Raw genomic sequence first — 56278 nt, 5'->3', positions numbered from 1 at the left:
ATGTGAAAAACGGCACGGTGGTCGCGGCGCCGTCGTCCAGCAGACGGAACGTCGTGTTGTGCAGCGCGAGCACGACGCCGCGGCGCGCGGTGATTGTGCCGCCCGGCGTCGTCGCGACGACGCCCGCGGGCGTTTCGTCGAGCTCCAGCACCTCGGTGCCCTCGTGCAGCACGCCGCCGTTGAGCCGGAAGCCATGCACGAGGCCGCGCACCAGCGCGAGCGGATGAAGCTGGCCGCCGATCGCGTCGATCGCCGCGCCGTGATACAGCCCCGAGCGCACGTATTCGTCGTGCAGTTGATGGCGGCCGACGAGCGTCACGCCGGCGTCGCCAAGATGGCGGCGTGCGTCCGCGCCGTCGAGCAGCGCGCTCATGTGGCCCGGGTGGACCGCCGCCGTGACGTGGCCGCGCTTGCGATCGAGCTCGAGCGCGTAACGCGCGCCGATCGCATCGATCAAATCCATCGATTCGACCGACGCGAAGCGCCACAGCCGCTTCGCGTCGTCGTGCGACAGATGGTCGATCATGTCGGCCGCCTCCCAGCGCGCGAGGCCCGGCGTGAGCTGGCCGCCGTTGCGGCCCGACGCCGCGGAGCCGACGTGATGCTTGTCGACGAGGATCGTGTCGACGCCGGCTTCCGCGAGATGCAGTGCGGCCGATGCGCCGAGCAGCCCCGCGCCGATCACCAGCACGTCGCACACCGCGTCGTGCGCAAGCGGCGCGCTGTTTTCATGGCGCGACAACGACGCCTCGTACCAGTTGGCCGGGCGCTCGCCGTCGTAGCGGGACGGCTCGCACCAGTTCCAGTTGTCCTTTTCGATATTCAGTTGCGTCTGGTCGAAACGCGATTCTCCCTGGATCAGGGGTTTGTGATTGGAAGTCATGATTGCACTTGCATGGTCTTGGGCCGCCTGTCGAAGGGCCGTGAGGCTTCGCGGGTGGGGCAGCCGGTTCCACTTGGGTGTCAACGAGATAAAGGGCGCGATGGCCCGTGTTGACGGCAGGCACGCTCGTGTCTGCCTGGATCCCGGACCGTGCGAAAGCACGCATTGAAAGGTGCCGGGACACCCAATTTCTACACCGCAGAAATAATTCTACAGCGTAGAATATGCTTTCGTCAAGATTACAACGGCAGCCATCCCGCTTCCATGAAAGACAAACCCGCCCAAGGCCCGCGCGGCCTCGACAAGGACGCGATCGTCGCGGCTGCGCTCGCACTGCTCGAAGAGGTCGGCGAAGCCGCGTTCAGCGTGCGCAAGCTCGCGCAGTCGGTCGGCTGCGACCCGATGAGCGTGCTGTATCACTTCAAGTCGAAAGAGGGCCTGAGCCGCGCGATCGCGAACGCGCTGTCGCGCTCGCTCGTGCCGGTCGACCCTTCGCTGCCGTGGCGCGAGCGGCTGCGCGATCTCGCCCGCCAGTACCGCGCGCTCGCGCTGCGCCATCGCGCCGCGTTCGCGCTGCTGCAGCGTCACATGAGCACCGGGCCGGCCGATCTCGCGCACATCGAGACCGTCCATCGTGCGCTGGCCGATGCCGGCATTGCGCGCAGCGCACTGCCGTCGCTGTGCGTCGGCTGGTATGCGAGCGTGATCGGGCTCGCCGCCGCCGAGGCCGGCGGCCTCACGCGGCCGGCGAACGAGGTCGAGCTCGCGGAAATGAACGCGCTGTCCGACACCGCGCACCCGCTCGTCAAATCGGCCGCCCCGCTCTATGCGCAACTCGACCCGGCGGCCGTGCACGACACGATGCTGGAGGTGCTGCACGACGGCATCGCGCAGTACGCCCGCGCAAGCTGAGCAGCGCCTCACGCTGACGCCGCCGCCAACGAAAAAGGCGCCCCGGGGGGCGCCTTTTCCGCTGTTGCATGACGATTGCCGCGAACCGCGCTCAATGCTGCTGCGCGAGGCCGATCTTCGTCATCACTTCATCGACGATCTGTTCGGGCGTCAACTCGATGCTGACCACGATCGCTTCGTCAGGGCCCGGTTCCTCGAGCGTGTCGAGCTGGCTCTTCAGCAGCGACGGATCGAAGAAATGGCCGGTGCGGGTCTTCAGGCGCTCCTGCAACACCTCGAACGTGCCCTTCAGATACACGAACCGCACGTCGGTGTCGGTACCGCGCAGCACGTCGCGGTACGACCGCTTCAGCGACGAGCAGGTGAACACGGCGGTCTCGCCGGCACGCTGCTTCTCCTCGATGGCCGCGCGAATCGTGCGCAGCCACGGCCAGCGGTCGTCGTCGGTCAGCGGAATGCCGTTGTGCATCTTTTCCTTGTTCGCCGCGCTGTGAAACGCGTCGCCGTCGGTATAGCTGCACGACAGGCGTTCCGCCAGCATTTCGCCGATTCGCGATTTGCCCGCGCCCGACACGCCCATTGCGATCAGAATCATTGACTACCCCTTGTTACAAAACCAGGCTCAGCAGCAGCGTAAAGCTCAGACCGAGCACCGAGATGATGGTTTCAAGCAGCGACCAGGTCTTGAACGTCTGGCCCACCGTCATCCCGAAATATTCCTTGATCAGCCAGAAGCCGCCGTCGTTCACGTGCGAGAAGATCAGCGAGCCCGAGCCCGTCGCGAGCACGAGCAGCTCCGGACGAACCGCCGCGCCCGACGCCGCCGCGATCGGCGCGACGATGCCGCAGGCCGTCGTCATCGCGACCGTCGCCGAGCCCGTCGCCAGGCGCATCAGCGCCGCGACGAACCAGCCGAGCAGCAGCGGCGACAGGTGCGCGTGCTTCGCGGTCTCGACGATCTGCTGCGAGATGCCGCTGTCGCGCAGGACGCCGCCGAAGCCGCCGCCCGCACCGACGATCAGCGTGATGCCGGCGATCGGCGCCAGGCACTCGCCGCAGAACTTCTGGATCTGGTCGCGGTTGAAGCCCTGCAGCTTGCCGAACGTGAAGAAGCTCACCAGCACGGCGATCAGCAGCGCGACGTCGGAGTTGCCGGCAAAGCGCAGCAGGTTGTTCGGCAGCGACTTCGGCGCGAACACCAGATCGGCCCAGCTGCCGACGAGCATCAGCACGACGGGCAGCAGGATCGTAAACAGCGTGATGCCGAAACCCGGCAGTTCGCGCGTGCGGCCGTCCGTGCGCGTATCGACGAACTGCGCGGCGAGCGGGTTGTTTTCCGGCAGCTTCACGAACTTCGAGATCATCAGCGCGAACAGCGGACCGGCGATGATCGCGGTCGGCACGCCGACGATCAGGCCGAACGCGATCGTCTTGCCGATATCGGCGCCGTATTGCTGAACGGCGAGCAGCGCGGCCGGGTGCGGCGGGATCAGCCCGTGCACGACGGACAGGCCGGCCACCATCGGCAGGCCGACGACGAGCAGCGACTTGCCGGTGCGTTTCGCGACGTTGAACGCGATCGGGATCAGCAGCACGAAGCCGACTTCGAAGAACACCGGCAAGCCGACGATGATCGCGACGAACATCATCGCCCAGTGGATGTTCTTTTCACCGAACCAGTCGATCAGCGTGGTCGCGATCCGTTCGGCGCCGCCCGATTCGGCCATCATCTTGCCGAGCATCGTGCCGAGGCCGACGACGATCGCGATGTGGCCGAGCGTGCCGCCCGTGCCCGTTTCGAACGACTTGACGATCTTGTCCATCGGCATGCCGACGACGAGACCCAGCCCCAGCGAAACGATGATCAGCACCAGGAACGGGTAGATCTTGAAGCGCGCGATCATCAGGATCAGCGCGGCAATCGCGATCAGCGTGAATACGAGCAGCATGCTGCCTTGGACAGCCCCCATGTGGCACTCCTCCTTGGATTGTTCGAAACCGGGCGAGTGGTTGCGAGTATGCCCGGCTATGCAGGTCTCCGAAACACGGGGGGTACCCACCCCGTCAGGACGCTGAATTTTACTTATCTTTAAGGTTCGCGGATAGAACCGGTTCCATCAGCAAAAACCCTCGGTAAAACAAGCACTAAGCGCTTGCTTTCCGAGGGTCAAACCATCATTGCGTACAAGGATCAACGGTGCAGCTGGCTCGCGGCTTGCGCGAGGCGCGTGACTTCCGCCCAGTCCTGCGCGGCGAGCGCGGCCTTCGGCGTGAGCCACGAACCGCCGACGCACACGACGTTCGGCAGCTTCAGGAAATTCGGCGCGGTGTCGACCGTGATGCCGCCCGTCGGGCAGAACTTCAGCGCCGGGAACGGGCCGTGGAACGCCTGCAGCATCGGCACGCCGCCGGCCTGCTGCGCGGGGAAGAACTTGACGATGTCGTAGCCGAATTCGAGCGCCTGGATGATGTCGCTCGGCGTCATCACGCCCGGCAGCAGCGGCAGGCCGGCGTCGAGCGACGCGAGGTGCAGGTCCTTCGTCAGGCCCGGCGACACGCCGAACTTCGCACCCGCGCGCTTCGCCTGCTCGCAGTGCTCGGGCTTCGTGATCGTGCCGACGCCGACGACGATGTCGTCCGCGAGCTGGCTCGCGCGCTGGATCGCCTCCAGGCCCGCCGGCGTGCGCAGCGTGATCTCGAGCACCTTGACGCCGCCCGCGTGCAATGCGCGCGACACGTGTTCGCCCTGCTCGACCGAGTCGAATGCGAGCACCGGAATCACCGGGCCCAGCTTCACGATTTCAGCAATCGTCTTCATCAAATTCGCTCCTTGAAATTCATGCAGAGACGCGGACGGCCGCTTCGCCGACCAGCGCCCCGAAAACCGATGCGCCCTGCTCGGCCGGCGCGGCCGCCGCGCGGAACACGCCGAACAGTTCGCGACCGAAACCCGTTTCGTTGTCGGCCTGGTGCAGCGGCTGCGCGACCGGGCGCGCGTGCCACTCGGCGTCGTCGACTTCGATGTCGAGAATGCCGGCTTCCGCGTCGATCACGAGCGTGTCGCCCGTCTTCACCTTGCCGAGCGGGCCGGCGAGCAGCGCTTCCGGCGACACGTGGATCACGGCCGGCACCTTGCCCGACGCACCGGACATGCGGCCGTCGGTCACGAGCGCGACGTGGAAGCCCTGATCCTGCAGCACGCCGAGCAGCGGCGTCAAACGGTGCAATTCGGGCATCCCGTTCGCGCGCGCGCCCTGGAAGCGCACGACCGCGACGAAATCGCGCTTCAGCTCGCCGCGATCGAATGCCTCCTGCACGGCTTCCTGCGAATCGAACACGATCGCGGGCGCGCTCACCTTGCGGTGCTCGGGCGCGACCGCCGAAATCTTGATCACGCCGCGGCCGAGCCGGCCCTGCATCAGGCGCAGGCCGCCGTCCGGCTGGAACGGGTCGCGAATGCCGCGCAGCACCTTCATGTCGTGGCTCTCGGCCGCGCCGTCGACCCACGTGAGCTTGCCGTCGATCAGCTTCGGCTCCTTCGTGTAGTGCGACAGGCCCTTGCCCGCGACGGTCGTCACGTCTTCGTGCAGCAGCCCGCCTTCGAGCAGGTTGCGCACCAGGAACGCGACGCCGCCGGCCGCGTGGAAATGGTTCACGTCGGCCTTGCCGTTCGGGTAGATCTTCGCGAGCAGCGGCACGACCGCCGACAGTTCGTCGAAATCGTTCCAGTCGATCAGGATGCCGGCCGCGCGCGCGATCGCGACGAGGTGCAGCGTGTGGTTGGTCGAGCCGCCCGTCGCGAGCAGCGCGACGATCCCGTTGACGATCGCCTTCTCGTCGATCACATGGCCGATCGGCGTGTACTGGCCGCGCTCGACCGTCAGGTCGAGCACGCGGCGCGCGGCCTGGGCCGTCAGCGCGTCACGCAACGGCGTGTGCGGATGAACGAACGCCGAACCCGGCAGGTGCAGGCCCATCAGTTCCATCAGCATCTGGTTGCTGTTCGCGGTGCCGTAGAACGTGCAGGTGCCGTGGCCGTGATATGCGGCCGATTCCGCTTCGAGCAGCGCGTCGCGACCGACCTGGCCGGTCGCGAACTGCTGGCGGATCTTCGCCTTGTCGTCGTTCGACAGGCCGCTCGTCATCGGGCCGGCCGGCACGAAGATCGTCGGCAGATGGCCGAACTGGAGCGCGCCGATCAGCAGGCCCGGCACGATCTTGTCGCACACGCCGAGGCAGAGCGCCGCGTCGAACATGTTGTGCGTGAGCGCGATCGCCGTGCCCATCGCGATCGCCTCGCGCGAGAACAGCGACAGCTCCATCCCGGGATTGCCCTGCGTGACGCCGTCGCACATCGCCGGCACGCCGCCGGCGAACTGCGCGACGCCGCCGTTCTCGCGCGCGGCCGCCTTGATGATCTCGGGGAAATCCTTGTAAGGCGCGTGCGCCGACAGCATCTCGTTGTACGAGGACACGATGCCGATGTTCGGCTCGCGGATCGCCTTGATCTGGAACTTGTCGCTGCCTTCGAGGCCTGCGAAGCCGTGCGCGAGGTTCGCGCACGACAGTGCGCCACGCGCCGGGAACTTGCCCTGCGCGCCGTCGATGCGCTGCAGATAGGCGGAACGGGTCGATTGGCTGCGCGCGATCACGCGTTCGGTGACTTTCGCCAGGGTGGGATGCAGCGACGTCATGCTGGGCGCTCCTGTATGCCGGACGACACCGGCGGTTGGAATCGTGGGGACGGTCGACTACGTCGAACGAACGAAGCCAGTCTAGTAGAAAAACTACAAGCACGCAATGCGAATCAACATGCGCGCAACCGTTATTCCCGCCACCAGCAAGGCTTTACCTAGTGAAAACCCTAATCCACAGCCGCCACCAATCGGAAAATCACCGGCGATTGAGCTAGCATTTCTTTGTAGATTTTCTACAATTCGATTGCGATACACTCGCTCATCCGAACCCGATTTTCATTCGCCGTCCCATGCTGCCTCGCATTGAAGCGATCCGCGCCGACCTGCGCCCGTCCGAGCGCAAGCTCGCCGACTACATTCTCGCCGCACCGCGCGAGGTGCTCGACCTCGCGATGACCGAGCTGTCGACCCGCGCCGGCGTGAGCCAGCCGACCATCGCGCGCTTTTGCCAGGCGCTCGGCTGCAGCGGCTTTCGCGAATTCAAGATCCGGCTCGCGCAGAGCGTCGCGCCGGGCGTGTCGTCGGTCTATCGCGACGTCCAGCCCGACGAGCCCGCGCCCGGCATCATCGGCAAGGTGTTCGACCGGACCATCGGCGCGCTGATCGAAGTGCGCAACAGCCTGTCGGCGGGCAGCGTGGCGGAGGCGATCGCACTGCTGTCGAACGCGTCGCGCATCGAGTTCTACGGCGCCGGCGGCTCGGGCATCGCCGCGCAGGACATCCAGCACAAATTCTTCCGGCTCGGCGTGCCGAGCGTCGCGTATTCGGACCCGCACACGTTCTCGATGTCGTCGGCGCTGCTCGGCCCGCACGACGTCGTCGTCGCGATCTCGAACACCGGCCGCACGCGCGATATCGTCGATGCCGCGCGCTCGGCGCTCGCGTGCGGCGCGAAGGTCGTCGCGATCACGCAGAGCCACTCGCCGCTCGCGAAGCTCGCGACGGTGAGCCTCGCGTCGAACGTGGCCGAGGAAACCGACGTGTTCTCGCCGATGACGTCGCGGATGTCGCATCTCGCGATCGGCGACATCCTCGCCGTCGGCGTTGCGCTGTCGCGCGGGCCCGCGCTGATGGAGCGCGTCGGCCGTGCGAAGGAAGCGATCACGCGTCGCCGGATCGACGACGGCGCGAAGGATTGACTGACGAAGCGCGGCGCCCGACCGGCGCGCGCATCCGGCGCGTCGCTCTACATATGACTCGCGCGTAAACGAACAACGGCGCCCCGAAGGGCGCCGTTGCGCATCGATCGGCGGGCAACCGCAGCGGCCGCACCTGGCCGGCCGCACCTGGCCGGCCGCACCGCTCAAAACGGCTTGATCACGACCAGCGCGACCGCCGCGAGCATGCCGAGCACCGGCAGCTCGTTGAACACGCGATACCACTTGTCGGTGCGCCTGTTCTCGCCGCGCTCGAACACCTTCAGCAGATGCCCGCAGTACGCGTGATAGATCACGAGCAGCAGCACGACCGTCACCTTCGCGTGGATCCAGCCCTGCCCCTGGCCGATGCCGATCACGAGCCAGAGCCACAGCCCGCATGCGAGCGCGGGCACCGCGATCATCGTCATGAAGCGGAACAGCTTGCGCGCCATCAGCAACAGGCGCCGCACCGCGGCCGGATCGGTCTCCATCGCCAGGTTCACGTAGATGCGCGGCAGGTAGAACAGCCCCGCGAACCACGCGGCGATCAGAACGATATGGAACGTCTTGACCCAGAGCATTGCCATCGGTTGTGCGCCTCGCTTTACTGGCGGCCTTCGCCGTGTCCGAGCACGACGTACTTCAGCGACGTGAGCCCCTCCAGGCCGACGGGGCCACGCGCGTGCAGCTTGTCGTTCGAGATGCCGATTTCCGCGCCGAGGCCGAATTCGAAGCCGTCCGCGAAGCGCGTCGACGCATTGACCATCACGCTCGCCGAGTCGACTTCGCGGAGGAAGCGCATCGCACGGTCGTGATCCTCGGTGACGATCGCATCGGTGTGGTGCGAGCCGTAATGGTTGATGTGCTCGATCGCGGCGTCGAGGCCGTCGACGACCTTGATCGCGAGCACCGGCGCGAGATATTCGGTGTGCCAGTCTTCATCGGTCGCGTCGACGAGCGGGCCGATGCCTGCATCGGCGAGTACCGCGCGCGCGGCCGCATCGACGCGCAGCTCGACTGCCTTGTCGCGATACAGCTTGCCGAGCGGCGGCAACAGCGTCGCCGCGATGCCGCTCGACACGAGCAGCGTTTCCATCGTGTTGCAGGTGCCGTAACGGTGCGTCTTCGCGTTGTCGCACACCGTCAGCGCCTTCGCGAGATCGGCGCGATCGTCGACGTACACGTGGCAGATGCCGTCGAGGTGCTTGATCATCGGCACGCGTGCCTCGTTGATCAGGCGCTCGATCAGGCTCTTGCCGCCGCGCGGCACGATCACGTCGACGTATTCGGTCATCGTGATCAGCTTGCCGACGGCCGCGCGATCGGCGGTCGCGACGACCTGCACGGCGTCCTGCGGCAGGCCGGCCGCCTCGAGCCCTTCGCCGATCAGCTTCGCGAGCGCCGCGTTCGATTCGAGCGCCTCGGAGCCGCCGCGCAGGATCGTTGCATTGCCCGACTTCAGGCACAGCGCGGCCGCGTCGATCGTCACGTTCGGGCGCGACTCGTAGATGATGCCGATCACGCCGAGCGGCACGCGCATCTGGCCGACCTGGATCCCGCTCGGACGGTACTTGAGATTGCCGATCTCGCCGATCGGATCGGCCAGCGACGCAACCTGGCGCAGACCTTCGACCATCGTCTTCAGCGCCTTGTCCGACAGCGTCAGGCGGTCGATGAACGCTGCATCGAGCCCCTTTTCACGGGCACGCGCGACGTCGCGTGCATTCGCATCCTTCAGCGCCTGCGCATCGCGCTCGATCGCGCGGGCCACGGCGTCGAGCGCCGCGTTCTTCGCGGCAGTGCTGGCGCGCGCCATCGCGCGGGAAGCGTGCCGGGCACGGCGGCCCAGCTCCGTCATGTACTGATCGATATCCATCGTGTGACTCGAAAAGCGAGCCGCTTGGCGCGGCGTGAATTCGTGGAAAGCGTGAAGCGCGGCGGCAAGCGGGCCGCGCCGGCGATCGAAACATTGTAAGCGGGTTGCGATGCGTGCGCTGAAGCCCCGGACAGGGCTTAACGCCGCACGCGGCCCGCGGTCGGCGGTCGTTCGCCGCGGGCGCCTGCGACCGTCATCGCGAGCTGGAACAGGCCGTCCCACGGATCGGGCGGCGGATCGTCCTGCGTGCGGCGGCCCGGCGTGACGGCCGCGAGCCCCTTCACCTGCCGATCGAGCTTCGCGGCAAACGCGAGCGCCTTCTCGAGCACGGCTTCCGATACGCGGCTCAGTGCGGGGCCGATCAGCCGCTCGCGCGGCCCCCACACGCGGTTCTCGCGCAGCAGCGTGGCCAGCGGCTTGCCGGCCGCCGCGCCGCGCTTGATCCGCAACAGCGTGCGCAATTCCTCGACGACGGCCCACATCACGAGCACGATCGCCTCGCCCTCGCCCTTCAAGCCATCGATCATTCGTGCGAGCCGCGCGGCGTCTCCCGCGAGCATCGCCTCGTTCAGCTTGAAGACGTCGTAGCGCGCGACGTTCAACACCGCGTCGTGCACCTGCTCGAACGTCAGCACGCCTTGCGGATAGAGCAAGCCGAGCTTCTGGATTTCCTGGTGCGCGGCAAGCAGGTTGCCTTCGACGCGCTCCGCGATGAACTGCAGCGCACGCCGGCCGTCGTCGCCCGGTGCGACGCGCTGGCCCTGCATCGACAGACGCTGGCCGATCCAGTTCGGCAACTGCGCGCGGTCGACCGGATCGATCTTCAGCGCGACGCCGCCGTTCTGCAGCGCGGTAAACCAGGCGGATTTCTGCGTTGCCGCGTCGAGGCGCGGCAACGTGACGAGCATCAGCGCGTCGGGGTTGGGCGTTGCCGCGAGCGTCTTGAGCGCGTCGGCGCCTTCCTTGCCGGGCTTGCCCGACGGAATGCGCAGCTCGATCAGCTGACGCTCGCCGAACAGCGACATCGCCTGGGTCGCGCCGAGCAGCACGCTCCAGTCGAAGCCGCGCTCGACCGTGTGCACCGAACGTTCGGTGAAGCCGGCCGCGCGCGCGGCCGCACGAATGCGGTCGCACGCTTCCTGCGCGAGCAGCGGCTCGTCGCCGTAGACGGTGTAGAGCCCGGCCATCCCCTTCGCGAGGTGCGGCTCCAGCGCATCAAGTCGCAATTGCATCGGTGCGTGCGCGGGGGATCAGAGCGGCGGCGGCGGCAACGGCGCGCGCGGCGACACGCCCGGCACCACGTCCTCCGGCGCCGGCGTCAGCGAGTGGACGATCGCGAGGCGCCGCATCAGCTGGTCGACCGCGTCGTTCTGCATGTCGCCGTACAGGATGTCGGCTTCCTGCGCCTTCGCGTTCGTGTACTGGTCGCTGTACGTCATCGCGCGGTTCAGCGCGATCGCGCTCGGCGGAATCAGCACGGTGCCGTCCTTGCTCGTCAGCGTGTAGTTCAGCGTATAGAAAAGCGCATATTCCTGCGCCGAACCGTACTTGTTGAGCGTCAGCGTATTCTGCCCGCGCGACTCCCACATGCGCAGCACGGCGTCGGCGTCGTCCGCCGACTTGACGATCTTCGTGTCGCTGCCGGCCTCGACGAGGCGCACCAGGCGCGCCTCGACCGGCGCCGGCGCACCGGCCACCAGCAAGTGCTTGAACGCGTAGTTCTGCTGGCCGCGCAACTGGAAACCGCATGCCGACAGCGCGACTGCGCTGCCGACGGCGAGCATCAAAAACGATCTGCGGATCACCTTCGCTCCTTCTGTGTACGCCCGACGGCCGGCGGCCGTCAGACGACGATGTTCACGAGGCGGCCCGGCACGACGACGATCTTCTTCGCCGGCTTGCCGTCGCTGAATTTCGCGAACGCCTCGTCGGCCACCGCGGCGGCTTCGATCGCCTCGCGGCTCGCGTCCTTCGCGACCTTCAGCGCGCCGCGCACCTTGCCGTTCACCTGCAGCACGAGTTCGATCTCGGCCTGCTCGAGTGCGGCCTCGTCGACCTTCGGCCACGGCGCGTCGAGCAGCGTGCCGAATTCGTCCGCGTAGCCCAGGGCCTTCCACAGCTCGAACGTGACGTGCGGCACGACAGGGTACAGCACGCGCAGCAGCACGCCGTAGGTTTCGCGCAGCACGCCGGCCGTCGCGCCCTTCGCGCCGTCGATCGCGTTCAGCATCTTCATCGCGGCCGACACGACCGTGTTGTATTGCAGGCGCTGGTAGTCGAAGTCCGCTTGCTTCAGCACGCTGTAGATCTCGCGGCGCAGTGCCTTGTCGGCGTCGCCGAGCGCGGCCGCGTCGAAGCCCGCACGCGCGGAGAGCGCTTCGCGGTTCGTCGCGCCGAAGCTCCACACGCGACGCAGGAAGCGGCTCGCGCCTTCGACGCCGGCGCCCGACCACTCGAGCTGCTGCTCGGGCGGCGCGGCGAACATCGTGAACAGGCGCGCGGTATCGGCGCCGTACTGGTCGATCAGCACCTGCGGATCGACACCGTTGTTCTTCGACTTCGACATCTTCTCGATGCCGCCGAGCACGACCGGCTGGCCGTCGCTGTTCAGCGTCGCGCCGACCGGGCGGCCCTTGTCGTCGTGCGTGACCGTCACGTCGGCCGGGTTGTACCAGGTCTTCTTGCCCGCCGCGTCTTCGCGGTAGAACGTCTCGTTCAGCACCATGCCCTGCGTCAGCAGGTTCTTTGCCGGCTCGCTGAACTTCACGAGGCCGAGGTCGCGCATCACCTTGGTCCAGAAGCGCGAGTACAGCAGGTGCAGGATCGCGTGCTCGATGCCGCCGATGTACTGATCCATCGGCATCCAGTAGTCGGTGCGCGCGTCGACCATCGTCTCGGCGTCCGGCGCCGTGTAGCGCGAGAAATACCACGACGAATCGACGAACGTGTCCATCGTGTCGGTCTCGCGCTTGGCTGCCGCGCCGCATTTCGGGCACGTGCAGTTCAGGAATGCTTCCGACTTCGCGAGCGGGTTGCCCGTGCCGTCCGGCACGAGGTCTTCCGGCAGCACGACCGGCAGGTCCTGCTCCGGCACCGGCACGTCGCCGCACGACGGGCAGTGGATGATCGGAATCGGCGTGCCCCAGTAGCGCTGGCGCGACACGCCCCAGTCGCGCAGGCGCCACGTGACCTGCTTGTCGCCGAAGCCGCCGGCCTTCAGGTCGGCCGCGATCGCGTCGACCGCCGCGCCGTATGCGAGGCCGTCGTACTTGCCGCTGTTGATGCAGACCGCGACTTCCTTGTCGCCGTACCACTCCTGCCATGCGTCCTGCGAGTACGTCTGGCCTTCGGCCGCGATCACCTGTTTGATCGGCAGGCCGTATTTCTTCGCGAACGCGAAGTCGCGCTCATCGTGCGCCGGCACGCCCATCACCGCGCCTTCGCCATAGCTCATCAGCACGTAATTGCCGATCCACACCTCGACCGGCTCGCCCGTCAGCGGGTGCGATACCGAGAAGCCCGTCGCGACGCCCTTCTTCTCCATCGTCGCGACGTCGGCCTCGGCGACACCGCCGCGCTTGCATTCGTCGATGAACGCCTGGAGTTCCGGCTTGCCCTGCGCGAGGCGCGTGGCGAGCGGGTGCTCGGCCGCGATCGCGCAGAACGTCACGCCCATGATCGTGTCGGCACGCGTCGTGAACACGCGCAGCAGCGCCTTCTCGCCGTCGAGCTCGTACGGGAAGCCGAAGTTCACGCCGAAGCTCTTGCCGATCCAGTTCTGCTGCATGATCTTCACGCGCTCGGGCCAGCCGAGGCCGTCGAGGTCGTTCAGCAGCTCATCCGCGTATTGCGTGATCCGCAGGTAGTACATCGGGATCTCGCGCTTCTCGACGAGCGCGCCCGAGCGCCAGCCGCGGCCGTCGATCACCTGCTCGTTCGCGAGCACGGTCTGGTCGACCGGGTCCCAGTTCACGGTGCCCGTCTTCTTGTACGCGATGCCCTTCTCGAGCATCTTCAGGAACAGCCACTGGTTCCACTTGTAGTAGTCGGGCTTGCACGTCGCGATCTCGCGCGACCAGTCGATCGCGAGACCCATCGACTGCATCTGGCCCTTCATGTAGTCGATGTTGTCGTAGGTCCACTTCGCGGGCGGCACGCCGTTGGCCATCGCGGCGTTCTCGGCCGGCATCCCGAACGCATCCCAGCCCATCGGCATCAGCGTGTTGTAGCCGTTCATCCGCAGATAGCGGTACATCACGTCGTTGATCGTGTAGTTGCGCACGTGACCCATGTGCAGCTTGCCGGACGGGTACGGCAGCATCGACACGCAGTAGAACTTCGGCTTCTGCGAATCTTCCTTCGTCTTGTAGGCATCGGCTGCGCGCCAGTCGCCCTGAGCGGCGGCTTCGACGTCGGCGGGTACGTATCTCTCGTGCATGGTGTGGTTCGGACTAGGCTTTAAGCGGCGCGCCACGAGGCGGGCACGCGGATGTGGACGAAATCGGGCAGCCCGGCGGCGGGAGCAGGCTCACGGTTCTCGGGCCTGCCTGATGATTCCGGATATTCGCCGGGTAACCCGGAGGGTCTCCAGGTTACCCGGCGAAACCCTGCCAACCGGGCGGAAACGACGATTATACCGTCCGTGGCGGGCGGGACGGCCGGTCTCGCGGGCCGGCCATGCATTCTTGCCCGCCCCGCATGCGCGGGCGGCCTGCGCGTCAGCGTGCCGGGCCCGCGGCAGCCGGCGCGGCGGCGCCCGCCGGCGGCGTGTCGGTGACGAAGCCGATCCGCGTGAGGCCCGCGGCCTGCGCGGCGCCCATCACCTGCGCAATCACGTCGTAGCGGGTCGCGCGCGATGCGCGCAGCCGCAGCTCGGGCGGCGCGGCGCTCGCGGCGGCGGCCCGCAAGCGCGCCGGCAGCGCGTCGAGTGCGATTGGTGCATCGTCCCAGTAGAGCTTGCCGGCGTCGTCGATCGACAACGTGACCGACTGCGGCGCGTCGCGCGCGACGCTGGCCGCGACCTTCGGCAGGTCGAGCCGGATCGCATGCGTCATCAGCGGCGCGGTGATGATGAAGATGACGAGCAGCACGAGCATCACGTCGATCAGCGGCGTCATGTTGATCTCCGCCATCGGCGCGGACGTCTTGTGGTGCTCCAGTCCGCCGAATGCCATGGTCGTTCCTCCGTGCCGCGCGTCAGGCGCCCTGCGCGCACACGAATACGTGCAGGTCGCGCGCGAAGCCGTCGAGTTCCTCGGCGAGCTGGCGCACGAGCCGCCCGAGGATGTTGTACGCGAGCACCGCGGGGATCGCGACGACGAGCCCGAACGCGGTCATGATCAGCGCCTCGCCGACCGGCCCCGCGACGTTCTCGATCTGCGCCTGCCCGCTCGCGGCGATGCTGCCGAGCGCGTGGTAGATGCCCCATACGGTGCCGAGCAGGCCGACGAACGGCGCGGTGCTGCCGATCGACGCGAGCAGCACCTGGCCGAACTCGAGACGCCGCTGCGAGCGCAGCATCGCGTGACGCAGCGCGCGCAGCACACGTTCGCTGCGCTCGACTCGCGCGGCGAGCGCGGCCGGGTCGTGTTCGTCGGCTGCATCGCGCGCGGCTTCGGCGAGCGGGACGAATACGCGCTCGCGATCGGCACCGGCCAGCGCGGCGATGCCCGCGTCGAGCGACGCCGCGCGCCAGAACGCGGCGAGCGCGCGCGGCCCCTGCCGCTTCGCGCGGACCAGCAGCCAGGCTTTCATCAGGAGGAAGCACCAGCTGGCGATGGACATCGCCAGCAGCACATAGGCGACGGCGTGCGTGATCGCATCGCCGCTTTCGAGGTAGTGGACAACGCCGGTGGGAATCGCCATCGGAGTTTCCCCGTGAGGGTCAGCGCAGGCCGAGCACGTCCTGCATGTCGAACAGGCCGGCGCCGCGCGCCGACAGGAAGCGGACCGCACGCAGCGCGCCCTGCGCGTACGACACGCGGCTCGACGACTTGTGCGTGATCTCGATCCGTTCGCCGATCCCGGCGAACAGCACGGTGTGATCGCCGACGATGTCGCCGCCGCGCACGGCCGCGAAACCGATCGTCGACGGATCGCGCTCGCCCGTCACGCCGTGGCGGCCGTACACCGCGCATTCGTCGAGCGAGCGCCCGAGCGCGCCGGCCACGGCCTCGCCCATCATCAGCGCGGTGCCCGACGGTGCGTCGACCTTGTGACGGTGGTGCGCCTCGATGATCTCGATGTCGTAGCCGTGCGAGAAGTGCTTCGCCGCGAATTCGAGCAGCTTCAGCGTGACGTTCACGCCGACGCTCATGTTCGCCGCGAACACGATGCCGATCTTGCCCGCCGCGGCCTGCAGCTCGGCCTTCTGCTCGGCGGTGAAGCCGGTCGTGCCGATCACGAGCTTCACGTCGTGGCGCAATGCGGCCGCGACGTGCGCGATCGTGCCTTCCGGCCGCGTGAAGTCGATCAGGTAGTCGGCCTGCGCGAACACGGCGTCGAGGTCGTCGGTCAGCTTGATCCCGGTTTCCTTGCCGAGGAACGCGCCTGCGTCCTGGCCGAGGAACGGCGAACCGGCGCGGTCGAGCGCGCCGACGAGCTGCGCGTCGGAATCGTTGAGAACGGCTTCGATCAACATCCGGCCCATACGGCCCGATGCACCGGCAATCGCAATCTTCATGGCTTTCTACACGACAGGTCTAAAGGCGGGCGGCGCATGCCGCCCTGTTTCCGCTCGCCGGCCGCTTACTGCGCCGGCGCGGTGAGCGGCTGGTTCTGCAGGGTGTCCGAGCCTTGCGGGCCGACAGGCGGCGCCGCTTCATTCGTCGCGGCCGGCTGCGGCGGACGATGGAACTGGAACTGCGGCTGGATCGCCGGCGCGGCGCCCGGCGGCTGGCCGCCCGGCACCGGCGCGCCGCCCGAAGCCTGCGCGGACGGCGTGAAGCGGCGGGCGGTCGTGCCCTGGCCCGACACCTGGTTGGTCGCGCGGTTCGCCGCGCGCGCGGCCTGCGCGTTGGCATCCTGGTCGACCGCCGCAGCGGAAACCGGCGCGGCCGATGCGCTCGCAGCGGCGGCCGCCTGCGCGGCACTCGCGGCCGCCGCGGCTTCAGACGCCTTCTTCGCCGCGGCCGCGGCCTTCGCCTTCTTGCCGCCGCGATCGCCGTCGATATCCGCCAGCAGGTCGAGCTCGGAAGGCAGGTTCTCGGCACCCGTCCAGCTCGCGAGGCGATCGCCCGCGAACGTCAGCACGAGGTCGCGCTGCTGGACGACGGACGTCGAGCCGCGCTTGAAGTAGAAGAGGTAATCCCAGCGGTCGGCATGGAACATGTCCGACAGCAGCGGCGTGCCGAGCAGCGCGCGGACCTGCTCGCGCGTCATCCCGGCCTGCAACTGCGCGGCCTTCTCCTGCGACACGAAGTTGCCCTGCACGACGGTGATCCGATAGGGCGTGATGCTCTGCGCGATGCGCTGCGTCACGCTGTCGTACGACGAACAACCAGCCAGCGCGGCAACGGCGGCGGCAGCGATGATGGCACTCCGCATGCGACTCCTCTGAAGGTGCGAAAGAGATTCCGTGAACATTTCCGTCACCGTGCAGGCCCGCGTCGCGGGCCGCGCGTGTTTCTGGAACGGCGAAAAGCCGGTAACATTGAAGCCCTGCATTGTACTCTAGGGATGCCTAGCCATGACCAATCCGACGGATCTCAAGAATATCGGGCTAAAGGCCACCCTACCGCGCCTCAAGATTCTCGAGATCTTCCAGCAAAGCCCGGTGCGTCACCTGACGGCCGAAGACGTCTACCGCAACCTGCTCAACGAGCAACTCGACATCGGGCTTGCCACCGTTTACCGCGTGCTGACGCAGTTCGAGCAGGCCGGCCTGCTCTCGCGCAGCAACTTCGAATCCGGCAAGGCCGTGTTCGAACTGAACGAAGGCTCGCACCACGATCACCTGGTCTGTCTCGATTGCGGCCGCGTCGAGGAATTCTTCGATGCCGAGATCGAAACGCGCCAGCAGGCGATCGCGAAGGAACGCGGCTTCCGGCTCCAGGAACACTCGCTCGCGATGTACGGCTCCTGCACGACCGAGAACTGCCCGCACCGCAAGCACTGACCAGCACGCCTCACGCCTGCGCCACGGCCCGGACGGCATCTCGCCGCCGGGCCGTGTCGTTTTCGGGATCGGAATGCAAAAGGCCCGCAAGCTGCGTGCGGGCCGGTTCGAGAACGTTTCCAATCGTGAGCGGCGCGCGAGGCCGCCTCCGCGCGGCGCACGCTGCTCGACGCCCGATCGCGCGTTCGCCGCGCGTCAGACCGCACTCGCGCACGCCGGCGCGAACTCGAGCGCCCACGCGCCGTCGAGCGGAATCTCGTCGCAGTTCGGCTGCGGGCCGCCGCGGTCGACGATCACGAAGTCGCTGACCGCGTCGAGCGCGAGCAGCGGATGGTGCCAGACGCCCTTCGCGTAGTTCACGCCCTGCCAGCCTTCGGCGAGAAACGCGCGCATCGCATCGGGCCGGAACTCGCCGGCCGGCGCGACGACGATCGCGTACCGCGACACGGCCGCGAGCGGAATGAACGCCTGGCTGCCATGAGGATGGCGCTCCATCAGCGTGAGCGCGACCGGCAGCGTGCGCGGCTGTGCGCGAAACACGCTGACGAGCGGCCGGCCGCCGTCCGCGCAGACGTCGATCGTCGCGAGATCGTGGAAGCGCTCGGTCGTGCCGCCGTTGATCGGGAAGTGCCGCGCGCCTTCGAGCGCGATCACGTCGCCGAACGGCGCGAACGCCTCGCGGGTCAGGCGCTCGACGCGCAGGATGTGTGGTCCGCTCATGCCGATGCCTCCGTCAAGCCGGCTCGCCCCACAGACGCAGGCGCGACACGCCGCCGTCCGGGAAGATGTTGAAGCGCACGTGCGTGACGGGGCCGAGCGCCGCGAGCTGGTCGAACGTATGCACGTGGTCCATCTGCAGCTTCTGCTCGCCGAGCAGCTCGGCCCAGAACATCGCCTGCGTGACGAGCGAATCGTCGGTGCCGCCCGCGACCCGCGCGGCCTGCAGCGAACAGCGATCGGGGAAGTTGCCCTTGAAGAACGCCGTGTCGACCTCGACGCGCCGGATGATGCCCGGCCGCGCCAGCGCGACGATCGCCCAGTCGTTGCCGGGCTCGCGGCGGCGCCGCGTCTCCCACCCGTCGCCCATGTTCGCGCCGCGCCCCGGCATCAGCATCTGCGAGGCTGCGCCGAAGTGCTGGTTGTTCGCGGCCACCAGGTAGCCGCCATTCTCGATCGCCGCGAGATCGACGAGCTCGCCGGCCGCCACGCGGCGCCAGTCTCGCTGCGGCTGGCCGTACACGCGCAGCCGCGCGAGCCCGCCGTCCGGATACAGGTTCACGCGCAGGTGCGTGACCGGCTGCCCGTCGTCGACGCTCACGTAGTGATGCGCATTGCCCTGCAGCGTCGTCGCGGGAACGATCGTGCGCCATTCGGCGTCGTCCGGCGGCGTGTCGCCGTCCACCGCGCACGCGTCGATCGACGCGGCCGGCGGGAAGTTGCCGGTGAAGTGGCTCGTATCGAGATCGACGCCGTGAATCACGCCCGGCCGCGCGAGCCGGACCACGCAGAAGTCGTGGCCGGTGGTTCGCTTGCGGCGCGTTTCCCAGCCGTCCATCCACTTGCCGTGGTCGTCGTACTTGCCGGGAATGAAGACGGCCGGCTCCGGATTCAGCATGCGCTCCTTCGGCGCGAAGAATTCGTCGCTGGCGAAGAGCGCCTGCGCGCCCAGGCGCGGGTCGGCGAGGTTCATGTAGCGCCGCGTGAAGGCCGGCGCGTTCGGATCGAGGATGGGGGCTGCCATGTCGTCTCCATTGTCATGTCGACGGCCGGCGCATCGTCGCGCCGGCCGCAGGAAAGTCGTGCGCGCGACGCGGCCGGGGAAGCGGCTTCGCGCGAGCGTGCTCAGAGCGCGTGTGCCTGGTCGCCGGCGACCGGTGCGGCGCTGCCCGGCTCGTCGGCCACGTAGCGCAGTTCGCGATTCAGCACGCGCGTCGCACGGGCCCGGTCGATGTCGTTCTCCCACACGGCGACGACCACCGTCGCAACGCAGTTGCCGATCAGGTTGGTCAGCGCGCGGGCGATGCCGACGAACCAGTCGACCGGCAGGATCAGCACGAGGCCGAGCACCGGGATCGCGGGAATCGCCGACAGCGTCGCCGCGAGAATCACGATCGCCGAACCGGGAATGCCGTGCGCGCCCTTCGACGTGACGAGCGATACCAGCAGCACGACGATCAGGTCATGCGTGGACAGCGGCGTGTTGGTGGCCTGCGCGATGAACAGCACGGCAAGCGTCAGGTAGATCGAGAAGCCGTCGAGGTTGAACGAATAGCCGGTCGGGATCACCAGGCCGACCGTCGAATCCTTGATGCCCATGTATTCGAGCTTGCTCATCACCTGCGGCAGCACGGCGTCCGACGATGCCGTGCCGAGCACGATCGACAGCTCCTCGCGCAGGTAGCGGATCAGCTTGAACACCGAGAAGCCCGCGATGCGCATCACGATGCCGAGCACGACCGTGACGAACACGAAGCAGCTCAGGTAGAACACCGCGACGAGATAGCCGAGCTGCTTGAGCGACGCGACGCCGTACTTGCCGGTCGTGAACGCGATCGCGCCGAGCACGCCGAGCGGCGCGAGCTTGATGATGAAGCCGATGATGCGGAAGAACACGTGCGACAGCTCCTCGATCAGGCTGTTCACGCGCTGCGCCTTGTCGCCGAGCAGCGACAGCGCGGAGCCGAACAGCACCGCGAACACGAGGATCTGCAGGATGTCGCCCTTCGCGAATGCGTCGATCGCGGTCTCGGGGATGATCTTCATCAGGTAGCCGGCCGTGTCCTTCAGGCTTTCGGCGTTCTTCGCGTACGACGACAGCGACGCCGCATCGAGCGAGCGCAGGTCGATGTTCATCCCGACGCCCGGGCGCGTGAACCATGCGAGCACGAGCCCGATGCCGAGCGCGATCGTCGTCATCACCTCGAAATAGACGACCGCCTTCAGGCCGACCCGGCCGACCTTCTTCAGGTCGCCCGCATTGGCCATCCCGCTGACCACGACGCAGAACACGATCGGGCCGATGACCATCTTGATGAGCTTGAGGAAACCGTCGCCGAGCGGCCGCAGCGACTCGGCGAAATGCGGGAAGAACGCGCCGAGCGCGACCCCCAGTATCAATGCGACGACTACCCGGCCAAACAGCGAATTGAGGAATTTCGACACGGCGCTCTCCCGATCCAACGGTTGCAGTTTCGTCTGTTCATACTGGTAAGACCAGTGATGTTATGGTGGATAGTAGGAAGCCGATATAGTCGAGTCAAGGCGAACAAAATAGGGATTTCCCGCCCATGCAGGGGCGGATCGTGGCTTTCCCGTAGGCCGCTCATGCACCGCGCGCGGCCGGATTACAATGCCGGTCAGACCGGCCATCGTTCACATCATGAAAAACGTTCCGCACACCGTGACCGACGCCGCCATCGCGACGATCCGCAACCGGATCGAGGCAGGCGTGTACCCGGTCGGCAGCCTGCTGCCGGCCCAGCGCCAGCTCTCCGAGGAGCTGGAGATCAGCCGCGCGTCGCTGCGCGAGGCGCTCTCCACGCTCGAGGCGCTCGGGATGTTGCGCATCCGCGCCGGCAAGGGCGTGTATGTCGAAAGCGCGCAGGCAACGGCCGCGCATCCGTGGCAGTTCGCCGAGCAGTCGTCACCGCCCGACACGTACCAGATGCGCTATGCGCTCGAAGGATTCGCCGCGCGGATGGCCGCGCACGTCGTCACCGACGACGACATCGCATGGTTCGAGGACAACCTCGCCGCCCTGCACGTCGCGCTGATCGAGAGCGCGCTCGACGAAGCGTCGCAGCTCGACTTCGACTTCCACATGCGGATCATTCATCTCGCGGGCAACGCGGCGATCGAGTCGGTGCTGCGCAGCAGCGCGGACATCATGAAGGAAAGCCAGCGCATGCCGTTCTACCGGCGCGAGCTGCTGCTGTCGACGTGGCACGAGCACCGCGCGATCGTCGATGCGCTGATCGCCCGCGATGCGGCCGCCGCCGGCACGGCGATCGAGACGCACATCGCGAACGCCGCGCAACGCGCGGGCATCTTCTTCCCTACACCGGGTACCTGACGCGACCGTCGGCCGGCGGTCGTGGCCGCGGCTGCAGTCACGCGCCGGACGCACCGATCAGCCCCCCGAAGGATCGCGATACGCGAGCGCGCGCGCGATGAACGCGCGCGCCGCGACGCTGCGGTACGCACCCTTGCGCGTGAGCAATGCCGCCGTGCGCGACGGCAGCGGCGGGTCGAGCGCCAGCGCGCACAGATCATCGCTCTCGCGCGCGACCGCATCCGGCAACACCGTCGCAAGCCGCCCGCGGCGCACGAGCTCCAGCACCGCGGTGACCGTGTTCGTCTCGATCGCGATCGTCGGCCGCGCATCTTGCTCGATGAAATACCGGTCGATGCTTTCGCGCGTCGCGAACGCGCGGCTCAGCAGCACGAGCGGCTCGCCGACGAGCTCGGCCGGGCTCAGCGCGCGCCGGCGGCGGGCAAGGCGGTGCGTGCAGGCCGTCACGAGCGCGAGCGATTCGTCCCATAGCGGCAGCGCGTCGAAGTCCGGCGCGCGCGGCAGCACGAACGCGAAACCCGCATCGAGCCGATCGTCGGCGAGCAGTGCCTCGATGCGCTCCTGCGGCATCGCGTCGATCGTCAGCGCGACGTTCGGGAAATCCGCGTGGAATGCGTCGATCAGCGAGCCGCTCAGGTAGGCCGCGAAGGTCGGCATCATCGCGAGCCGCAGCGAACCGCTACCGAGGTCGGCGACGTCGTGCAGCGCACGCTGCCCGGCATCGAGCTCGTGCAGCGCCGCGCGCGCATGACGCGCATAGACCTCGCCGAATTCGGTGAGCCGCACCGCGCGGCCCGAGCGGTCGAACAGCTGGACGCCGAGCATGTCCTCGAGTTGGCGGACCTGCTGCGACAGCGTCGGCTGCGACACGTGCAGCGCGTCGGCCGCGCGCGTGAAGCTGCGCTGCTCGGCGACGGCCAGGAAATAGCGGATGTGACGGAGTAGCATCGCGGCCCATGTATTGGAAGCACCAATGGATGCCATAAGAATCCAGACTTGGACGCTATGGCTCGATGTCCGCATCATACGCACATTCGCTCCCGCGGCGGCCTGCCGCCACACCGGAGCGGCCCACCGGGCCCGCCATCCCCTCGCCCGCCGTACGACGACGGTCGCTACCCGATCCGGGTGCCGGCCGCGCGTCACGCGGCGCGCATCGGCGGATCGCCGATCCGTCGACGCCGGCCCCGATTCCCGCAACCCCGCGTTGCCGATGGCCTTTGCCGCCGGCCGGCGACGCTGTCTTTTCGCGACCATGGAACCGCATCACGACAACCATCCTCCGCTGACCCGCGCGATGACGCTGCTGTTCGCGTGCGCATGCGGCATCGTCATCGGCAACATCTATTACGCGCAGCCGCTGCTCGCGGCGATCGCGCACAGCTTCGGCCGCCCGCCCGCCGAACTCGGCTATCTCGTCACGCTGACGCAGCTCGGCTATGCGGCGAGCCTGCTGCTGGTCGTCCCGCTCGGCGACGCGCTCAACCGCCACACGCTGATCGTGCGGCTGCTCGTGCTCAACGTGATCGCGCTGGCCGCCGTCGCGTTCAGCACGAACTTCACGATGTTCGTCGTCGCGAACGTCGCGCTCGGCTTCGTCACGTGCTCGACGCAGCTGCTCGTGCCGTTCGCCGCTTCGCTCGCCGATGCGCGCACGCGCGGCCGCGCGGTCGGCACCGTGATGAGCGGGCTGCTGCTCGGCATCCTGCTCGCGCGCGTCGCGGCCGGTGCGATCGCCGACGGGCTCGGCTGGCGTGCGGTGTACGGAATCGCCGCGGCGATGATCGTCGTGCTGACCGGCGTGCTCGCGCTGAAACTGCCGAAGGACCGCCGCCACGCGCGGCTCGATTACGCGGTGCTGATGAAGTCGCTCGTCGCATTGGTGCGCGCGCAGCCGCTGATCGCGCTGCGCTCGATCTACGGCGCGCTCGTGTTCGCCTGCTTCAGCCTGCTGTGGACCGGCCTCACGTTCCTGTTGAGCCAGCCGCCGTACAGCTATTCCGAAGGACAGATCGGCCTGTTCGGAATCGTCGGCGCGGTGGGCGCGCTCGCGGCGACGTCGGCCGGCCGCCTCGTCGATCGCGGTCACGGCAACGCGGCGACCGGCCTGTTCGCGGCGGCCGTGCTCGCCTCGTTCGCGCTGATCGCGACCGGCGCGCATTCGCTCGTCGCGCTGATCGCGGGCATCCTGCTGCTCGACGTCGGCGTGCAGGGCATGCACATCTCGAACCAGAGCGTGATCTATGCGCTTGCCGGCAACGCGCGCAGCCGCGTCACGACGATCTACCTGACGAGCTACTTCATCGGTGGCGCATTCGGATCGTGCGCGGCAAGCGTCGCGTACGGCATCGACGGCTGGCGCGGCGTGTGCATCGCGGGCGCGGCGCTCTCGGGCGTACTGATCGCCCTCTGGCTCGCGTCGCAGCGCGCCGGCACGCGGCAAGTCACGCAGTAATCGGCTTGCGCCGGACAACAAAAAAGCCCGACCGGAAAAACCGGTCGGGCTCGTTCGCCACGCAGGCCGCCTTGCGGCGGCCGCGCGACGTGCAGGATTACTTCGCGTTCGCGAATGCGATTGCCGTATCCAGCATGCGGTTCGAGAAACCCCACTCGTTGTCGTACCAGCTCGACACCTTGACGAGGCGGCCCGAAACCTTGGTCAGCGTCGCGTCGAACGTCGACGAAGCCGGGTTGTGGTTGAAGTCGATCGACACCAGCGGTGCGTCGTTGTAGCCGAGGATGCCCTTCAGCGCGCCTTCCGATGCTTCCTTCATGATCGCGTTGACTTCCTCGACCGTCGTGTCGCGCTTCGCGATGAACGACAGGTCGACGATCGACACGTTGATCGTCGGGACGCGGATCGCGTAGCCGTCGAGCTTGCCGTTCAGTTCCGGCAGCACGAGGCCGACGGCGGACGCCGCGCCCGTCTTCGTCGGGATCTGGCTGTGCGTGGCCGAACGCGCGCGGCGCAGGTCTTCGTGATAGACGTCCGTCAGAACCTGGTCGTTGGTGTATGCGTGGATCGTCGTCATCAGGCCGGTTTCGAGGCCGATCTTGTCGTTCAGCGGCTTGACGAGCGGCGCGAGGCAGTTCGTCGTGCACGATGCGTTCGAGATGACGGTGTGCTCGGCCTTCAGTACGTCGTGGTTCACGCCGTAGACGATCGTCGCGTCGACGTCCTTGCCGCCCGGCGCCGAGATGATCACCTTCTTCGCGCCGCCCTTCAGGTGCGCGCTCGCCTTTTCCTTCGTCGTGAAGAAGCCCGTGCACTCCATCACGACGTCGACGCCCAGCTCGCCCCACGGCAGTTCAGCCGGGTTGCGGTTGGCCAGCACGCGGATCTTGTCGCCGTTCACGACGAGGTAGTCGCCGTCGACCGACACTTCGCCCGGGAACTTGCCGTGCGCGGTGTCGTACTGGGTCAGGTGCGCGTTGGTCTTCGCATCGCCCAGGTCGTTGATCGCGACGATCTCGAGATCGTGCTTCTTGCCGTTTTCATAAAACGCGCGCAGCGTATTGCGGCCGATACGGCCGTAGCCGTTGATTGCGACGCGAATCGTCATGGTCTATCTCCTGATGGCTGAAAAAATTCGTTTCGTGCAGCTTCACGGTGCGACGCGCGCGGGGCGGCGCGCGTCGCGAATGCTTTTAGGCCAGCACGGCCTTCGCGGTCTCGACGACGCGCTCGACGGTGAAGCCGAAGTACTTGAACAGCACGCCGGCCGGGGCCGATTCGCCGAACGTGTCGATCCCGACGACGCCGCCTTCGAGGCCGACGTACTTGTGCCAGAACGCGGTCACGCCCGCCTCGATCGCGACGCGGCGCACGCCGTGCGGCAGCACGCGTTCGCGGTATTCGGCGTCCTGGCGGTCGAACACGTTGGTCGACGGCATCGACACGACACGGGCCGCGATGCCCTGCTGCGCGAGCGGCTCGACGGCCTTCATCGCGAGCTCGACTTCCGAGCCCGTCGCGATCAGGATGATCTTGCGCGCGACGATCTCTTCGTCCCAGTCCTTCAGCACGTAGCCGCCCTTCTCGATGTTCGCGATCTGCGCGTCGGTGCGCGGGTTGAACGCAAGGTTCTGGCGGCTGAAGATCAGGCTCGACGGACGGTCGGCGGCAACCGCGTGGGTCCATGCGACGGCCGTCTCGACCGTGTCGGCCGGGCGCCATACGTCGTGGTTCGGGATCAGGCGCAGGCTCGACACGTGCTCGATCGACTGGTGCGTCGGGCCGTCTTCGCCGAGGCCGATCGAATCGTGCGTGAACACGAAGATCGACGGGACCTTCATCAGCGACGCGACGCGCAGCGCGTTGCGGCTGTAGTCGGAGAACGTCAGGAACGTGCCGCCGAACGGCTTGTGGCCGCCGTGCAGCGCGAGGCCGTTGATCGCGGCGCTCATGCCGAATTCGCGCACGCCGTAGTTGATGTGGTTGCCGAGCAGCACGCCGGCGCCTTCCGGATTCGCGCGCACGGCCTTCGATGCCTTCCAGTTCGTCAGGTTCGAGCCGGTCAGGTCGGCCGAGCCGCCGAGCAGTTCGGGCAGTGCGGCGGCCAGGCCTTCGATCGCCTGCTGCGATGCCTTGCGGGTCGCGACCGTCTCGGCACGCTCGTTCGCGCCGGCGATGATCGCCGCGGCCTTCTCGGCCCAGTCGGCCGGCAGCTTGTTGGCCATCCGGCGTTCGAATTCAGCGGCTTCCGCCGGGAACTTCGCGCGATATTGCGCGAACGACGCGTCCCATTCGGCTTGCGCACGCTTGCCGGCTTCCTTCGCATCCCAGGCCGCATAGACTTCCTGCGGGATCACGAACGGTTCCCACTTCCAGCCGAGCGCTTCGCGCGTCTTCGCGATTTCTTCGGCGCCGAGCGCCGCGCCGTGCACGTCGTGGCCGCCGGCCTTGGTCGCCGCGCCCTTGCCGATCACCGTCTTGCAGCAGATCAGCGTCGGCTTGTCCGACAGCTTCGCCTTCGCGATCGCCGCGTCGACCGCGTCGACGTCGTGGCCGTTCACGTTCGGGATCACGTTCCAGCCATATGCCTCGAAACGCTTCGGCGTATCGTCGTGGAACCAGTTGACGACGTCGCCGTCGATCGAGATGCCGTTGTCGTCGTACAGCGCGATCAGCTTGTTCAGCTTCAGCGTGCCCGCGAGCGAGCAGGCTTCGTGCGAGATGCCTTCCATCAGGCAGCCGTCGCCGAGGAACACGTACGTGTGGTGATCGACGATCTTCGCGCCGTCACGGTTGAACTCGTCGGCCATCAACGCTTCGCCGAGCGCCATGCCGACCGCGTTCGCGAGACCCTGGCCGAGCGGGCCGGTGGTCGTCTCGACGCCCGGCGTGATGCCGTATTCCGGGTGGCCCGGCGTCTTGGAGTGCAGTTGGCGGAAGTTCTTCAGCTCTTCGATCGGCAGGTCGTAGCCGGTCAGGTGCAGCAGCGAGTACAGCAGCATCGAGCCATGGCCGTTCGACAGCACGAAGCGGTCGCGGTCTGCCCAGTGCGGGTTCGCCGGGTTGTGCTTCAGATGGCGCGACCAGAGCGCAACGCCGATTTCGGCCATGCCCATCGGCATGCCGGGGTGGCCGGAGTTCGCTTGCTGGACGGCGTCCATCGCGAGCGCACGGATCGCGTTGGCCATCAGGGTGGTGGAGGCGGGAGACGAAGTCGTCATGTCGAGTCCGGAGAACGAGTCGAGGAAACGGGGGCACGGCGGCATCCGGAAGCTCGAGCGTCAATCGTTCCCGGCGCGCGGTGCGGCGCCTGACGGACGCGAAGCGGACGGAGCCTACGGACGGGGCTGCAAAGCTCGTCATTTTAACAGATGGGCCGACATTTCCCCTGTCGGCACGCGGTGTTCCGGCACGCTTTTCCGCGCAACCGCGCGCCTCCTATAATTCAGGCGTCGGAACTGCCCGCCTCGCGCGGCCCGCCCGTGAACACGACCCTTCTCTTCCATCCCACGCCCGACGCCGCGTACGGCTTCCTGAACGCACGCCGGCTCGCGCACGTCGCGTCGCCGCACCAGCACATCGAAGTCTGGGAAACCCCGCAGCTCGGCCGCCTGTTCACGCTGGACGGACGGCCGATGACGTCGGTCGGCGACGAATACGTGTACCACGAGTGCATGACGCACCCGGCCGCGCTCGCCCATCCGTGCCCGAGGAAGGCGCTCGTGCTCGGCGGCGGCGACGGCGGCGCGGCGCGCCAGCTGCTCAAGCACGCATGCATCGAGCGGATCGTCGTCGCCGAACTCGACGACGAGGTGATCGGCATGGCGCGCCGCTATCTCGACGACGTCCATCAAGGCGCGCTCGACGATCCGCGCGTCGAAGTCGTGATCGGCGACGCCGCGCATTTCGTCACGTCGACCGTCGAGCATTTCGATCTCGTCGTGTTCGACCTCACGCCGCCCGATTCGCCGGCCGCCGGCCTCTATACGCGCGAGTTCTACGCGCGGCTCAAGCGGATCCTCACGCCGCGCGGCGCGATCTCGATGCACCTGGGCTCGCCGCTGTTCCACGTGGCGCGCATCGCCGCGCTGCTGGACGACCTGCGCGCGAGCTTCGCGTTCGTCGATCCGCTGTCGGCGCACGTGCCGCTGTATGGCTCGCAATGGCTGATGGCGATCGCGAGCGACACGCTGGATGCGGCCGCGCTGTTCGCGCACGACATCGACGAGCGTCTCGCCGCGCGCCGCGTGCAGGGCTTGCGCTACTACGATGCGCGACTCCATGCGGCCCTCTTTGCCCTGCCGCGCGCGCTGCGCGATACACTGGGCGTTCGCCGCTGAGCGTGCGGGCGGACGCATCTTTGCGCGGATCGCCCGCGCGCGCTCCCGCGCCTGCCTCGCGATGCGCATGCCCGCGACGATGCGCTCGACCCGCCGGCGTATTCGCGGGACCGCACCGGGCGCCCGCGCGCCAATACCCGTTGGACTGCAAAGCATGGGACAGGAGTAACCGCTCAAGCGCCAACACCGTTCGACAGGAGATTTTCATGACCGATCCACGTCCGGCCAACGTGCCTTGGTTGACGCCTTACCTGGCCGTGCGCAATGCGCAGGCGGCCATCGAGTTCTTCAAGGCCGCATTCGGCTTCGAGTTGCGCGACGTCCTCGACGAAGACGGCGCAATCATGCACGTCGAGATGACCTACCGCGGGCAACTGATCGTGATGTTCGCGCCCGAACGCGCATTCGGCTCGCCCGCGCTCACGCCGAAGAGTGCGGGCGCGACCGCGCCGCAGTCGTTCTACCTGTATGTCGACGATGTCGACGCGACCTGGCAGCGCGCGCTCGACGCCGGCGCGAAGTCGCTGACCGCGCCGCAAGACCAGTTCTGGGGCGACCGCTTCGCGCAGATCGAGGATCTCGACGGCTACCGCTGGGCGCTCGCGCGCCGCCTGGCCGCATGAACGGAGCCGCGATACGCATGAGTGAAGCCACCACCACCGCGGCCGTGCCGCGCTTTTTCGTCGAAGCGGCGCTGCGCACCGACGCGACGCTCGCGTTGCCGGCCGACGTCGCGCGTCACGCGCAGGTGCTGCGGCTGCAGCCCGGCGACGCCCTGGCGCTGTTCGACGGCAGCGGCGGCCAGTACCGCGCGCGGCTCGTCGAGATCGACAAGCGCAGCGCGCTCGCGCAGATCGACGCGTTCGACCCGGCCGAGGCCGAGCCGCCCTATCGCGTGACGCTCGCGCAGGGCATCGCCGGCGGCGACAAGATGGACTGGGTGATCGAGAAGGCCGTCGAGCTGGGCGTCGCGGCGGTCGTGCCGCTGTCGACCGCGCGCGGCGTCGTGAAACTGTCCGGCGAACGCGCGGACAAGCGCGTCGCGCACTGGCGCGGCGTCGTGCGCGCGTCGTGCGAACAATGCGGGCGCAATCGCGTGCCCGACGTCGCGCCGGTACGCAGCTTCGGCGCCTGGCTCGACACGCTGCCGGCCGCGCCGGCCGATGGCGAGCTGCGGCTGCTGCTGTCGCCGCGCGCGAGCATCCCGTTCGCATCGCTGCCCGACGCGCCGCCCGCGGCGGCCGTCACGCTGCTGATCGGCCCCGAAGGCGGGCTGTCGCCGGACGAGGAAAACGCGGCACGCGCACACAGGTTCACCGCGTTGTCGCTCGGTCCGCGCGTGCTGCGCACCGAAACGGCCGGCGCGGCCGTGCTCGCGGCGCTGGCCGCGCGCTGGGGCGGCTGGTGACGAACCCGACGTGCCGCGGCACGCGGCGCCCCGGCTCGCGGGGACGCCACGTGAATGCGGCACGCTTCGCCCATTGCAACCGGCTGCACGCACGGACGCAAAAAAGCCCGCGCAAGGCGGGCCTTTTGCCGGACTGACCGCTCTCTGGCGGCCGGTGGATTCGCGCTTTACGCGAACGAATAGAACACGCGGAACGCGACCTTGCGCTCGGCCCAGAATTCGGCGGCTTCGCGGAACACGTCGAGCAGCGTCTCGCGCCCTTCCTTGTCGAATTTCTGCGCGATCGGCAGCCCTTCGAGCACGATCACGAAACCCGGCTGCGCGCCGGCCTTCGCGACGAGGTCGGTCAGGCAATCGTACAGCGCATCGTAGTTCTTCCCGAAATGCTTCGGAAACAGGAACGACGTCGCGATCGTCTCCATCACTTCCTGCTTCGACTGCGCGGCGCCGCAATATGCGTACAGGAAATGCTGGCCGAGCCGGCCGGCTTCGTCGGCAAGATCCTGCACGCGGAACGCGCGGATCGACTGCACGAGATTGGGTCGCACGGTCGTGAAAAGGCTCATAGGCTCCTCGTTCGATGAAAGCCCGGGCTCGGCTTCCTGTTGCTCAGGCGCGCCGCCGGCCTGTGCCGCCGCGTGGAGTTGCATCACACGCTGAAACAGATTGCCGTCGCCGGCCGCGAACAGTTCCGCCGCCGCCGTATCGTGCGCGTAGATGGAGTCGCTCATGCCGTTCATCCCGAAGTCATTCAACAATACGTTTAAAACTGTTGTAGTGGTCGTCCGTGTAATAACAGTTGTCGATCCGGCGCAATGGCCCGCCACAGACGATCCGGCGCGCGCCGCGATTGCGTGCACGCGGCGTCGGCACCGTGTACTCGTGGTAGTAGCCGCGCTTCGCCTTCGGCAGGATCCGCTCGCGGTTGCCGAAGACGACGCCGTCTTTCTCATACGGATAGGGGCCACCGGCGCCGATCAGGCCAAGCGTGGTCACGGCCTCGCGCGGCAGACGGGCGGTCGGGATCGTATCGACCCCGCCGACGGCCATGTCGGCCGAAACGGCCTGCCGTGCGTAAGCGGCGGAAACCAGACTGCCCGTCGGTGTACCGACGATACCCATCGCGAACATCGCGAAGACGGACGCCAGCGCGCCGTTGCGGAGCCACTTGCGTGCCATGAACCAGGGTTCCCGCTGTTAAATCAAGTAGTTGACGACCAACCAAAGGCGTTAGCGTAGCGCTATTGTCCGCGCGAATCAATGTTCGTTTGGGAATCGAAAGGCTGGCTTCGCCCCGAAGCGCGCATTTTTTACCGAAAAAAGACTACATTTAGCTTACATGAGATAAAATATCGACGGCATCTCTCGTGTGGCAAGACCCTGCCTCCTTGCCACGCTCGCTGCCCTAGGTGGAGAGATGCTGCTGTTGCTTACGGGAAGCGCGTTTGCGCCCTGCCCGACGGCGTGCCCATTGCGGGCACGCCTCTTTTTGCTTTTGTTTACAATTTCGCCCGCCGCGCGGCGCCGGTTTCGGCCGTTGCCGCGCGGTTCCCGCCTGCTCAGCGTGCGGCGTTCACGTCGGCGACTAGCAGCGCCGCCATGTTGACGATGCGGCGAACGGTCGCCGATTCGGTCAGCACATGCACCGGCTGGGCCGCGCCCAGCAGGATCGGTCCGATCGCGATGTTGTTGCCGGCGGCCGTCTTCAGCAGGTTGTACGCGATGTTCGCGGCATCGATGTTCGGCAGGATCAGCAGGTTCGCTTCGCCTTCCAGCGTCGACTCCGGCAGGATTTCCTTGCGCAGCGCCGCGTCGAGCGCGACGTCGCCGTGCATTTCGCCGTCGACTTTCAGCTCGGGCGCACGTTCCTGCAGGATCGCGAGCGTATCGCGCATCTTCTGCGCCGATGGCGCGTTGCTCGTGCCGAAATTCGAGTGCGACAACAGCGCGACCTTCGGCTCGATGCCGAAGCGGCGCACTTCTTCGGCGGCCATGATCGTGATCTCGGCGAGTTGCTCCGGGGTCGGATCGACGTTTACGTGCGTGTCGACCAGGAAGATCTGGCGGCCCGGCAGCACGAGGCCGTTCATCGCCGCGTAGACGCTGCAGCCCGGGCGCTTGCCGATCACCTGGTCGATGAAGTGCAGATGGCGGTGCGTGGTGCTGATCGTGCCGCAGATCATCCCGTCCGCTTCGCCCTTCTTCACCAGCATCGAGCCGATCAGCGTCGTGCGGCGGCGCATCTCGACGCGGGCCAGCTGCTCGCTGATGCCCTTGCGCGCCATCATCTTGTAATACGTTTGCCAGAAGTCGCGGTAGCGCTCGTCGTGCTCGGTGTTGACGACCCTGAAGTCGGTGCCCGGCGTGAGCCGCAGGCCGTAGCGCTGGATACGATGCTCGATCACCGACGGACGGCCGATCAGGATCGGCGTCGCGAGCTTCTCGTCGACGATGATCTGCACGGCGCGCAGCACGCGCTCTTCCTCGCCTTCCGCGAACACGACACGCTTCTTCTCGGCCGGCGCGCTGCGCGCGAGCTGGAAGATCGGCTTCATCGTCGTGCCGCTGTGGTACACGAACTGCTGGAGGTGCACGCGATACGCCTCCATGTCCTCGATCGGGCGCGTCGCGACGCCGCCGTCCATCGCGGCCTGCGCGACGGCCGGCGCGATCTTGACGATCAGGCGGGGGTCGAACGGCTTCGGAATCAGGTATTCGGGCCCGAACGACAGGTCCTGGATCCCGTATGCGGTCGCGACGATGTCGCTTTGCTCCTGCTGCGCGAGTTCGGCGATCGCATTGACGGCCGCGATCTCCATTTCACGCGTGATCGTCGTCGCGCCGACGTCGAGCGCACCGCGGAAGATGAACGGGAAGCACAGGACGTTGTTGACCTGGTTCGGATAGTCGGTGCGGCCGGTCGCGAGAATCGCGTCGGGGCGCACTTCCAGCGCCGCTTCCGGCAGGATCTCCGGCGTCGGGTTCGCGAGCGCGAGGATCAGCGGGCGCTCGGCCATGCCCTTCACCATTTCCGGCTTCAGCACGCCGGCAGCCGACAGGCCGAGGAAGATGTCCGCGCCGTCGATCACCTCGGCCAGCGTGCGGGCGCCGGTTTCGCGGGCAAAACGCTCCTTGTCCGGATCCATCAGCTCCGTGCGGCCCTTGTAGACCACGCCGGCCAGGTCGGTCACCGTGATGTTCTCGAGCGGCAGGCCGATGTCGACCAGCAGGTCCAGGCACGCGAGCGCGGCCGCGCCCGCGCCGGACGCGACGAGCTTCACCTTCTTGATGTCCTTGCCGACGACCTTCAGGCCGTTCGTGACGGCCGCGGCCACGACGATCGCGGTGCCGTGCTGGTCGTCGTGGAACACCGGAATCTTCATCCGCTTGCGCGCTTCGCGCTCGACGATGAAGCAGTCCGGCGCCTTGATGTCTTCCAGGTTGATCCCACCGAAGGTCGGCTCCAGCGCGGCGATCACGTCGACCAGCTTGTGCGGATCCGACTCGTTCAGCTCGATGTCGAACACGTCGATGCCGGCGAACTTCTTGAACAACACGGCCTTGCCTTCCATCACCGGCTTCGACGCGAGCGGGCCGATGTTGCCGAGCCCGAGCACCGCCGTGCCGTTCGTGACGACGCCGACCAGATTGCTGCGCGCCGTGAAGCGCGCGGCGTTCAGCGGGTTCTCGACGATCTCCTCGCACGCAAACGCGACGCCCGGCGAATACGCGAGCGCGAGGTCACGCTGGTTGATCATCTGCTTGGTCGGGGCAATCGCGATCTTCCCCGGCGTGGGGAACTCGTGATAGTCGAGAGCGGCTTCGCGGAGCTTGGCTTTGGAGGAGGCTTGAGTCGACATGTGTCTCTTGACGTGCGGATTAGAATAACTGTTCGACGGCATTGTAGCGCCAATCGAAGCCCGCCAGACCGGCGATTCGGGTGCAACAGCCGCGACAAAAATGTACTGAACGGTGCAGGAACGGCACCGTTCGCTGCGTACAATGCCGTTCCTTTCACCGCTTCCGGGTTCGTCCGCCGTGCCAGCCGCCTTGTCCGAGTTTTCGCTGATCGATCGCTTCTTCGCGCGCCGCGCGGCCCGGGGAGCGCGTGCGTCGACGCTCGGCATCGGTGACGATTGCGCACTGATCGCACCTCGATCCGGAAAATTGCTGGCCATTTCGACGGACATGCTGGTCGAGCGGCGCCATTTCTTCCCCGATGTCGCGCCCGACGCGCTCGGCCACAAGACGCTCGCGGTCAACCTGTCGGATCTCGCGGCGATGGGCGCCGAGCCGCGCGCGTTCACGCTCGCGTGCGCACTGCCGCGCGCGGACGCCGCGTGGCTCGAGGCATTCAGCAACGGGCTGTTCGCGCTCGCCGAGCGGTTCGACTGCGAACTGATCGGCGGCGACACGACGAGCGGGCCGCTGAACCTGTGCGTGACCGTGTTCGGCGAAGTCTCGCCGGACGCGGCACTACGGCGCGATGCCGCGCGCGACGGCGACGACGTCTGGGTGTCCGGCACGCTTGGCGACGCCCGCGCCGGGCTTGGAATCGCGCGCGGCGAATGGACCGCCGGCGCGCACGAAGCCGCCGCGTTCCGGCAGGCGCTCGAGCGTCCCGAGCCGCGCATCGCGCTCGGGCTCGCGCTCGCGGGCGTCGCGCATGCGGCGCTCGACATCTCCGACGGCCTCGCCGGCGACTTGCAGCACATCCTGACCCGCTCGAACGTGCGCGCCGAAATCGACGCGGACGCGGTGCCGCGCTCGGCCGCGCTCGCGACACTGCCGCCCGACGTGCAGCGACGCTGCACGCTCGCCGGCGGCGACGACTACGAACTGTGTTTCACCGCGCCGGCGTCGGCCCGCGCGGCGATCGACGCGGCGGGCGCGAGCGCCGGCGTCCGCGTCACGCGAGTCGGTACAATACACGCGTTGTCCTCGCCGTCCGAGCAGCCCGCGATCGCGTGGCGCGACGCCACCGGCGCCCCCCTGACTCTCACGTTGCACGGCTTCGACCACTTCCATGCAGACTGACCCGCCCGCGCAATCCGCGGCCGCGCCCGGCGCCGCCCGCAACGTGCCGCAGCGCGCCACCGCGCGCTTCATGCTGTCGCACCCGGCGCACATCGTGTCGCTCGGCTTCGGCAGCGGACTCGCGCCGTTCATGCCCGGCACATTCGGCTCGCTGTTCGGCTGGCTCACGTTCGTGGTGCTCAACCGCTACCTGACGGTGCCCGAATGGTGGGCACTGATCGCGGTCGGCTTCGCGGCGGGCACGTGGATCACCGGTTTCACCGCACGGAAGATGGGCACGTCCGATCCGGGCGCCGTCGTCTGGGACGAAATCGTCGCGATCTGGCTCGTGATGCTGTTCGTCACGCCCGCGACCTTCATCGGCCAGCTGTGGGCGTTCGTCGTGTTCCGCTTCTTCGACATGCTCAAGCCGCCGCCGATCCGCTATTTCGACCGTCGCGTGAAAGGCGGGCTCGGCATCATGATCGACGACCTGATCGCCGCGTTCATGACGCTGCTCGTGATCGCCCTCTGGCGCTCCGTCGTCGGCTGACCGATTTCCCGACTCCCGTTTCCCGACGCGCATGCCAACCGATTCCGTCGTCCATCAGCTTGCGATCCGCGCAGGCAACAAGCTGCGTGACGAGCACCTGTCGCTCGCCACCGCCGAATCCTGCACGGGCGGCATGATCGCCGCGGCGATCACCGACATCTCCGGCAGCAGCCAGTGGTTCGAGCGCGGCTTCGTCACCTACTCGAACCAGGCGAAGAGCGAGATGATCGGCGTGCCGCCGGACCTGATCGAGAAACACGGCGCCGTCAGCGAGCCGGTCGCGCGCGCGATGGCCGAAGGCGCGCTGCGCAACAGCCGCGCGCAGGTCGCGTTGTCCGTCACCGGCATCGCCGGACCGGCGGGCGGCAGCGAGAAGAAGCCGGTCGGCACCGTGTCGTTCGCCTGGAGCAACCGGCTGCACACCGACGTCGAGACGCTCGTGTTCAGGGGCGATCGCGAACAGATCCGCACGCAGGCGGCCGCGCATGCGCTGCGCGGGCTGCTGAAGCTGCTCGACGAGCGCGAAGGCTGATTGGAAGGCGCGGCGCACGGGCCGAGCGCGGCCCCTGCCCGCTTGCCGGATCGCGTCGGGCTTCCCGACGGTCCCGTTCTTGTCCGAATCGTTCGCGTGCGCCCGATGGCGAATACGCGAAGCAGGCGCGCGGCCCGCGGATGCGGGCTCGGCGAGGAAAGGCCGCCCCAGCGGGCGGCCCGTGTTTCAGCGATATTTCAGCGATGCGCGTTGATCGTGTCGCGCGTCTTCTGCGCAGCGAGCGCCGCGGCTTCGGCGAAGTCCTCGCCGCGGCTCGCGTACAGGATCGCGCGCGACGAGTTGATCATCATCCCCGTGCCGTCGGCGGTGCGGCCCGCGTTGACGGTCGCCTGCACGTCGCCGCCCTGCGCGCCGATGCCGGGAATCAGCAGCGGCATGTCGCCGACGATCCCGCGCACGATCTCGATTTCCTTCGGGAACGTCGCGCCGACCACGAGGCCGAGCTGGCCGTTCTTCGCGTTCCACTTGTTCGCCGCGAGATCGGCGACGACCTGGTACAGCGGCCGCCCGCCCGTTTCGAGGAACTGCAGGTCCGAGCCGCCCGGGTTCGACGTGCGGCACAGCACGATCACGCCCTTGCCTTCATGCTCGAAGTACGGCTCGACCGAGTCGTAGCCCATGTACGGGTTCACGGTGACCGCGTCCGCGCGATAGCGTTCGAACGCCTCGCGCGCATACTGCTCGGCCGTGCTGCCGATGTCGCCGCGCTTCGCGTCGAGGATCACGGGCAGGCCCGGATGCTGGAGGTGGATGTGCGCGATCAGGCGCTCGAGCTGATCTTCCGCGCGATGCGCGGCGAAGTATGCGATCTGCGGCTTGAACGCGCTCGCATATTGCGCGGTCGCGTCGACGATCTGCCGGCAGAACTCGAAGATCGCGTCGGGCTGGCCGTCGAACTGCACGGGAAAGCGCGACGGCTCGGGGTCGAGGCCGACGCACAGCAGCGAATTCGTGCGCTGCCACGCGGCGCGCAGCGATTCGATGAAAGTAAGCGGGGAAGACATGGCGGGTACTCGCGGCAAACCGTTGGTAGACCGCGTATTTTACCCGCGTCGCCGGCGCCCTTCGCGCGCGGCGGCGTCGATGCGCGCATCGGACCGCTCGACGGTGAACGCGAAACGCCGCGCGAGCCGCTCGCCCGGCGCGAGCAGCGTCATCCCGTGCGCGGCCGCGCCGCCCGGCAGGTTCACCGCATTGATCGGATGATCGACCGGCTCGAAGCAGAAGAAAGGCTCGCCGGGCGGCGTGTAGAGCACGTACGAGTCGGCGTCGGCCGCGATCGTCAGCAACAGCCCGCGGCGCGGCCAGCTCACCGTCGCGTGGCCGCCCCAGCCGGTAAATGCATGATTGACGAGCGTCGCCGGCAACGGATACGCGACGCCGAACTGCCAGGCCGGCGGCACGCTCACGTGCCGCACCGGCAGGAAATCCGGGCCCGACAGCCACAGGCCGCCCGCGGCCGCGGCCAGCTCGGTCGCGTCGTCGCGCACCAGGAACGGATGCAGGCCCAGCCCGAACGGCAACCGCGCGCGCCCCGTATTCTCGATCGTCAACGCGATCGACAACGTCGTGTCGTCGAGCGCGAACGACTGGATCGCGCGAAACGCATACGGCGCGCCGCTCGCGCGATCGAGCGACAGCTGCAGCGTCGTGTCGGTCGCGTCGTCCACCTGCCACGGCGCGAGCCAGCCGTCGCCATGAATCGGCAACGGCTCGTCGCCGCGGTTGCGCGGCACCACGACGCGGCGTCCGTCGAGTTCGAAGCGGCCGTTGCCGATCCGGTTCGAGTACGGCAGCAACGGATAGCACGCGAGCGCGTTCGGATCCGTCGCCGTGTCCGGATGCTCGCAGCGGCGGAACACCGGCACGAGCGCGCCGTGATCGCCGCGCCAGTCGAAGCGCGCGATGCCGCCGCCCAGGTGCGGCAGCACGTCGAGCCGCAGCGCCGCGTTCGACAGCGTGACGGCCGCCGCATGCGCGGCGCCGACGCCCTGCGCGAACGCGGCGGTCTGCGGCCCGGCACTGACCGGCTGCGCGGCGGCAGCCAGCCGCGCGCGGCGCGACTGGCTCGTGGACGACGACGATGCGCGCGAGGACGTGGCGGTCATGATGGACTCCTTTCCTTCGTCGATGAAACGATACGGGGCGCCGTGCGAGCGCGGCCCCCGGCAATCAGGCCCAGCCGCCGTCGACCACCACATCCTGCGCGGTGATCATCCGGCTGTCGTCGGCCGCGAGAAACAGCGCCATGCGCGCGAGATCCTCGGGCAGCAACTCGGCGTCGATGCACTGGCCGGCCTTGATCGACGCGCGGCCGGCGTCGTCGAGCCACAGCCTGCGTTGCTTGTCGGTCATCACCCAGCCGGGCACCAGCGAATTCACGCGGATGCCGAACGGGCCGAGATCGCGCGCGAGCCCGCGCGTGAGGCCCTGCACCGCCGCCTTCGCCATCACGTAGACGGGGTAGCCGCCGTTCTTCAGCATCCAGCTGATCGAGCCGAGATTGATGATCGCGCCGCCGCCGCGCTGCTTCATGTCGTCGATTACCGCCTGCGCCGCGAAGAACTGGTGGCGCAGGTTGACCGCGATGCCCGCGTCGAACGATTCGGGCGTCACGTCGGCGATCGCGTGGCGCGTGTCGTTCGCCGCGTTGTTCACGAGCACGGCGATCGCACCGATGCGCGCGCGGATCGCGTCGATCGCACCGCGCAGCGCGCCGATGTCGGTGAGGTCGCACGGCAGGAACAGCGGCGCGTGGCGCACGTCCGGCGCCTGCGCGAGGCTTTCCGCGAGGGCGTGGCCCGCATGCGCGTCGAGATCGACGAACGCCACGCGCGCGCCCTGCCGCGCGAAATGCTCGACGAACGACGCGCCGATGCCGGTCGCCCCGCCCGTGATCAGCACCGCGCGATCCGCGAGGCTCGGGTAGCGCGCATAACGCGCGTCGCTCGCGGCGTGCTGCGCTGGCGCGGGTGTTTCGATGGTCATGCGAATCGTCTCCGTGTATTCGGTCAGTCGCGTACGCCGCGGTTCTTCAGCTGGTCGAGCAGCACGGCCGCGAGCAGGATCGCGCCGCGCACCAGGTACTGGTAGAACGCGTCGATGTTCAGCAGGTTCATCACGTTCTCGACGGTGCCCATGATCAGCACGCCGATCACGACGCCCGAGATCGTCGCGCGGCCGCCCATCAGCGACACGCCGCCGAGCACGCACGCGGAGATCACGTTCAGCTCGAAGCCCTGCGCCGCGTTCGGCTGGCCCGACGTGATGCGCGACGCGAGGATCACGCCCGCGAGCGCCGTCACCGCGCCCTGGATCAGGAAGATGTACACGCGCGTGCGTTCGACGTTGATCCCCGCGAGGCGCGACGCCTCCGGGTTGCCGCCGATCGCGAGCGTATTGCGGCCGTACACGGTCTGGTTCAGCAACACGCCGAACACGATGAAGCACATGAGCGTGACCCAGATCGGCAGCGACACGCCGAAGAGCGACAGCCCGCCGAGCGCGATGAACGTATCCGACGACACGCCGACCGCCTGCCCCTTCGACACGATGAAGCCGAGCCCGCGCACGATTTCCATCGTCGCGAGCGTCGTGATCAGCGCGTTGATGCGCAGGTACGCGATCACCGCGCCGTTCACGAAGCCGATCGCGGCACCTGCCGCGACCGCCGCGACGATCGCGACGAACGTGTTGCCGGTCGCGTTCAGGACCATCGCGCACAACACGCCGGAGAACGCGACGGTCGAGCCGATCGACAGGTCGAAGTCGCGCGACGCCAGACAGAACATCATCGTGCACGCGACCATCCCGATCTGCGAGATCGACAGCGCGAGGCCCAGCATGTTGTCGATCGAGAAGAAGTGCTCGACCGTCAGCGACATCGTCACGAACATCACCGCGAAGATCGCGATCAGGCTGTATTCGGTGAGGTGCTGCCACCACTTCTGGCGGTCGCTCTGCTGTGGAACCAGCGCGTCGGCCGACGGCTTCACGGCTGCGCTGGCGAGGTTTTCCCTGACTTGCATGGTTGTGTCTCCTGCTCCTGCATCGCGCGGCCCGCGCCGCGCTCGATCGATTCGAAAGTCCTGCGTCGCACGCGGCGACCTCAAACTGCGTCAGCCGCCTCGACGACGCTCGTCTGCGGCAGCGCGAGGCTCAGCACCGCATGTTCGTTCGCCCGCTCGCGCGGCAGCTCGCCCGCGATGCGGCCTTCGCGCATCACGACGATGCGGTCGGACACGCCGAGCACTTCCGGCAGCTCCGACGACACCATCACGATCGCGCAGCCGCGCTCCGCGAGCCGGTAGATCACGTCGTAGATCTCGTGCTTCGCGCCGACGTCGATGCCGCGCGTCGGCTCGTCGAGGATCACGACCTTCAGGTCGGGCTCCGCGAGCCAGCGCGACAGGATCGCCTTCTGCTGGTTGCCGCCCGACAGGAAGCGGATCTTCTGCCGCCGGTTCGGCGTCTTGATCTTCAGCCGCTGGATGAAGCGGTCGGCCGTTTCGGACTCGGTCTTGCGGTCGATGAACAGCCCCGCGCGCAGCGAATGACGGCGGCAGCTGATGTTGATGTTCTCCGCGACCGACGCCATCGCGATGATCCCTTCCTCCTTGCGATCCTCCGGGCACAGCACGATGCCGTGACGGATCGCGTCGCCGGTGCGCTTCACGTCGATGCGCTTGCCGTCGAGCGTGAGCACGCCCGCGCGCCGGCGGTCCGCGCCGTACACGAGCCGCATCAGTTCGCTGCGGCCCGCACCGACCAGCCCGAAGAAGCCGACGATCTCGCCCGCGCGCACCGAGAAGCTCGCGGGCTCGCGCAATGCGGGGCCATCGACGCCTTCGGCCGAAAACCGCACGTCGCCGAGCGCACGCGGCGCGTAATGGTAGATATCCGCGATCTCGCGCCCGACCATCTCGGCGACCAGCCGCTCGCGCGGCACGTCGGCGAGCGATTCGTGCGACGCGATCTTGCGACCGTCGCGGAAGATCGTGCACGCGTCGCACAGCCGGTAGATCTCGTCCATCCGGTGCGAAATGTAGATCAGCGCGCGGCCCTGCGCGCGCAGGTCGTCGACGAGCTTGAACAGCACCTCGGTCTCGCGATGCGACAGCGAGCTCGTCGGCTCGTCGAGCGCGATCACGCGCGCGTTGCGCATCAGCGCCTTGCAGATCTCGACCATCTGCCGCTGCGCGATCGACAGCCGCCCGAGCTTCGCATCGGGATCGAGATCGACGCCCATCGCGGCGAGGCGCTCGCGCACGTGACGCTTCGCCTCGCCCTTTCTCACCCAGCCGAGCGCATTCGGCAGGCGGCCGAGCAGCAGGTTCTCCGCGACCGTCAGGTCGGGCACGTACTGCAATTCCTGGTGAATCACCGCAATGCCGGCCGCGATCGACGCGGCCGCACTCGAGAAATGCACGGGCTGGCCGTCGACCAGCACGCTGCCCGCATCGGGCTGGTATTCGCCGCCGAGAATCTTCAGCAGCGTCGACTTGCCCGCGCCGTTCTCGCCCATCAGGCCATGCACCTCGCCCGCGTGCACGTCGAACGAGATGCCGTCCAGTGCGCGCACGCCGGGAAATACCTTGCCGATATTGTCAAAACGCAGTGCCGCTGACACGTCGTCTCCCCACTAGCAGTTCCATCGATCGCCGGCCGCCGCATCGCCGCGGCGGCCGGCGGGCCGCTTACTTCGATGCGAGCCCCATCTCCTCGCGCACCTTCGACACGTTGTCGCGCGTCGCGAGCATGCCCGTCGTCAGCGTCAGGGGCGGCGGTGCCTTGCCCTGCGTGATCCATGCGTACATCAGGTCCGAGGTTTCCTCGCCGTGGCGCTTCGGGCTGATGATCACGGTGCCGTAGAAGCCCGTCGGCTGCGGCTTCTTGAATTCGTTGAGCGCCGAATCGGATCCGCCGATGCCGATGCCGATCATGTTGTCCGCCTTGAAGCCGCGTCCTTCCGCCGCGCGCACCGCGCCGAGCACGGCCTCGTCGTTCAGGCCATACGCGACCCAGTGCTTGAACTGCGGGTTCTTGGTGAGCGCGATGTTCGCCGCGTTGAACGCGTTCTCGGTGTCGGTCTTCGCCTGCGGCGCCGCGATCACGTTCGCCTTCGGGAAGCCGGCCGCCACCAGCGCGTCGGTCGCGCCGCTCGTGCGATCGTGCGCGGTCGGCAACTGCTCGTAGGTGATGTCGATCGCGCCGACGTCCTTCATGTCCCAGCCGCGCTTCTTGATCTCGGCCGCGATCCCGTCGCCGACCTGCTTGCCGATGTTGTACGCGGAGATGCCCATGTGCGGCACCGCCTCGATCGGCTTGCCCGCGCCGTCGACGAGGCGATCGTCGACCGTCATCATCTTCAGGTTGTGCGACTTCGCCTTCGCGACGATGCCCGGCCCGAGCTTCACGTCGGGCGTGCAGATGATGAAGCCCTGCGCCTTCTGCGCGGACAGGTTGTCGATCGCGCTCATCACCTTCTCGCCGGACGGCGCGCCGATCTTCACGAGCGTGAAGCCCTTGTTCTTCGCCGCGATCTCGGCGAACTTCCATTCGTCCTGGAACCACGGCTCTTCCGGCTGCTTCACCAGGAAGCCGATCTTGACCGGGTCGGCCGCGTGCGCGACCGGGCTGCCGATCACCACTGCCGCCGCCGCGGCCAGCGTTACGAAGGTTCTGCGTTTCATCTCCAGTGTCTCCTAGTCTTCATCGAACGAAATGCAGCCGCTTGTTGGTTTCGACGCAGCGTGCGCGCGGCCGTCGCACGTGCGGTCTTTCGAATCGTTGCGTCAGTCGTGGTACAGCGCCGCGCGTCCGCCGTCGACGGTGATGCACGCGGCATTGATGAACGGCGCCTCGTCGGACGCGAGGAACACGGCCGTCATCGCGACCTCCTCCGGCTTGCCGATCCGCTTCATCGGCTGCAGCGCGAGCGTCTCGGCGCGCGCGGCGGCCGGGTCGGGCTGCGCGTCCCACCAATCGCGCGTGAGCTGCGTCTCGATGTAGCCCGGCGCGATCGCGTTCACGCGCACGTTGCGCGCCGCGTATTCGATGCCGAGCGCCCGCGTGAGGCCGAGCACGCCGTGCTTCGCGACCGGATACGGAAAACAGCCCGGGATGATCCGGAACGCATGCGTCGACGCGATGTTCACGATGCTGCCCCGGCCGCGTTCGACCATTCCCGGCAGCGCCGCGCGGCAGCCGTGCCACACGCCGTCGAGATCGACGGCGAAGCAGCGCCGCCAGTCGTCGTCCGTCATCGTCAGCGGATCGGCGAACACGTTGATGCCCGCGTTGTTCACGAGCACGTCGAGCGGGCCGAATGCGGCTTCGGTCTGCGCGAGCGCGTCGCGCACCGACTCCTGCCGCGCGACGTCCGCCTGCAGCGGCAGCACGCGCGCGCCGTCGCATTCGTGTGCGATCGCGGCGGCCGTGTGCTGCGCCTGGGGGAAGTCGAGATCGACGAGCGCAACCGCCGCGCCTTCGCGCACGAATGCGCGCGCGATCGCCGCGCCGATGCCGCGGCCCGCGCCCGTCACCAACGCGACCTTGCCCGCGAGGCGGCCCATCATGCGGCTCCGCCGCGCGCCGCGCGCAAACCGGCCTGGAACGCGCGCGCGTTCGCCGCCGTCGCATCCGCCGACTGGCCGGGCCGGTACAGCGCCGAGCCGAGCCCGAAGCCGTTGGCGCCGGCCGCGAGGAACGGCTGCATGTTGTCCGGGGAAATCCCGCCGACCGGAATCAGCGGCACCGCGCGGTCGATCACCGCGCGCCACGCCTTCACGACGGACACGCCGAGCTGCTCGGCCGGGAACATCTTCAGCACGTCGGCGCCGTTCGCGAGCGCGGCGAACGCCTCGGTCGGCGTCGCGACGCCCGGCGCGCTGGCCAGCCCGCATTCGCGCGCGCGGCGGATCACGGCCGCGTCGCTGTGCGGCATCACGATCAGCGAGCCGCCGGCGTCGCGCACGCGGTCGACGAATTCGGCGCGCAGCACGGTGCCGGCGCCGACGATCATGTCGTCGGGCAGCGCGCGACGCAGCGCCGCGATGCTGGCGAACGGATCGGGCGAGTTGAGCGGCACCTCGACGATCCGAAAGCCTGCTTCGTGCAATGCGAGGCCATGCTCGGCTGCTTCGCCGGGCGTGATGCCGCGCATGATCGCGATCAGCGGACACGCGTCGAACGCGCGCATCAGCCCGGCGTGCGGCGTGTACGGTGCGGGCAGCGTAAGGTCGGACGACATCGGCAATTCCTCTTCAATCGGTTCATTGGTCGGCGCAGACGGGCGCGCCGTCCGCGCGCACGAGCCCGGCGCGCGACGCGATCCACCACAGGCCGCGCTCGGTCGCCTGCGCGACGACGCGCGCATGCGTGCAGCCGAACACGCTCAATGCGTCGACGTAGCGCGCACACAAGCCGTCGTCGCCGATCAGCAGCAGCGGCTGGTTCGCGAGCGCGACACCGCGCTCGGCCAGCATCGCGTCGAGCGCGTTCAGCTCGTGTCCGATCAGCAGCCCGGACAGGTAATCGCCCTGCGCATCGGGGGCGAGCCGGTCGGTCAGGCCGAGCGTGCGCGTGCTGAAGATCGTCGCGAGCAGCCCCGCGCGCTGCGCGCCGCGGGCCACCGCGACACCGCGCGCGAATGCCGCGCGGTCGGGCGACGCGCTCGCGCGCATCGTGCGGCCGAGAATCGTGTGGTCGCGCAGCGCCGCGAACAACTCGCCGGTCATGAAGGTCTGGAAGCGCTCGATGAGCCCGTCCTTCACCCATGCCCACTTCGCATGCGTGCCCGGCAAGCCGATCAGTACCCCTGAACGATCAGCATCAAGCATCGGATCGTTCGCGAGTGCACCGAATATCTGCGTTTCCTCGCCGCGCATCACGTCCGGCAATTCGCCCGTCGCGATCACGCCCGGCACGATCGACACCGTCGTGCCGCGCGACGTCGTCACCGTGACGAGCCCCGCGACGAGCGCGTCGGCGCCGGCCGGCACTTCGACGTACGGCGCCTCGCGCCAGCCCTGCGCGCTGCCGACCATCCCGGCGGCCAGCACCGGCACGCCCGGCGCGCGGTCGAGCCAGTCGCCGCACGCTTGCTCGAACACGACGTCGAACGCACGCGCGCCGCCGGCCGGCACGTGCATCACGCCTGCGGCACGGCTGCGCGTGTCGAGCAGCGCGCCGTGCGCGTCGAACAGATACGCGCGCAGCGACGTGGTGCCCCAGTCGAGCGCGATCAGCGACGGTGCGGCGCGGGAGGCGTCCGGAGCGGTCCGGGTCGAATTGGTCATCGTTTGATCCTGCGGGTACCCTGCGGCGGGCTCCAGCCCAGTTCCGCGGAAATGGCTCGCGCTTCGCGCTGCACGAGCGGAATCAGTTCGTCCATCCGGTCGTGCGGCATGTACGGAATCGTGCTCGCGACCGATACGGCCGCGACGATCGCGCCCGACGCGTCGCGAATCGGCGCGGCCACGCAGCGGATCGACGCCTCGTTTTCCTCGAGGTCGAACGTGTAGCCGCCGGCCGCGTAGTGCGCCATGCGCTGCAGGAACGCGCTCGTCTCGGGCCGGTTGTCCGGCTTGAAGTTGACGCCGGCCAGCGCGCGCCGCGCGGCCTCGAACAGCGAGCGCCACAGGTCCGGATCGAGGTCGAGCATCATCGCCTTGCCGATGCCGGTCGACGCGAGCGGCATCCGGTGGCCGACGCGCGAGCGCATTTCTAGACCGCGCGTGCCGGGAATCTTGTCGATGTACAGCACGTCGTCGCCGTCGCGCACACCGAGGTGGATCGTGTCGAGCGTCGCCTCGGCGAGCGCCTCGAGGTGCGGCCGTGCGACGGCCGTGAGCGGCATCTGTTCGAGCGCGATCGTGCCGAGCTCGATCAGCTTCGGGCCGAGCAGGTAGCCGCCCTGCACCTGGCGCAGGTAGCGCGCCTGCACGAGGCTGCTGACGAGACGGTGCGTCGTGCTGCGGGTCGTGCCGAGCGCCGCGCCGATCGCACGCATGTCGCGTGCGCCGTTCGCGATCGCTTCGAGGATCGCGAGACCGCGCAACAGCGTCTGCGTGCCGGCCTGCTGCGCGGCGAGATCGAGCGGCGTGCTGGTCGCGCCGATCGTGTCGGTGAGCGGCGCATCGTCCGGCGTCGCGCGCCGGGCGTCGAGAGCAAGGGAATCGGGCATCTTGGTCATGGAACGGGCTTCGTCAACGGAATCGGTGAAGCCGCTGTCGCGACGCCGCAACGAGGTCGGGCGTCGCGGCAACGCGGCGGTCGATGCACCGAGGAAAGCGCCCGGCGAACTTCATGGAATGTGTCTCCGTATGCGTCGGGCGCCGCGCGGTGCGTGGGTCCGAAGCTGTCGATGTGCTTCGGATTGTAGGAGCGCACGCACTCGTCTCCAATATTTGAATGCGTTGTCCAGATAATGAGAAAACGGGCGAATGGCCGGGCCGGTGTCGTCGCGAAACGGCCGTACCATGCGCACGGGGGCGGAACCCGGCGCATCGCGGGTTCCGCCCCCGTTGGGTCACGCGCGCCGCGCTTACTGCTGGTTCGTGCTGCGCGCCTGCATGTAGCGCTGCACGTCGGAGAACGACACGCGGCCGCTACCGCTCGCATCGATCTGCCGGAAGTGATTCGCGACATAGCCGAGGCCGGCCGCGCGCGCCTGCGCTTCGGTGATCGAACCGGTGTTCTGCGTATCGGCCGCGCCGAACTGCCGCGCGAGCTTGCGCACCACCTGCGCGTGCAGCGCGGCGCCCGTCGTTTGCGTGCCGGCGGTCGGCTTGCGCGCAGCCGGCGGCACGTACGGATCGCCGAGCTGCGCCTGGCGCGCGCGTGCCGGGGTGGCGGTGTCGCTCGCCTGCGCGAACGCGGATACCGATGCGGATGCTGCAACGCCGGCGCATGCGAGCGCCGCGGCAACGACGATGAAACGTTTCTTCATGTCAGGCTCCAGTCTGGAATGAGGTCGTCGACGGCCGGCGAACGGCGCCACGACGGGCGCGCGCCGCCAGGCCCGCACATCGCATCAGTGCGCGGCCGCGTTGTAGAAAGTCACGAGGTCGGCTTTCTCCTGCGGACGCGACGTATCGTCGAGATAGACCATGTGTCCACCCTGATAGTCCTTGATCGTCAGGTTCGGTTGCGAGCCAAGCCGCGCGAGGTCGAGCTCGGTCTGGTAGAACGGCGTCGCGATGTCGTGATACCCGTTCAGCGACAGCACCTTCAGCGACGGATTCAGCGTCAGCGCAGCCGCGAGATCGGGGATCGTGTCCGGCATCGCGAGCCCGTCGTGCGTCCAGTCCCAGGTCTGGATCGCATTGCTGCTGACCGAGTACGCCGACTGCGCGCTGTACTTGAGCACGTTCGGCAGGTAGCTGCCGATCGTGTCGGTGAACGGCTTGGTGATGAACGTGCTCGACGGGTCGCCGTCCGCCGCGAGCGGGCTCGACGACGGCACGTTCACGCGCGCGTCGTAGCGGCCGATCAGCGTGCCCGGAATCAGCGATACCTGGAAGCTGTTGTCGAAGAAGGTCGGGACGACGTTGAAGTCCGCGTTCCACAGCGCCTGCTTCACGCCGGTCGAATTCACCATCGTCGTGACGAGCGTCGGCGAGGGCGGCGTGTGGCTCGCGAGATACGCGTTCACGGCGGGCGCGTAGCTGCCGGCCGTCAGCTGGCGCATCTGGTCCGCGTATTGCGGCAGGCTCGACGGGTTCGGGTTGTCGAGCTGGTAGTACGCGCCGACCGTGCCGTACGACGGCACAAAGCCCGCGCAACTCACCGGGCTCGCCCCGTTGTTCGAGTTGCCGACGTAGTCGCTCGCCATGTCGCAGTTCGCGTTGTAGTTCAGGATCGACGACTGCAGCACGATGCCGTCGAGCTTCACGCCGGCCGTCTCGAGCAGGTTCGCGAGCACGTCGGTGCGCGGCGTGCCGTACGACTCGCCGAACAGGTATTTCGGCGAAGTGTCGCGCTGGTTCACGGCGATGTAGCGCGTCACGAAATCGCGGAACGCGCCGGCATCCTGGTCGACACCCCAGAACGTCTGGTTCGTGTTCGGCGCGATCGCTTCCGAGAAGCCGGTGCCGATCGCATCGACGAACACGAGGTCGGTCGTATCGAGCAGGCTTTCCGCGTTGTCGACGAACGGGAAGGTCGACGTGTTCGCATTCGGGTCGCCCGTCTGGATCCGCTTCGGACCGAACGAGCCGAGATGCAGCCACACCGACGCGGAGCCGGGGCCGCCGTTGTACAGGAACGTGACGGGGCGCTTGGCCGCGGGCTGGTTGTCGGCGGTGTAGGCGACGTAGAAGAACGACGCTTCGGGTGCGCCCGTCTGCGGATTGCGCGCGACGAGGTGGCCGGCGGTGGCCGTGTAGCGAATCGCCTTGCCGTTCAGCGTGATCTGGTGATGGGTGATGGCGGCCTTTTCGACCGCGGCGGACGCGTCGAGCGACGCGGTCGCGCTCGACGAATAACTGTTGGGATCGTTGTACGGCTTGTCCACCTGAGCGGCGGGATCGGCTGAATTGTCGGTACCTGCTGCCGAGGACGACGTCACGTCGTCGTTGCAGGCCGTCAGAATCAGCGAAGAGAACACGACTCCCAACAACAGCTTCGCTTTGCTCGCTGGCATCGTTGCTTTCCTTCTCTCGAATGTTTTTTATGTCGAGCAGCCGGGTAAGCCGCCCCCCGCCTCGATTGCGGCCGATAAGCCGAGGCGCTGGCCAATATACGTGAGCAGGTGGGCTTTGAAAAATTTGGAAATATTCGATCGACGCTCGGTGCGGCGCACACCTTTCAGGAATGCTTCGATTCGCGCACCGTTGCGTTTCAACAGTCTTTCAACTGCTTTCGCGTTTACCCGGAAATGCTAAAACTGCGCGGATTTCGTGCCATATCGGCAAACAAAATCCCGCGCGGGCGCGCATTGCTCAGTAAAGCGAAATAGACGAATTCGTCTAATGGATGTGTCCCGAAATGCGGGCGACACGAATGCGCTGCAGTGCACCAATGGCGCACCGGCGACGGAATGGACAACGTGACGGCGCGTTCGCGCCGCTCACTGCGATTGCGGAAGTTCGGCGGCGCCCATCCGGCGGGCGATCACGGCCGCGCGCTGCGCCTGGTAGGCCGAGCCGCGGTGCGCGTCGAACCAGCGCGGCTTCGGCAGCATCACCGCGAGACGCGCCGACTGCCACGCACCGAGCCGGCTCGCAGGAATCTTGTAGTAATAGCGGGCGGCAACCTCGGCACCGTACACGCCGCGTCCCCATTCGACGGAATTCAGGTAGATCTCGAAGATCCGCTCCTTGTCGAGCACCGTCTCGAGCATCCACGTGATGATCAGCTCCTGCCCCTTGCGGATGTAGCTCTTCTCGCGCGACAGGAACAGGTTGCGCGCGAGCTGCTGCGTGATCGTCGAACCGCCCGCGACGATCCGGCCGCGCGCCTTGTTCTTCTCCCACGCCTGCAGGATCGCGTCGACGTCGTAGCCGTTGTTGGTCGCGAAGGTCGAATCTTCCGATGCGATCAGCGCACGCTTCAGATTGCGCGAGATCTGGTCGTACGGCACCCACTGGTGCTGGATCCGCGCGGGCGGATTGTCGCGCGACAGCCACCACGCGTCGGTCCGCATGAACGCGGTCGACCCTGGATTGATGAACGACCACAGCGCGATCTGCGCGAGATAGAACAGCTGCGTCGCGAGCCACGCGCCCGCGAACACCGAGGCCGCATAGACGATCCAGCGGGTCGCGCCGATCGTCCGCGTGCGCTGCGTGCCGCTTACCGCCACCACTTGCCGCGCTCCGGCTCAGGCCGCCGCGAGCGCCTGGCGCAGCGCGGCCAGCACCGGTGCACCGTCCGGCCGCACGCCGCGCCAGATGAAGAACGATTCGGCCGCCTGCTCGACCAGCATGCCGAGCCCGTCGGCCGTGCGCGCGCCGAGCGACGCCGCATGCTGCATGAACACGGTCGGCTGCGCGCCGTACATCATGTCGTACGCGAGCGTGTGCGCGCCGAACGCGGCCGCGTCGCACTCCGGCAGCGCCGCGTCGAGGCTGCCGGCCGTCGCGTTGACGATCACGTCGTACGGTTCCGCACGCACGGTATCCGGGCCGCCGCCCGACAGCACGCAGCCGGCATCGTGCGCCGCCTGCGAGAACTGGCCGACGAGCGCCTCGGCCTTGCTCGCGGTGCGGTTCACGATCGTGATCGACAGCGGCGCGCGCTCGAGCATCGGCAGCACGACGCCGCGCGCCGCGCCGCCCGCGCCGAGCAGCAGGATGCGCGCGCCCGCGAGCGACACGCCGAGGTTCGCTTCGATGTCGCGCACGAGGCCGACGCCGTCCGTGTTGTCGCCGTAGAGGCTGCCGTCGGCTTCGATGCGCAGCGTGTTCACCGCGCCGGCCGCCGCCGCGCGCGGCGACAGCGTGTCGGCGAGCGCATGCGCGTCGAGCTTGAACGGCACCGTCACATTGGCGCCGCGACCGCCTTCGGCGATGAACGCGCGCACGGCGGCCTCGAAACCGTCGACCGGCGCGAGCCGGTGCTCGTAGACGATCGCCTCGCCCGTTTGCGCGGCGAACTGCGCGTGGATGAACGGCGACTTGCTGTGCGCCACCGGATTGCCGAACACCACGTAGCGGTCGGCGCCGCTCGTCGACGCGGCTGCATTCATGATGCGCGCCCCTGTTCGCCTGGTTCGCCTTCGCGGTCGTTGCCGGCGTCGCCGCCGGCGGCCGCCGCGCCGCCCGCTTCGGCCAGCGCCTCGGCCTCCGCTTGCGCCGATGCGTCTTGCGCATCGACCAGCGTGTCGTCGCCGCCTTCGGTCTCGTCTTCGTCGTCGGCCGCATCGCCACTCGTCACCGTCGGCGCGTCGAGCACGTTCAGCAGCCGCACCGACGCCTCGATCGTCAGCTCGTCGAGCGACATCACCTCGAGCAGCACGCGCGTGCCGCGCGCATGCACGCCGAGGCCCGGCACGTGCAGCAGCAGCGGAATTTCCTCGAGGCGCACGAGATCGCCCTTCACGACGCTCGCGACAACCTGCTTCTTCTGCTCCTGCGCGAGCCAGCGCAGGCACCAGAAATACTCCATCCGGCGCTGGTAATCAGCGTAGGCCGTGTACGTATCGTCGAAGCCCTGCACGACCGCGTACAGGTCGGCGTCCTTCGGCTTGAACGGCGCGGCGAGCTTCGCGGTGACGCCGTGCTGCACGCACGCGAGCAGCTGCCACTGGTTCACGAGGTCGACGTAGCGGCGCAGCGGCGACGTGCTCCACGCATACTGCGCGACGCCGAGGCCCTCGTGCGGCGCGGCCGTCGTCTGCATCCGCGTGCGCTTCGGGCCGGGTGCGCCGAAGCCGCGCTGCGAGCGGTAGATGCCCGGCACCGTGTGATCGTGCAGGAACGCGCCCCAGGTCGAGTTCGCGAGGATCGCGAGCTCCGACACGATCAGGTCGAGCGGCGAGCCGCGGCGGCGCGGCGTGATCGTCACGTGCTCGCCTTCGACGTAGAAGTTGTAATCGGTGTTGCGCTGCACTTCGCGCTTCAGGCCGTAGCCCGCGCGCGCGACCTGGCGCTTCTCGAACAGTGCCTGCGCGAGCGGCCACAGCACGGCGATGTCGTCCTTGTGCGGATAGTCGCCGGTGCCGGCCGCGAGCGTCTCTTCGTTGACGAGCTCGTCGAGCGTGTTGTGGCGCAGGTTGTTCTTCACGTACACGAGCTCGGCGCGCGTCTCGTTCGCCACGATCTCCTGCGTCTCGCGGTTGACGATGATGTATAGCGACAGCGCCGGACGGTAATCGCCTTCCTTCAGCGTGAACACGTCGACGACGTCGTCCGGCAGCATCGTGATCTTGTCGCCCGGCATGTAGACGGTCGACAGGCGCGCGCGCGCGATCGCGTCGACCGCGTCGCCGCGCACGATGCCCAGCGCCGGCGCCGCGATGTGCACGCCGATCCGCACGCGACCGTCGGCCAGGTGCTCGACCGAGAACGCGTCGTCGATTTCGGTCGTCGTGATGTCGTCGATCGAGAATGCCTCGACGTCCGCGCGCGGCAGGTCGTCCGGCAGCGGGCCGACCGTGACGGGCGGAAAGCCCGTGCCGTGCGGGAAGAATTCCGCGAGGAAGCGCGCTTCGTGCAGCGCACGCGGCGACTCGATGCCGCCGCAGTCGAGCATCAGCCGAGCCGGCGACACGCCGCGCGCGCCGGCCGCCGCTTCCATCGCCTTGTATTCGATCGAATTCTTGTCCGGCCGCGTCAGCAGGCCGAGCACCTTGCCCGCGAATGCCTCCGGCAGCTTGCCGGCCTTCAGTTCCTCTTCGTACTGCGCCTGCACGAGTGCCTGCTGGCGCTTGCGCTCGAGCGACGCGAGCGCCATCTTGAGCTGCTCTTCCGGCGCGCGCTGATACTGGCCGCGCCCCTTGCGGCGGAAGTAGACGGGCGAGCCGTGCAGCCGCAGCACGAGCGCCGCGCGCTCGACCGGGCCGTAGGTCGCGCCGAAGTATTCCGCGGCCAGCGCCGTATACGCGAATTCCTCGGCCGGCGCGCACTCCCACAGGAAATCCAGGTCGATCTGTTGCGCGGCCGTGTCGGCTTCCTGCATCAGCTCGCTCGCGGCCGGCTTCTCGAATTCGATCAGCACGTCTTTCGCACGCACCTTCGCGCGCCGCCCGCCGGGCAACTCGACCTGAAATGCGTCGCCTTGGCGCGACAGCACGCTGCCCGCCTTGAAACTGCCCGATTCCTCGAAGAAAACGTTCACTCAGTACTCTCGTTCAGACTGCCGGGCGCCGCATCGGCGGCGCCGCAAGATGATGGGAATTCGATCGGCATGACGCCGGTTTCATGACGTACGTTCGTCGCAAAAGGCGAGAACGTCGTCTACGTAGTCGGCAAATTCGCTGATCCCGTGATCGCTGCCTTCGATCACGCGCGTTTTCGCACCCGGGTAATGGGCGAGCATCTCGCGGTAGTCCAGCACTTCGTCGCCCGTCGCCGCGAACAGATAGTAGCGTTCGGGCCGCGAAATCGCCGGCACGCGCAGCGCATCGAGTTCGTGCAGGTGACGGCGTTCGACGACGATCGACCCGCCGCCGTGCCAGAGCGGCTGTTCGCCCAGATACTGCTCGAGATCGCGCTGCGGGACGATCGCCGGATTCAGCAGCACCGCCTTCCAGCCGTGCTTCTCGGCGAGCCAGGTCGCGTAGTAGCCGCCGAGCGAGCTGCCGATCACCGTCACGTCGCGCGCGCCGGCCACCTCGGTTTGCGCGAGCGCGATCGCCTCGAGCGGCGACACCGACAGCGACGGGCAGCGCCACTCGTGCGAGCGGCCGAGTTCGGCCATGCGCGCGGCGAGGAGCCGCGACTTCTGCGACTCCGGCGACGACCGGAATCCGTGCAGGTACAGGATCACGCGCGGCTCCCGAGCGCGTCGAGCAACTTCTGGTGCACGCCGCCGAAACCGCCGTTGCTCATCACGAGCACGTGGTCGCCCGGGCGCGCCGCCTCGACGACCGACTTCACCAGCAGATGGAGATCGTCGAACGCGCGAGCCTTGTCGCCGAGCGGCGCGAGCGCGTCGCCGAGGTTCCAGCCGAGCGCGTCACGCCCGGTCGGCGCACCGTAGCCGAACACCAGATCGGCGTCGGCGAGGCTTGCCGGCAGTTGCGCCTTCATCACGCCGAGCTTCATCGTGTTCGAGCGCGGCTCGAGCACGGCGAGAATGCGGGAATTTTCGCGGCCGATGCGCGCACGAAGGCCGGCGATCGTCGTTTCGATCGCGGTCGGATGGTGCGCGAAGTCGTCGTAGACGGTCACGCCGTCCACGCTGCCGCGCACTTCCATGCGCCGCTTCACGTTGCGGAACGATGCGAGCGATTCGGCGGCCTGCGCGGGCGGCACACCGACGTGGCGCGCGGCGGCGATCGCCGCCAGCGCGTTCATCCGGTTGTGGTCGCCCTGCACCTGCCACGCGACTTCGCCCACGCGCTCGGCCTGCGAGTACACCGCGAAGCGCTCGTCGACCGGCACGCCGTCCTCGGCGGGCAACGCCTGCCAGCCGCCGTCGACCCCGAAGCGCTCGACTTCGCTCCAGCAGCCGCGCGCGAGCACGCGCTCGAGCGCATCCGAGCGGCCGTTGGTCACGATCCGGCCGACGCCCGGCACGGTGCGCACGAGGTGATGGAATTGCGTTTCGATCGCGGCGAGATCCGGGAAGATGTCGGCGTGATCGAATTCCAGATTGTTGAGCACCGCGGTGCGCGGCCGGTAGTGGACGAACTTCGAGCGCTTGTCGAAGAACGCCGTGTCGTATTCGTCGGCCTCGATCACGAAGAAGCTCGAATCGGTCAGCCGCGCGGATACGCCGAAGTTCAGCGGCACGCCGCCGATCAGGAAGCCCGGGTTCAGGCCGGCATCTTCCAGCAGCCACGCGAGCATCGACGAGGTGGTCGTCTTGCCGTGCGTGCCGGCGACCGCCAGCACCCACTTGCCGGCCAGCACGTGCTCGCCGAGCCATTGCGGCCCCGATACATACGGCAGGCCGCGATCGAGGATCGCCTCCATCAGCGGGTTGCCGCGCGTGACGACGTTGCCGATCACGAACAGGTCGGGCTTGAGGTCGATCTGTTCGGCGCCGTAGCCCTCGATCAGCGTGATGCCCTGCGCCTCGAGCTGCGTGCTCATCGGCGGATAGACGCCCGCGTCGCAACCCGTCACCGTGTGCCCCGCCTCGCGCGCGAGCACGGCGAGACCGCCCATGAAGGTGCCGCAGATGCCAAGAATGTGGATGTGCATAGATGAATGCTTTCGCGCCGCCGGGCGCCGTCGATTCGGAAAGATGGTCTGCGGCACGCCGGACGGGCCGTCCGGCCAACGACTTTCGCCGCGACACGAAGACCGCCATTGTAACTGACGGCCCGCCATGCCCGGCGGCCCGAACGACGGATCCGAACACCGCGCGGCGCGGCGGGCGGCACCGGGGCGCACCACCCTCGGCCGTGGCGGCGATCGAGTATGATTGCCGGATCATGTCTCGCAAACCTCTTGTCGACCCGCGGCGCGCCCGCGAGGAAATTGCCCAGTCCGCCGCCCGCCTGATCGCGGAGGACGGCCTCGATTACGCCGGCGCGAAACGCAAGGCCGCGCGCCAGCTGTTCGGCGACACGCGCGTTGCGGGCGAATGGCTGCCTGATAACGACCTGATCGAGGAAGAACTGCGCGAGTACCTGGCCTTGTTCCAGAGCGACACACAGCCGGACGAGCTGCGCCGCCTGCGTGAAATCGCGCTCGACTGGATGCGCCGGCTCGCCGACTTCAATCCGTTCGTGACGGGCGCGGTGCTGAATGGCACCGCGAACACGCATTCGGACATTCATTTGCAGATATTCACCGACAACCCGAAGGACGTCGCGATCTACCTGCTGAACCAGAACGTTCAGTACGACGTGTCCGAGACGCGGCATTTCGCCGGCCGCGCCGACGTCGAGACGCTCAGCTTCCTGTGGCGTCCGCGGCGCGACGTGGACGCGATCGGCATCCACGTCGCGCTCTACGCGAGCGACGACCTGCGCGGCGCGGTCAAGGCCGACGCGCGCGGCCGAATCGCCCGTGCGGACGCCCACGTGTTGCGCGCGCTGCTCGAGGCCGGCAACGCCCCTTCCGAACCGGAATGATTCAACGATGATGATGAAACGCATGTTGGCGCTCGCGGTGGTCGCGGCCGCCGCCGTCGCCGGCGGGCTCGCCGCCGGCCATTGGTTCCGCGGCGGCAGCGCCGACGACGGCGTCGCCGTCGCCGCATCCGCCACGCCAGGCAGCCCGGTCGACCAGCTGTGGGCCGCGTCGCTGACCGGCGTCGACGGCAAGCCGGCATCGCTCGCCTCCTTCAAGGGCCAGAAGGTCGTCGTCAATTTCTGGGCGTCGTGGTGCGGCCCCTGTGTCGAAGAGATGCCGGAACTCGTCGCGTTGTCGCACCAATACAAGCAGAAGGGCATCCGCTTCATCGGGATCGGCGTCGATTCCGACCAGAACGTGAAGAACTTCCTGCAGAAGGTGAAGGTCGACTACCCCGTCTTCGTCAGCGGCTATGCGGGCGCCGATCTGGCCCGTAATTTTGGAAATACCGCGGGCGCGCTTCCGTTTACGGTCGTCATCGACGAAACCGGCAAAGTTCGCGAGACAAAATTGGGACAAATCCAACCGGCGGAGCTGAAAAAGACCCTGGACGCGTTGTGATCG

Annotated in this window: 53 protein-coding genes (1 of these 53 running past the window's edge); 13 read left to right on the top strand and 40 right to left on the bottom strand. The window is 67.9% G+C overall.

All coding sequences use genetic code 11. From position 1 onward, the window contains the following. On the bottom strand, window positions 1–883 hold the 5' portion of the coding sequence (locus WS51_RS13655) for an NAD(P)/FAD-dependent oxidoreductase (protein WP_059506923.1). It extends 539 nt beyond the left edge of the window; only the first 883 of its 1422 coding nucleotides appear in the window; its start codon is at window positions 881–883; its stop codon lies off the left edge, out of view. Window positions 884–1147: 264 nt separating this feature from the next. Between WS51_RS13655 and WS51_RS13650 the strand changes: the two genes are divergently transcribed. Further along, window positions 1148–1795: a TetR/AcrR family transcriptional regulator gene (locus WS51_RS13650; protein WP_059506922.1), complete on the top strand. Its 648-nt coding sequence runs from the start codon at window positions 1148–1150 to the stop codon at window positions 1793–1795. Between the two features lie 91 nt (window positions 1796–1886). Here WS51_RS13650 and WS51_RS13645 read toward each other — a convergent pair whose 3' ends face one another. The 4 genes from WS51_RS13645 to edd all read right to left on the bottom strand — a co-directional run bounded on the left by WS51_RS13645 (window position 1887) and on the right by edd (window position 6489). After that, window positions 1887–2390, bottom strand: coding sequence for a gluconokinase (locus tag WS51_RS13645; protein ID WP_059451974.1), 504 nt, complete (start codon window positions 2388–2390; stop codon window positions 1887–1889). A 13-nt stretch (window positions 2391–2403) separates the two neighbouring features. Further along, window positions 2404–3765, bottom strand: a complete 1362-nt coding sequence (locus WS51_RS13640) for a GntP family permease (protein ID WP_059451973.1) — start codon at window positions 3763–3765, stop codon at window positions 2404–2406. Window positions 3766–3986: 221 nt separating this feature from the next. Further along, window positions 3987–4613 carry a bifunctional 4-hydroxy-2-oxoglutarate aldolase/2-dehydro-3-deoxy-phosphogluconate aldolase gene (gene eda, locus WS51_RS13635; protein WP_059451972.1) on the bottom strand — a complete coding sequence of 209 codons (627 nt, stop codon included), beginning with the start codon at window positions 4611–4613 and terminating at the stop codon, window positions 3987–3989. A gap of 19 nt (window positions 4614–4632) precedes the next feature. Further along, window positions 4633–6489 (bottom strand): phosphogluconate dehydratase, encoded by a 1857-nt coding sequence (gene edd, locus WS51_RS13630; protein WP_069229315.1) that lies wholly within the window; start codon window positions 6487–6489, stop codon window positions 4633–4635. A 293-nt stretch (window positions 6490–6782) separates the two neighbouring features. Between edd and WS51_RS13625 the strand changes: the two genes are divergently transcribed. Next, a complete protein-coding gene (locus tag WS51_RS13625) occupies window positions 6783–7631 on the top strand; it encodes a MurR/RpiR family transcriptional regulator (RefSeq protein WP_059451970.1) in 849 nt (282 codons plus the stop codon). A 164-nt stretch (window positions 7632–7795) separates the two neighbouring features. Here the strand turns inward: WS51_RS13625 and WS51_RS13620 are convergent, their stop codons facing one another. The 9 genes from WS51_RS13620 to WS51_RS13580 form a co-directional block, all read right to left on the bottom strand. Continuing rightward, window positions 7796–8218 (bottom strand): CopD family protein, encoded by a 423-nt coding sequence (locus WS51_RS13620; RefSeq protein ID WP_155773597.1) that lies wholly within the window; start codon window positions 8216–8218, stop codon window positions 7796–7798. Between the two features lie 17 nt (window positions 8219–8235). Next, window positions 8236–9507, bottom strand: coding sequence for a glutamate-5-semialdehyde dehydrogenase (locus tag WS51_RS13615; protein ID WP_059506919.1), 1272 nt, complete (start codon window positions 9505–9507; stop codon window positions 8236–8238). Between the two features lie 137 nt (window positions 9508–9644). Continuing rightward, window positions 9645–10739, bottom strand: coding sequence for a DNA polymerase III subunit delta (gene holA, locus WS51_RS13610; RefSeq protein WP_059506918.1), 1095 nt, complete (start codon window positions 10737–10739; stop codon window positions 9645–9647). Between the two features lie 18 nt (window positions 10740–10757). Beyond that, window positions 10758–11312: an LPS-assembly lipoprotein LptE gene (locus tag WS51_RS13605; RefSeq protein ID WP_059451967.1), complete on the bottom strand. Its 555-nt coding sequence runs from the start codon at window positions 11310–11312 to the stop codon at window positions 10758–10760. Between the two features lie 38 nt (window positions 11313–11350). Beyond that, entirely contained in the window at window positions 11351–13945 is a 2595-nt protein-coding gene (gene leuS, locus WS51_RS13600; protein ID WP_069229314.1) for a leucine--tRNA ligase, read from the bottom strand. A gap of 280 nt (window positions 13946–14225) precedes the next feature. Further along, window positions 14226–14681 carry an ExbD/TolR family protein gene (locus WS51_RS13595; RefSeq protein ID WP_059546916.1) on the bottom strand — a complete coding sequence of 152 codons (456 nt, stop codon included), beginning with the start codon at window positions 14679–14681 and terminating at the stop codon, window positions 14226–14228. A gap of 22 nt (window positions 14682–14703) precedes the next feature. Beyond that, the gene (locus tag WS51_RS13590; RefSeq protein ID WP_059451964.1) at window positions 14704–15372 is read right to left on the bottom strand and encodes a MotA/TolQ/ExbB proton channel family protein; all 669 of its coding nucleotides are present in this window, start codon (window positions 15370–15372) and stop codon (window positions 14704–14706) included. 19 nt (window positions 15373–15391) lie between these two features. Continuing rightward, a complete protein-coding gene (gene dapB, locus WS51_RS13585; protein ID WP_059451963.1) occupies window positions 15392–16189 on the bottom strand; it encodes a 4-hydroxy-tetrahydrodipicolinate reductase in 798 nt (265 codons plus the stop codon). Between the two features lie 65 nt (window positions 16190–16254). Further along, window positions 16255–17052 carry an outer membrane protein assembly factor BamE gene (locus WS51_RS13580; protein WP_059451962.1) on the bottom strand — a complete coding sequence of 266 codons (798 nt, stop codon included), beginning with the start codon at window positions 17050–17052 and terminating at the stop codon, window positions 16255–16257. Between the two features lie 142 nt (window positions 17053–17194). Here WS51_RS13580 and fur point away from each other — a divergent pair, with 142 nt between their 5' ends. Beyond that, complete coding sequence (fur, locus tag WS51_RS13575) at window positions 17195–17623, top strand: ferric iron uptake transcriptional regulator (protein ID WP_059451961.1); 429 nt, start codon at window positions 17195–17197, stop codon at window positions 17621–17623. A gap of 195 nt (window positions 17624–17818) precedes the next feature. On the opposite strand, the gene WS51_RS13570 is transcribed toward fur, so the two are convergent. The 3 genes from WS51_RS13570 to WS51_RS13560 all read right to left on the bottom strand — a co-directional run bounded on the left by WS51_RS13570 (window position 17819) and on the right by WS51_RS13560 (window position 20785). Beyond that, a complete protein-coding gene (locus WS51_RS13570; RefSeq protein ID WP_069229313.1) occupies window positions 17819–18343 on the bottom strand; it encodes an ureidoglycolate lyase in 525 nt (174 codons plus the stop codon). 13 nt (window positions 18344–18356) lie between these two features. Further along, a complete protein-coding gene (gene alc, locus WS51_RS13565; protein ID WP_059506914.1) occupies window positions 18357–19364 on the bottom strand; it encodes an allantoicase in 1008 nt (335 codons plus the stop codon). A gap of 101 nt (window positions 19365–19465) precedes the next feature. Continuing rightward, window positions 19466–20785, bottom strand: a complete 1320-nt coding sequence (locus WS51_RS13560; RefSeq protein WP_059452037.1) for a C4-dicarboxylate transporter DctA — start codon at window positions 20783–20785, stop codon at window positions 19466–19468. A 187-nt stretch (window positions 20786–20972) separates the two neighbouring features. On the opposite strand from WS51_RS13560, the gene WS51_RS13555 reads away from it, so the two are divergent. Further along, window positions 20973–21695, top strand: coding sequence for a FadR/GntR family transcriptional regulator (locus WS51_RS13555; protein WP_208606682.1), 723 nt, complete (start codon window positions 20973–20975; stop codon window positions 21693–21695). A gap of 57 nt (window positions 21696–21752) precedes the next feature. Here WS51_RS13555 and cynR read toward each other — a convergent pair whose 3' ends face one another. Further along, window positions 21753–22643 carry a transcriptional regulator CynR gene (gene cynR / locus WS51_RS13550; RefSeq protein WP_069229311.1) on the bottom strand — a complete coding sequence of 297 codons (891 nt, stop codon included), beginning with the start codon at window positions 22641–22643 and terminating at the stop codon, window positions 21753–21755. Between the two features lie 307 nt (window positions 22644–22950). On the opposite strand from cynR, the gene WS51_RS13545 reads away from it, so the two are divergent. Next, entirely contained in the window at window positions 22951–24150 is a 1200-nt protein-coding gene (locus WS51_RS13545) for an MFS transporter (protein WP_059943928.1), read from the top strand. Window positions 24151–24247: 97 nt separating this feature from the next. Here WS51_RS13545 and gap read toward each other — a convergent pair whose 3' ends face one another. Continuing rightward, window positions 24248–25258 carry a type I glyceraldehyde-3-phosphate dehydrogenase gene (gap, locus tag WS51_RS13540; RefSeq protein ID WP_006476940.1) on the bottom strand — a complete coding sequence of 337 codons (1011 nt, stop codon included), beginning with the start codon at window positions 25256–25258 and terminating at the stop codon, window positions 24248–24250. A gap of 85 nt (window positions 25259–25343) precedes the next feature. Then, window positions 25344–27416, bottom strand: a complete 2073-nt coding sequence (gene tkt / locus WS51_RS13535) for a transketolase (protein WP_059506911.1) — start codon at window positions 27414–27416, stop codon at window positions 25344–25346. A gap of 216 nt (window positions 27417–27632) precedes the next feature. Between tkt and speE the strand changes: the two genes are divergently transcribed. The 3 genes from speE (at window position 27633) to WS51_RS13520 (ending at window position 29898) form a co-directional block, all read left to right on the top strand. Further along, complete coding sequence (gene speE / locus WS51_RS13530; protein WP_069229310.1) at window positions 27633–28490, top strand: polyamine aminopropyltransferase; 858 nt, start codon at window positions 27633–27635, stop codon at window positions 28488–28490. A gap of 206 nt (window positions 28491–28696) precedes the next feature. After that, a complete protein-coding gene (locus WS51_RS13525; RefSeq protein ID WP_059451952.1) occupies window positions 28697–29113 on the top strand; it encodes a VOC family protein in 417 nt (138 codons plus the stop codon). Window positions 29114–29130: 17 nt separating this feature from the next. Beyond that, window positions 29131–29898, top strand: coding sequence for a 16S rRNA (uracil(1498)-N(3))-methyltransferase (locus WS51_RS13520; RefSeq protein WP_069229309.1), 768 nt, complete (start codon window positions 29131–29133; stop codon window positions 29896–29898). Between the two features lie 167 nt (window positions 29899–30065). Here the strand turns inward: WS51_RS13520 and WS51_RS13515 are convergent, their stop codons facing one another. The 3 genes from WS51_RS13515 to WS51_RS13505 form a co-directional block, all read right to left on the bottom strand. Further along, on the bottom strand, window positions 30066–30629 hold the full coding sequence (locus tag WS51_RS13515; RefSeq protein WP_059452036.1) for a barstar family protein: 564 nt from the start codon (window positions 30627–30629) through the stop codon (window positions 30066–30068). 16 nt (window positions 30630–30645) lie between these two features. Beyond that, a complete protein-coding gene (locus tag WS51_RS13510) occupies window positions 30646–31077 on the bottom strand; it encodes a ribonuclease (RefSeq protein WP_059451950.1) in 432 nt (143 codons plus the stop codon). A gap of 380 nt (window positions 31078–31457) precedes the next feature. Next, on the bottom strand, window positions 31458–33800 hold the full coding sequence (locus WS51_RS13505) for an NADP-dependent malic enzyme (protein WP_269466130.1): 2343 nt from the start codon (window positions 33798–33800) through the stop codon (window positions 31458–31460). Window positions 33801–33900: 100 nt separating this feature from the next. Here WS51_RS13505 and thiL point away from each other — a divergent pair, with 100 nt between their 5' ends. From thiL to WS51_RS13490, 3 genes are read left to right on the top strand one after another with little or no spacing between them, the layout of a single operon-like run. Then, window positions 33901–34935: a thiamine-phosphate kinase gene (thiL, locus tag WS51_RS13500; protein ID WP_155773596.1), complete on the top strand. Its 1035-nt coding sequence runs from the start codon at window positions 33901–33903 to the stop codon at window positions 34933–34935. Next, window positions 34925–35467, top strand: coding sequence for a phosphatidylglycerophosphatase A family protein (locus tag WS51_RS13495; RefSeq protein ID WP_059451948.1), 543 nt, complete (start codon window positions 34925–34927; stop codon window positions 35465–35467). The genes thiL and WS51_RS13495 overlap by 11 nt, the downstream gene beginning before the upstream one ends. 31 nt (window positions 35468–35498) lie before the next feature. Then, window positions 35499–35999: a CinA family protein gene (locus WS51_RS13490; protein ID WP_059451947.1), complete on the top strand. Its 501-nt coding sequence runs from the start codon at window positions 35499–35501 to the stop codon at window positions 35997–35999. 197 nt (window positions 36000–36196) lie between these two features. Here WS51_RS13490 and pyrF read toward each other — a convergent pair whose 3' ends face one another. From pyrF to mpl, 17 genes are all read right to left on the bottom strand, one after another. After that, the gene (pyrF, locus tag WS51_RS13485; RefSeq protein WP_059451946.1) at window positions 36197–37024 is read right to left on the bottom strand and encodes an orotidine-5'-phosphate decarboxylase; all 828 of its coding nucleotides are present in this window, start codon (window positions 37022–37024) and stop codon (window positions 36197–36199) included. Window positions 37025–37063: 39 nt separating this feature from the next. Then, entirely contained in the window at window positions 37064–38128 is a 1065-nt protein-coding gene (locus WS51_RS13480; protein WP_069229307.1) for an aldose 1-epimerase, read from the bottom strand. 64 nt (window positions 38129–38192) lie between these two features. Continuing rightward, complete coding sequence (locus WS51_RS13475; protein ID WP_059451944.1) at window positions 38193–39008, bottom strand: SDR family NAD(P)-dependent oxidoreductase; 816 nt, start codon at window positions 39006–39008, stop codon at window positions 38193–38195. A 23-nt stretch (window positions 39009–39031) separates the two neighbouring features. Continuing rightward, window positions 39032–40048, bottom strand: coding sequence for an L-arabinose ABC transporter permease AraH (araH, locus tag WS51_RS13470; RefSeq protein WP_059506907.1), 1017 nt, complete (start codon window positions 40046–40048; stop codon window positions 39032–39034). An 80-nt stretch (window positions 40049–40128) separates the two neighbouring features. Continuing rightward, the gene (gene araG / locus WS51_RS13465; protein WP_059546935.1) at window positions 40129–41649 is read right to left on the bottom strand and encodes an L-arabinose ABC transporter ATP-binding protein AraG; all 1521 of its coding nucleotides are present in this window, start codon (window positions 41647–41649) and stop codon (window positions 40129–40131) included. A gap of 67 nt (window positions 41650–41716) precedes the next feature. Continuing rightward, a complete protein-coding gene (locus tag WS51_RS13460) occupies window positions 41717–42712 on the bottom strand; it encodes an arabinose ABC transporter substrate-binding protein (protein WP_059506905.1) in 996 nt (331 codons plus the stop codon). 102 nt (window positions 42713–42814) lie between these two features. Then, window positions 42815–43594, bottom strand: coding sequence for an SDR family oxidoreductase (locus tag WS51_RS13455; RefSeq protein WP_059794162.1), 780 nt, complete (start codon window positions 43592–43594; stop codon window positions 42815–42817). Further along, window positions 43594–44271 (bottom strand): 2-dehydro-3-deoxy-6-phosphogalactonate aldolase, encoded by a 678-nt coding sequence (locus WS51_RS13450; protein WP_069229306.1) that lies wholly within the window; start codon window positions 44269–44271, stop codon window positions 43594–43596. The genes WS51_RS13455 and WS51_RS13450 overlap by 1 nt, the downstream gene beginning before the upstream one ends. A gap of 22 nt (window positions 44272–44293) precedes the next feature. After that, window positions 44294–45319 carry a 2-dehydro-3-deoxygalactonokinase gene (locus WS51_RS13445; protein WP_059506903.1) on the bottom strand — a complete coding sequence of 342 codons (1026 nt, stop codon included), beginning with the start codon at window positions 45317–45319 and terminating at the stop codon, window positions 44294–44296. Then, window positions 45316–46215: an IclR family transcriptional regulator gene (locus tag WS51_RS13440; protein ID WP_059465354.1), complete on the bottom strand. Its 900-nt coding sequence runs from the start codon at window positions 46213–46215 to the stop codon at window positions 45316–45318. The genes WS51_RS13445 and WS51_RS13440 overlap by 4 nt, the downstream gene beginning before the upstream one ends. Window positions 46216–46566: 351 nt before the next feature. Continuing rightward, window positions 46567–46971: an EF-hand domain-containing protein gene (locus tag WS51_RS13435; protein ID WP_059451936.1), complete on the bottom strand. Its 405-nt coding sequence runs from the start codon at window positions 46969–46971 to the stop codon at window positions 46567–46569. A gap of 84 nt (window positions 46972–47055) precedes the next feature. Then, window positions 47056–48666: a S10 family peptidase gene (locus tag WS51_RS13430; protein ID WP_069229305.1), complete on the bottom strand. Its 1611-nt coding sequence runs from the start codon at window positions 48664–48666 to the stop codon at window positions 47056–47058. A gap of 426 nt (window positions 48667–49092) precedes the next feature. Beyond that, window positions 49093–49830 carry a monofunctional biosynthetic peptidoglycan transglycosylase gene (gene mtgA / locus WS51_RS13425; RefSeq protein WP_069229304.1) on the bottom strand — a complete coding sequence of 246 codons (738 nt, stop codon included), beginning with the start codon at window positions 49828–49830 and terminating at the stop codon, window positions 49093–49095. Window positions 49831–49845: 15 nt separating this feature from the next. Further along, window positions 49846–50712, bottom strand: coding sequence for a shikimate dehydrogenase (gene aroE / locus WS51_RS13420; protein WP_059848529.1), 867 nt, complete (start codon window positions 50710–50712; stop codon window positions 49846–49848). Next, window positions 50709–52802, bottom strand: coding sequence for an RNB domain-containing ribonuclease (locus WS51_RS13415; RefSeq protein ID WP_069229303.1), 2094 nt, complete (start codon window positions 52800–52802; stop codon window positions 50709–50711). The genes aroE and WS51_RS13415 overlap by 4 nt, the downstream gene beginning before the upstream one ends. A gap of 81 nt (window positions 52803–52883) precedes the next feature. After that, the gene (locus tag WS51_RS13410) at window positions 52884–53453 is read right to left on the bottom strand and encodes a YqiA/YcfP family alpha/beta fold hydrolase (protein WP_059451931.1); all 570 of its coding nucleotides are present in this window, start codon (window positions 53451–53453) and stop codon (window positions 52884–52886) included. Beyond that, entirely contained in the window at window positions 53450–54835 is a 1386-nt protein-coding gene (gene mpl / locus WS51_RS13405; protein ID WP_059451930.1) for a UDP-N-acetylmuramate:L-alanyl-gamma-D-glutamyl-meso-diaminopimelate ligase, read from the bottom strand. Before mpl ends, WS51_RS13410 begins: the two co-directional genes overlap by 4 nt. A gap of 233 nt (window positions 54836–55068) precedes the next feature. Here mpl and WS51_RS13400 point away from each other — a divergent pair, with 233 nt between their 5' ends. Together WS51_RS13400 and WS51_RS13395 are read left to right on the top strand one after the other, a co-directional pair. Then, window positions 55069–55713 (top strand): hypothetical protein, encoded by a 645-nt coding sequence (locus tag WS51_RS13400; protein ID WP_059506896.1) that lies wholly within the window; start codon window positions 55069–55071, stop codon window positions 55711–55713. A gap of 7 nt (window positions 55714–55720) precedes the next feature. After that, window positions 55721–56275 carry a TlpA family protein disulfide reductase gene (locus tag WS51_RS13395; protein WP_059451928.1) on the top strand — a complete coding sequence of 185 codons (555 nt, stop codon included), beginning with the start codon at window positions 55721–55723 and terminating at the stop codon, window positions 56273–56275. Window positions 56276–56278 lie beyond the last annotated feature (3 nt).

Origin of the sequence: Burkholderia territorii (genome assembly GCF_001718335.1) — a bacterium.
GTDB lineage: Bacteria > Pseudomonadota > Gammaproteobacteria > Burkholderiales > Burkholderiaceae > Burkholderia > Burkholderia territorii.
Note: the sequence above shows the minus strand (reverse complement) of the source record. Positions and strands in the feature narration are given on the sequence as shown.

What these genes read in the sequence shown, in the direction of transcription:
- WS51_RS13650 (WP_059506922.1), top strand. Translation starts at nt 1,148, where the DNA reads ATGAAAGACAAACCCGCCCAAGGCCCGCGCGGCCTCGACAAGGACGCG.
- WS51_RS13645 (WP_059451974.1), bottom strand. Translation starts at nt 2,390, where the DNA reads ATGATTCTGATCGCAATGGGCGTGTCGGGCGCGGGCAAATCGCGAATC.
- WS51_RS13640 (WP_059451973.1), bottom strand. Translation starts at nt 3,765, where the DNA reads ATGGGGGCTGTCCAAGGCAGCATGCTGCTCGTATTCACGCTGATCGCG.
- eda (WP_059451972.1), bottom strand. Translation starts at nt 4,613, where the DNA reads ATGAAGACGATTGCTGAAATCGTGAAGCTGGGCCCGGTGATTCCGGTG.
- edd (WP_069229315.1), bottom strand. Translation starts at nt 6,489, where the DNA reads ATGACGTCGCTGCATCCCACCCTGGCGAAAGTCACCGAACGCGTGATC.
- WS51_RS13625 (WP_059451970.1), top strand. Translation starts at nt 6,783, where the DNA reads ATGCTGCCTCGCATTGAAGCGATCCGCGCCGACCTGCGCCCGTCCGAG.
- WS51_RS13620 (WP_155773597.1), bottom strand. Translation starts at nt 8,218, where the DNA reads ATGGCAATGCTCTGGGTCAAGACGTTCCATATCGTTCTGATCGCCGCG.
- WS51_RS13615 (WP_059506919.1), bottom strand. Translation starts at nt 9,507, where the DNA reads ATGGATATCGATCAGTACATGACGGAGCTGGGCCGCCGTGCCCGGCAC.
- holA (WP_059506918.1), bottom strand. Translation starts at nt 10,739, where the DNA reads ATGCAATTGCGACTTGATGCGCTGGAGCCGCACCTCGCGAAGGGGATG.
- leuS (WP_069229314.1), bottom strand. Translation starts at nt 13,945, where the DNA reads ATGCACGAGAGATACGTACCCGCCGACGTCGAAGCCGCCGCTCAGGGC.
- WS51_RS13595 (WP_059546916.1), bottom strand. Translation starts at nt 14,681, where the DNA reads ATGGCATTCGGCGGACTGGAGCACCACAAGACGTCCGCGCCGATGGCG.
- WS51_RS13590 (WP_059451964.1), bottom strand. Translation starts at nt 15,372, where the DNA reads ATGGCGATTCCCACCGGCGTTGTCCACTACCTCGAAAGCGGCGATGCG.
- dapB (WP_059451963.1), bottom strand. Translation starts at nt 16,189, where the DNA reads ATGAAGATTGCGATTGCCGGTGCATCGGGCCGTATGGGCCGGATGTTG.
- WS51_RS13580 (WP_059451962.1), bottom strand. Translation starts at nt 17,052, where the DNA reads ATGCGGAGTGCCATCATCGCTGCCGCCGCCGTTGCCGCGCTGGCTGGT.
- fur (WP_059451961.1), top strand. Translation starts at nt 17,195, where the DNA reads ATGACCAATCCGACGGATCTCAAGAATATCGGGCTAAAGGCCACCCTA.
- WS51_RS13570 (WP_069229313.1), bottom strand. Translation starts at nt 18,343, where the DNA reads ATGAGCGGACCACACATCCTGCGCGTCGAGCGCCTGACCCGCGAGGCG.
- alc (WP_059506914.1), bottom strand. Translation starts at nt 19,364, where the DNA reads ATGGCAGCCCCCATCCTCGATCCGAACGCGCCGGCCTTCACGCGGCGC.
- WS51_RS13555 (WP_208606682.1), top strand. Translation starts at nt 20,973, where the DNA reads ATGCCGGTCAGACCGGCCATCGTTCACATCATGAAAAACGTTCCGCAC.
- cynR (WP_069229311.1), bottom strand. Translation starts at nt 22,643, where the DNA reads ATGCTACTCCGTCACATCCGCTATTTCCTGGCCGTCGCCGAGCAGCGC.
- WS51_RS13545 (WP_059943928.1), top strand. Translation starts at nt 22,951, where the DNA reads ATGGAACCGCATCACGACAACCATCCTCCGCTGACCCGCGCGATGACG.
- gap (WP_006476940.1), bottom strand. Translation starts at nt 25,258, where the DNA reads ATGACGATTCGCGTCGCAATCAACGGCTACGGCCGTATCGGCCGCAAT.
- tkt (WP_059506911.1), bottom strand. Translation starts at nt 27,416, where the DNA reads ATGCCGCCGTGCCCCCGTTTCCTCGACTCGTTCTCCGGACTCGACATG.
- WS51_RS13525 (WP_059451952.1), top strand. Translation starts at nt 28,697, where the DNA reads ATGACCGATCCACGTCCGGCCAACGTGCCTTGGTTGACGCCTTACCTG.
- WS51_RS13520 (WP_069229309.1), top strand. Translation starts at nt 29,131, where the DNA reads ATGAGTGAAGCCACCACCACCGCGGCCGTGCCGCGCTTTTTCGTCGAA.
- WS51_RS13515 (WP_059452036.1), bottom strand. Translation starts at nt 30,629, where the DNA reads ATGAGCGACTCCATCTACGCGCACGATACGGCGGCGGCGGAACTGTTC.
- WS51_RS13510 (WP_059451950.1), bottom strand. Translation starts at nt 31,077, where the DNA reads ATGGCACGCAAGTGGCTCCGCAACGGCGCGCTGGCGTCCGTCTTCGCG.
- WS51_RS13505 (WP_269466130.1), bottom strand. Translation starts at nt 33,800, where the DNA reads ATGCCGTCGAACAGTTATTCTAATCCGCACGTCAAGAGACACATGTCG.
- thiL (WP_155773596.1), top strand. Translation starts at nt 33,901, where the DNA reads ATGCCGTTCCTTTCACCGCTTCCGGGTTCGTCCGCCGTGCCAGCCGCC.
- WS51_RS13495 (WP_059451948.1), top strand. Translation starts at nt 34,925, where the DNA reads ATGCAGACTGACCCGCCCGCGCAATCCGCGGCCGCGCCCGGCGCCGCC.
- WS51_RS13490 (WP_059451947.1), top strand. Translation starts at nt 35,499, where the DNA reads ATGCCAACCGATTCCGTCGTCCATCAGCTTGCGATCCGCGCAGGCAAC.
- pyrF (WP_059451946.1), bottom strand. Translation starts at nt 37,024, where the DNA reads ATGTCTTCCCCGCTTACTTTCATCGAATCGCTGCGCGCCGCGTGGCAG.
- WS51_RS13480 (WP_069229307.1), bottom strand. Translation starts at nt 38,128, where the DNA reads ATGACCGCCACGTCCTCGCGCGCATCGTCGTCGTCCACGAGCCAGTCG.
- WS51_RS13475 (WP_059451944.1), bottom strand. Translation starts at nt 39,008, where the DNA reads ATGACCATCGAAACACCCGCGCCAGCGCAGCACGCCGCGAGCGACGCG.
- araH (WP_059506907.1), bottom strand. Translation starts at nt 40,048, where the DNA reads ATGCAAGTCAGGGAAAACCTCGCCAGCGCAGCCGTGAAGCCGTCGGCC.
- WS51_RS13460 (WP_059506905.1), bottom strand. Translation starts at nt 42,712, where the DNA reads ATGAAACGCAGAACCTTCGTAACGCTGGCCGCGGCGGCGGCAGTGGTG.
- WS51_RS13455 (WP_059794162.1), bottom strand. Translation starts at nt 43,594, where the DNA reads ATGGGCCGCCTCGCGGGCAAGGTCGCGTTGGTGACGGGCGCGGGCCGC.
- WS51_RS13450 (WP_069229306.1), bottom strand. Translation starts at nt 44,271, where the DNA reads ATGTCGTCCGACCTTACGCTGCCCGCACCGTACACGCCGCACGCCGGG.
- WS51_RS13445 (WP_059506903.1), bottom strand. Translation starts at nt 45,319, where the DNA reads ATGACCAATTCGACCCGGACCGCTCCGGACGCCTCCCGCGCCGCACCG.
- WS51_RS13440 (WP_059465354.1), bottom strand. Translation starts at nt 46,215, where the DNA reads ATGACCAAGATGCCCGATTCCCTTGCTCTCGACGCCCGGCGCGCGACG.
- WS51_RS13435 (WP_059451936.1), bottom strand. Translation starts at nt 46,971, where the DNA reads ATGAAGAAACGTTTCATCGTCGTTGCCGCGGCGCTCGCATGCGCCGGC.
- WS51_RS13430 (WP_069229305.1), bottom strand. Translation starts at nt 48,666, where the DNA reads ATGCCAGCGAGCAAAGCGAAGCTGTTGTTGGGAGTCGTGTTCTCTTCG.
- aroE (WP_059848529.1), bottom strand. Translation starts at nt 50,712, where the DNA reads ATGAATGCAGCCGCGTCGACGAGCGGCGCCGACCGCTACGTGGTGTTC.
- mpl (WP_059451930.1), bottom strand. Translation starts at nt 54,835, where the DNA reads ATGCACATCCACATTCTTGGCATCTGCGGCACCTTCATGGGCGGTCTC.
- WS51_RS13400 (WP_059506896.1), top strand. Translation starts at nt 55,069, where the DNA reads ATGTCTCGCAAACCTCTTGTCGACCCGCGGCGCGCCCGCGAGGAAATT.
- WS51_RS13395 (WP_059451928.1), top strand. Translation starts at nt 55,721, where the DNA reads ATGATGATGAAACGCATGTTGGCGCTCGCGGTGGTCGCGGCCGCCGCC.